This window comes from Streptomyces sp. NPDC008125 (genome assembly GCF_042957125.1).
Taxonomy (GTDB): Bacteria; Actinomycetota; Actinomycetes; order Streptomycetales; family Streptomycetaceae; genus Streptomyces.
Genome location: NZ_JBIBHR010000001.1, coordinates 540,705 through 598,375, shown reverse-complemented (window position 1 = coordinate 598,375; position 57,671 = coordinate 540,705). Strand labels below are relative to the sequence as shown.

The 57,671-nt window shown below is 72.2% G+C and carries 44 protein-coding genes (2 of these 44 cut by a window edge); 38 read left to right on the top strand and 6 right to left on the bottom strand.

Annotated features, from left to right (window positions below):
* The 17 genes from ACFZAX_RS02445 to hflX form a co-directional block, all read left to right on the top strand.
* A protein-coding gene (locus ACFZAX_RS02445) for a GMC family oxidoreductase N-terminal domain-containing protein (protein WP_390958265.1) crosses the window boundary here: on the top strand, positions 1–1,051 show its 3' portion. Its footprint begins 557 nt before the window's first position; the window shows 1,051 of its 1,608 coding nt (coding positions 558–1,608); its start codon lies off the left edge, out of view; it ends in the stop codon at positions 1,049–1,051.
* A gap of 147 nt (positions 1,052–1,198) precedes the next feature.
* Complete coding sequence (locus ACFZAX_RS02440; RefSeq protein WP_390958263.1) at positions 1,199–2,575, top strand: hypothetical protein; 1,377 nt, start codon at positions 1,199–1,201, stop codon at positions 2,573–2,575.
* A gap of 12 nt (positions 2,576–2,587) precedes the next feature.
* A complete protein-coding gene (locus tag ACFZAX_RS02435; protein ID WP_390958261.1) occupies positions 2,588–3,286 on the top strand; it encodes a methyltransferase domain-containing protein in 699 nt (232 codons plus the stop codon).
* Between the two features lie 14 nt (positions 3,287–3,300).
* Positions 3,301–4,593, top strand: a complete 1,293-nt coding sequence (locus ACFZAX_RS02430) for a diaminopimelate decarboxylase (RefSeq protein ID WP_390958260.1) — start codon at positions 3,301–3,303, stop codon at positions 4,591–4,593.
* Positions 4,575–5,396: a 2,3,4,5-tetrahydropyridine-2,6-dicarboxylate N-succinyltransferase gene (locus ACFZAX_RS02425; protein WP_390958258.1), complete on the top strand. Its 822-nt coding sequence runs from the start codon at positions 4,575–4,577 to the stop codon at positions 5,394–5,396. The genes ACFZAX_RS02430 and ACFZAX_RS02425 overlap by 19 nt, the downstream gene beginning before the upstream one ends.
* A 3-nt stretch (positions 5,397–5,399) precedes the next feature.
* Positions 5,400–6,602, top strand: a complete 1,203-nt coding sequence (locus tag ACFZAX_RS02420; RefSeq protein ID WP_390958256.1) for an aminotransferase class I/II-fold pyridoxal phosphate-dependent enzyme — start codon at positions 5,400–5,402, stop codon at positions 6,600–6,602.
* On the top strand, positions 6,599–7,846 hold the full coding sequence (locus tag ACFZAX_RS02415; RefSeq protein WP_390958254.1) for an ATP-grasp domain-containing protein: 1,248 nt from the start codon (positions 6,599–6,601) through the stop codon (positions 7,844–7,846). Before ACFZAX_RS02420 ends, ACFZAX_RS02415 begins: the two co-directional genes overlap by 4 nt.
* Position 7,847: 1 nt before the next feature.
* On the top strand, positions 7,848–9,053 hold the full coding sequence (locus ACFZAX_RS02410; protein ID WP_390958252.1) for an acetyl-CoA carboxylase biotin carboxylase subunit family protein: 1,206 nt from the start codon (positions 7,848–7,850) through the stop codon (positions 9,051–9,053).
* On the top strand, positions 9,050–9,592 hold the full coding sequence (locus tag ACFZAX_RS02405) for a cupin domain-containing protein (RefSeq protein ID WP_390958250.1): 543 nt from the start codon (positions 9,050–9,052) through the stop codon (positions 9,590–9,592). Before ACFZAX_RS02410 ends, ACFZAX_RS02405 begins: the two co-directional genes overlap by 4 nt.
* Positions 9,593–9,605: 13 nt before the next feature.
* A complete protein-coding gene (locus tag ACFZAX_RS02400; RefSeq protein WP_390958248.1) occupies positions 9,606–10,925 on the top strand; it encodes an MFS transporter in 1,320 nt (439 codons plus the stop codon).
* Positions 10,926–10,928: 3 nt separating this feature from the next.
* Positions 10,929–12,146, top strand: a complete 1,218-nt coding sequence (locus ACFZAX_RS02395; protein ID WP_390958246.1) for an ATP-grasp domain-containing protein — start codon at positions 10,929–10,931, stop codon at positions 12,144–12,146.
* The gene (locus ACFZAX_RS02390) at positions 12,130–13,665 is read left to right on the top strand and encodes a DUF885 family protein (protein ID WP_390958244.1); all 1,536 of its coding nucleotides are present in this window, start codon (positions 12,130–12,132) and stop codon (positions 13,663–13,665) included. The genes ACFZAX_RS02395 and ACFZAX_RS02390 overlap by 17 nt, the downstream gene beginning before the upstream one ends.
* A gap of 562 nt (positions 13,666–14,227) precedes the next feature.
* On the top strand, positions 14,228–14,665 hold the full coding sequence (locus ACFZAX_RS02385) for a hypothetical protein (protein WP_390958408.1): 438 nt from the start codon (positions 14,228–14,230) through the stop codon (positions 14,663–14,665).
* Positions 14,666–14,698: 33 nt separating this feature from the next.
* Positions 14,699–15,574, top strand: coding sequence for a diaminopimelate epimerase (gene dapF, locus ACFZAX_RS02380; RefSeq protein ID WP_390958242.1), 876 nt, complete (start codon positions 14,699–14,701; stop codon positions 15,572–15,574).
* Between the two features lie 148 nt (positions 15,575–15,722).
* Entirely contained in the window at positions 15,723–17,723 is a 2,001-nt protein-coding gene (locus ACFZAX_RS02375) for an HD domain-containing protein (protein WP_390958241.1), read from the top strand.
* Between the two features lie 155 nt (positions 17,724–17,878).
* Positions 17,879–19,528, top strand: a complete 1,650-nt coding sequence (locus ACFZAX_RS02370; RefSeq protein ID WP_390958239.1) for a M1 family aminopeptidase — start codon at positions 17,879–17,881, stop codon at positions 19,526–19,528.
* A 45-nt stretch (positions 19,529–19,573) separates the two neighbouring features.
* Positions 19,574–21,094, top strand: coding sequence for a GTPase HflX (hflX, locus tag ACFZAX_RS02365; protein ID WP_390958237.1), 1,521 nt, complete (start codon positions 19,574–19,576; stop codon positions 21,092–21,094).
* 90 nt (positions 21,095–21,184) lie between these two features.
* On the opposite strand, the gene ACFZAX_RS02360 is transcribed toward hflX, so the two are convergent.
* Positions 21,185–22,408: a trypsin-like serine peptidase gene (locus ACFZAX_RS02360; protein WP_390958235.1), complete on the bottom strand. Its 1,224-nt coding sequence runs from the start codon at positions 22,406–22,408 to the stop codon at positions 21,185–21,187.
* Positions 22,409–22,812: 404 nt separating this feature from the next.
* Between ACFZAX_RS02360 and ACFZAX_RS02355 the strand changes: the two genes are divergently transcribed.
* The 5 genes from ACFZAX_RS02355 (at position 22,813) to ACFZAX_RS02335 (ending at position 31,050) form a co-directional block, all read left to right on the top strand.
* Entirely contained in the window at positions 22,813–24,192 is a 1,380-nt protein-coding gene (locus ACFZAX_RS02355; protein ID WP_390958233.1) for a diaminobutyrate--2-oxoglutarate transaminase family protein, read from the top strand.
* Positions 24,193–24,220: 28 nt separating this feature from the next.
* The gene (locus ACFZAX_RS02350) at positions 24,221–26,092 is read left to right on the top strand and encodes an IucA/IucC family protein (RefSeq protein ID WP_390958232.1); all 1,872 of its coding nucleotides are present in this window, start codon (positions 24,221–24,223) and stop codon (positions 26,090–26,092) included.
* Positions 26,093–26,318: 226 nt separating this feature from the next.
* Positions 26,319–27,044, top strand: coding sequence for a GNAT family N-acetyltransferase (locus ACFZAX_RS02345; RefSeq protein ID WP_390958230.1), 726 nt, complete (start codon positions 26,319–26,321; stop codon positions 27,042–27,044).
* Positions 27,045–27,104: 60 nt separating this feature from the next.
* Positions 27,105–28,994, top strand: coding sequence for an IucA/IucC family protein (locus ACFZAX_RS02340; RefSeq protein ID WP_390958228.1), 1,890 nt, complete (start codon positions 27,105–27,107; stop codon positions 28,992–28,994).
* A gap of 85 nt (positions 28,995–29,079) precedes the next feature.
* Positions 29,080–31,050, top strand: a complete 1,971-nt coding sequence (locus tag ACFZAX_RS02335) for a helicase C-terminal domain-containing protein (protein WP_390958226.1) — start codon at positions 29,080–29,082, stop codon at positions 31,048–31,050.
* A gap of 241 nt (positions 31,051–31,291) precedes the next feature.
* Here the strand turns inward: ACFZAX_RS02335 and lexA are convergent, their stop codons facing one another.
* Entirely contained in the window at positions 31,292–32,089 is a 798-nt protein-coding gene (gene lexA, locus ACFZAX_RS02330) for a transcriptional repressor LexA (RefSeq protein WP_386888532.1), read from the bottom strand.
* Between the two features lie 572 nt (positions 32,090–32,661).
* Here lexA and nrdR point away from each other — a divergent pair.
* Together nrdR and ACFZAX_RS02320 are read left to right on the top strand one after the other, a co-directional pair.
* Positions 32,662–33,168, top strand: a complete 507-nt coding sequence (gene nrdR, locus ACFZAX_RS02325) for a transcriptional regulator NrdR (protein ID WP_327178357.1) — start codon at positions 32,662–32,664, stop codon at positions 33,166–33,168.
* 160 nt (positions 33,169–33,328) lie between these two features.
* Positions 33,329–36,226, top strand: coding sequence for a vitamin B12-dependent ribonucleotide reductase (locus tag ACFZAX_RS02320; RefSeq protein WP_390958224.1), 2,898 nt, complete (start codon positions 33,329–33,331; stop codon positions 36,224–36,226).
* Between the two features lie 217 nt (positions 36,227–36,443).
* Here ACFZAX_RS02320 and ACFZAX_RS02315 read toward each other — a convergent pair whose 3' ends face one another.
* Together ACFZAX_RS02315 and ACFZAX_RS02310 are read right to left on the bottom strand one after the other, a co-directional pair.
* Positions 36,444–36,995: a TerD family protein gene (locus ACFZAX_RS02315; protein ID WP_390958222.1), complete on the bottom strand. Its 552-nt coding sequence runs from the start codon at positions 36,993–36,995 to the stop codon at positions 36,444–36,446.
* A 181-nt stretch (positions 36,996–37,176) separates the two neighbouring features.
* Positions 37,177–38,133: a DUF1152 domain-containing protein gene (locus ACFZAX_RS02310; RefSeq protein WP_390958220.1), complete on the bottom strand. Its 957-nt coding sequence runs from the start codon at positions 38,131–38,133 to the stop codon at positions 37,177–37,179.
* Between the two features lie 100 nt (positions 38,134–38,233).
* Here ACFZAX_RS02310 and ACFZAX_RS02305 point away from each other — a divergent pair, with 100 nt between their 5' ends.
* The 6 genes from ACFZAX_RS02305 to ACFZAX_RS02280 all read left to right on the top strand — a co-directional run bounded on the left by ACFZAX_RS02305 (position 38,234) and on the right by ACFZAX_RS02280 (position 44,553).
* Positions 38,234–38,842: a DUF4937 domain-containing protein gene (locus ACFZAX_RS02305; protein WP_390958218.1), complete on the top strand. Its 609-nt coding sequence runs from the start codon at positions 38,234–38,236 to the stop codon at positions 38,840–38,842.
* A 120-nt stretch (positions 38,843–38,962) separates the two neighbouring features.
* Positions 38,963–39,622, top strand: a complete 660-nt coding sequence (locus tag ACFZAX_RS02300; RefSeq protein WP_390958216.1) for a histidine phosphatase family protein — start codon at positions 38,963–38,965, stop codon at positions 39,620–39,622.
* Positions 39,623–39,697: 75 nt separating this feature from the next.
* Positions 39,698–40,615, top strand: coding sequence for an ADP-ribosylglycohydrolase family protein (locus tag ACFZAX_RS02295; protein ID WP_390958214.1), 918 nt, complete (start codon positions 39,698–39,700; stop codon positions 40,613–40,615).
* Positions 40,616–41,115: 500 nt separating this feature from the next.
* Positions 41,116–42,822 (top strand): DUF4153 domain-containing protein, encoded by a 1,707-nt coding sequence (locus ACFZAX_RS02290; protein WP_390958407.1) that lies wholly within the window; start codon positions 41,116–41,118, stop codon positions 42,820–42,822.
* Positions 42,823–43,173: 351 nt separating this feature from the next.
* Positions 43,174–43,884, top strand: a complete 711-nt coding sequence (locus ACFZAX_RS02285; RefSeq protein ID WP_390958212.1) for a ribonuclease HII — start codon at positions 43,174–43,176, stop codon at positions 43,882–43,884.
* A 60-nt stretch (positions 43,885–43,944) separates the two neighbouring features.
* Positions 43,945–44,553, top strand: coding sequence for a hypothetical protein (locus tag ACFZAX_RS02280; RefSeq protein ID WP_390958210.1), 609 nt, complete (start codon positions 43,945–43,947; stop codon positions 44,551–44,553).
* Positions 44,554–44,693: 140 nt separating this feature from the next.
* Here ACFZAX_RS02280 and ACFZAX_RS02275 read toward each other — a convergent pair whose 3' ends face one another.
* A complete protein-coding gene (locus ACFZAX_RS02275; RefSeq protein WP_390958208.1) occupies positions 44,694–45,335 on the bottom strand; it encodes a hypothetical protein in 642 nt (213 codons plus the stop codon).
* A 333-nt stretch (positions 45,336–45,668) separates the two neighbouring features.
* Here ACFZAX_RS02275 and ACFZAX_RS02270 point away from each other — a divergent pair, with 333 nt between their 5' ends.
* From ACFZAX_RS02270 to ACFZAX_RS02240, 7 genes are all read left to right on the top strand, one after another.
* Positions 45,669–47,828 (top strand): RecQ family ATP-dependent DNA helicase, encoded by a 2,160-nt coding sequence (locus ACFZAX_RS02270; RefSeq protein ID WP_390958206.1) that lies wholly within the window; start codon positions 45,669–45,671, stop codon positions 47,826–47,828.
* Positions 47,829–48,151: 323 nt separating this feature from the next.
* Positions 48,152–49,510 (top strand): DUF4192 family protein, encoded by a 1,359-nt coding sequence (locus ACFZAX_RS02265; protein WP_390958204.1) that lies wholly within the window; start codon positions 48,152–48,154, stop codon positions 49,508–49,510.
* 233 nt (positions 49,511–49,743) lie between these two features.
* On the top strand, positions 49,744–50,508 hold the full coding sequence (locus ACFZAX_RS02260; protein WP_390958202.1) for an NUDIX domain-containing protein: 765 nt from the start codon (positions 49,744–49,746) through the stop codon (positions 50,506–50,508).
* A gap of 216 nt (positions 50,509–50,724) precedes the next feature.
* On the top strand, positions 50,725–52,449 hold the full coding sequence (locus tag ACFZAX_RS02255; RefSeq protein ID WP_390958200.1) for an ATP-binding cassette domain-containing protein: 1,725 nt from the start codon (positions 50,725–50,727) through the stop codon (positions 52,447–52,449).
* Positions 52,450–52,609: 160 nt separating this feature from the next.
* Positions 52,610–53,494, top strand: coding sequence for an FCD domain-containing protein (locus ACFZAX_RS02250; RefSeq protein ID WP_390958198.1), 885 nt, complete (start codon positions 52,610–52,612; stop codon positions 53,492–53,494).
* A 319-nt stretch (positions 53,495–53,813) separates the two neighbouring features.
* A complete protein-coding gene (locus ACFZAX_RS02245) occupies positions 53,814–55,355 on the top strand; it encodes an RNA polymerase sigma factor (RefSeq protein WP_390958196.1) in 1,542 nt (513 codons plus the stop codon).
* A gap of 141 nt (positions 55,356–55,496) precedes the next feature.
* A complete protein-coding gene (locus tag ACFZAX_RS02240) occupies positions 55,497–56,324 on the top strand; it encodes a trypsin-like serine protease (RefSeq protein WP_390958195.1) in 828 nt (275 codons plus the stop codon).
* A 113-nt stretch (positions 56,325–56,437) separates the two neighbouring features.
* Here ACFZAX_RS02240 and ACFZAX_RS02235 read toward each other — a convergent pair whose 3' ends face one another.
* Complete coding sequence (locus ACFZAX_RS02235) at positions 56,438–56,671, bottom strand: hypothetical protein (protein ID WP_327178373.1); 234 nt, start codon at positions 56,669–56,671, stop codon at positions 56,438–56,440.
* A gap of 444 nt (positions 56,672–57,115) precedes the next feature.
* Here ACFZAX_RS02235 and ACFZAX_RS02230 point away from each other — a divergent pair, with 444 nt between their 5' ends.
* On the top strand, positions 57,116–57,671 hold the 5' portion of the coding sequence (locus tag ACFZAX_RS02230; protein ID WP_390958193.1) for a DNA gyrase subunit B. The gene runs 1,577 nt beyond the window's last position; only the first 556 of its 2,133 coding nucleotides appear in the window; it begins with the start codon at positions 57,116–57,118; its stop codon lies off the right edge, out of view.

The following is a 57,671-nucleotide window of genomic DNA, read 5'->3' as shown; positions in this document are numbered from 1 at the left end:
CCACGAGGAGGGCCGCCGCTCCTCCGCCGCGGGCACCTACCTCAAGGCGGCCCGCGGCAGGCCCAACCTCACCCTGGTCACCGAGGCGCACGTCACCGGTCTGCGGTTCGACGGCAAGCGCTGCGTCGGCGTCGACTACCGGCGGGGCGAGGCCGAGCAACGGGCCGACGCCGTCCACGAGGTGATCGTCAGCGCCGGAACCGTACAGTCCCCGCAGCTGCTCGAACTCTCCGGCATCGGCTCGGCCGGCCACCTCGGCGACGTCGGCGTGCCCGTGGTGCACCACCTGCCCGGCGTCGGCGAGAACTTCCGCGACCACTTCGCCGCCCGGCTGCGCTGGCGGGTGCGCCGCCCGGTCACCTTCAACGAGCGTTCCCGCGGCCTCGGCCTGGTCCGCGAGATCGCGCGGTACGCCCGCGAACGGCGCGGCCTGCTCAGCCTGCCGATCGCGCTCGGCCACGGCTTCGTCCGCTCCGACGACTCCCTGACCCGCCCCGACCTCCAGTATCACTTCGCGCCCGCCAGCTACGGCGGCGGCCGAAGCCGCCGCCTGGACACGGCCCCCGGCATGACCCTGGGCGTCTACCCCCTGCGCCCCGAGTCCAAGGGCTCCGTCCACATCCGCTCCCGGCAGCCGCTGACCGCGCCGTCGATCCGCACCCGCTTCCTCGAATCGGAGGCCGACCGCGCCACCCTGATCGCGGGCATGCGCATCGGCCGCCGGATCGTCGAGGAGCCGAGCCTGGACGCGTACCGGGCGTTCGAGCTGCTGCCCGGCAGCGGTGTCCGCTCCGACGACGAACTGCTCTCCTACGCACGGCAGTACGGCGACACCTCCTACCACCCCGTGGGCACCTGCCGGATGGGCGACGACCCGCTGGCGGTCGTCGACGCACGGCTGCGGGTGCACGGCGTCGAGGGCCTGCGCGTCATCGACGCCTCCGTCATGCCGGCCATGGTCTCGGGCAACACCAACGCCGCGAGCATGATGATCGGTGAGAAGGGCGCCTCCCTCGTCCTGGCCGACCACAAGGGCAGGACCCGCGCGTAGGCCGTGTGGGGGGACGTCGCGCCTGTCAGGTCCCCGGGCGGGCGGCGCCGCTTCCCCCACCCGGCCTGGCCGCCGCCCCGGGGCCGTACGCCGGCCGCCCCTGCGGCGCCACCCCCGCCAGACGTCGATTCCAGAACGGGAAATCCCATGCCTGAAAACCCCACGGTGGACCGCTTCGACTACCCGTCCAACCTCGCCAGGGCCGGCTCGTACCGCACCCGTCGCAGCGCCTTCTGGCCCCCCGCGGACAGCTACGCCCTGGGCTGCCTGGACCTCGCCGGAGCCACCCCCGACCTCGGCGACGGGTTCCGCCCGGCCCTCGCGGACCTCCGCGTCGCCGTGGAAGCGGAGTGGCAGCGGGTCAAGGAGATCGGCATTCCCGCCCGCCGCCGCTTCAACGACCCGATGGCGATCGCCAAGGCGGTGCGCGCCGTCGCCAGGCACCTGCCGGGCGAGGCCGACCGGCGGGCCGCGGAGCTGCGCGCCAACGCCGTCCAGGACGGCTACGACGACGACATCCTGCGCGAACTCGCCTCCCTCCAGGAGCAGATCACACTCGTCGCCGGCCAGGTCTCCACCTGGTACGGCAAGGAGGTCCGGGGCCTTCCCACGGCTTTCGCCTGCCGCGCCGACGAGGCGCGCCAGCAGCTGGTCACCGACGCCCTCGCCGGCCGCGACGAGGTGGCCGACTACCTGCGCGGCCTCCACGCCGACCTGCGACTGGGCGACCTGCCGGCCTTCGGCGCCGCGGAACTGTTCTTCATGGCCGGCGAGGGCAACCTCCACCCCAAGCACATCGCCTACTTCCTCCCCGAGGACGAAGGCGTGAAGCACTCCCCGTTCAAGAAGACCTACTACTTCGCCAACTCCCACCGCGCCCTGCTCTCCACCATCTCCGCCCCCCTGGCGCGGCGCTTCCTCGACATCGGCGTGGAGTTCGACCCGGCGCACGAGCGCTTCGCCGCGATCCCCACCCTGGGCGTCCTCAGCCACGAGCTCGGCCACTTCGCGCACCGGCCCGCCACCGAGTACAAGGACCTCAACGCCGCCGACCGCTGGGCCTCGGTGGTCCTCCAGGAGGTCGCCGCCGACGTCTTCGGCATCCTCATCCTCGCCGACGTCTGGGCACCCCGACTGGGCATCGACCCGGCCGACTGCGTCGCGTACTACCTCGCCGAATGCCTGCGCTACACCGACCGCGGGCTCGGCCACTTCCCCGACAGCGACGGCATGTTCCTCCAGCTGTCCTACTTCGTCCAGCTCGGCGCCCTCGACCTGACCGGTACCCCGCGCCTGACGGGAACGCCGCAGGTCGTCCTCGCCGGGCTGCGCTCGCTGGCCCGCGTCCTGGCCGACACGCTCCTGGCCACCGACGCCGACCGGGCCCTCCACCTGCACCGCGGCTACGGCCCGGCCACGGCCGCCCCGCTCGCCCCGCTCGTCGAACGCCTCCGCCCGGAGCCCCTCCGGTCGGTCGAGTACACGCAGGAACACCTCCACTCCGCCGCGACCTCCGGCCGCTGAAAGCGAGACACGATGATCACCGAGGCGAACCAGGACCTGGGTCAGGTGCGCGACTACTACACGGCGCAGCGCTCCACCGGCGGCGAAGGCGAGAGCATCTACGCCATCTGGGAGAAGGGCGGCGCGTTCAACGATTCGGTCACCCCGTCCACGTACGTCCCCGAGTACCGCTCCCACATGTCCCTCAAGCTGCTCTCCCTGACCGACGAGGGGGCGTCCGTCTTCTCGCTCGGCTGCGGCAACGCCGCCGTCGAGGGTGTGGTCGCCGGACTCGGCCGGACCGTGCGCGGGATCGACTTCAACGAGGAGGCCGTCCAACTGGCCCGCCAGAAGGGCGTCGACGCCTTCGCCGCCGACTACTACACCCTGCGGCCCTCCGACATCGCGGGCGCCGACGTCGTCTACGCGGACGGCTTCCTCGGCCACCTCTTCGACGCCGACCGGGAGATCACGCCCGCCCTGGACCAGCTGGCCGCCCTCGGCCCCAAGTCCGGTGCGTACCTGATCTTCTCCAACGACGCGCCGCAGGACCGGGAGGCGCACTTCGCCCCCCACCAGCGCGTCGCCGACTTCTGGTACCTGTCCAAGGACTACCTCGCCGAGCGCCTCGAAGCACGCGGTTACAGCGTGGTGGAGAGCTACTACTTCCCCTACCTGCGCCCGGTCAGCGGCATGCGCAACCGCACCATCTGCATCGCGCGCGTCTCGTAGCGGAGGAGGAATCCGTGCCCATCCCCGACGCCTTCGCCGCACGCCTGAACCCCCTCCTGGGCGACCTGGTGGCCACCTACGGAACGCCCTTCCACATCTACGACGCCGCGGGCATCGTCGACACCTACCGCGCCATGACGGACGCCTTCGCCGAAGAGCCCTACCGGCAGTACTTCGCCGTCAAGGCCCTGCCCAACCCGCACATCCTGTCCTTGCTCCTGACCGAGGGAAGCGGCCTGGACTGCGCCTCCCCGGTGGAGCTGGAACTCGCGGGCAGCCTCGGCGCCGGGCCCGGCGACACCGTGTTCACCTCCAACAACACCGCCCGCCACGAATTCGAACTCGCCCGCAAGACCGGCTCGTTGGTGACCTTCGACGATGTCACCGCCCTGGACCGCTGCGACCCGCTGCCCGACACGGTCGCGTTCCGCGTCTCCCCGCACGGGCTCGCGGCCGGCTCCCGACTGATGGGCGACGCGCAGGCCACCAAGTTCGGCGTGCCCGTCGGCCAACTGGCCGACGCCTACCGCGAGGCGAAGGCACGCGGCGCCCGCCGGTTCGGCATCCACGGCATGACCTGCGCCAACGAACTCGACGTCGACCGCGCCGCACGCGCCGCCACCGACGTCATCGAACTCGGCGCGCGCATCGCCGAGGACGTCGGCATCCAGCTCGACTACGTCAACGTGGGCGGCGGCCTCGGCATCCCCTACCGGCCCGAGGACCGGCCCTTCGACTTCCGCCGCTACGCCGGGGCCATCCTCGCCGCCCGCCGCGCCGCCTTCCCCCGCTCCGCGCCCCGCATCCTCATGGAGTGCGGCCGCTACGTCACCGGACCGCACGGCGTCCTGGTGACCACCGTCATCAACCGGTGCGGCAAGGGCCGCGAGATCGTCGGCGTGGACGCCTCGATGTCCGCCCTGATGCGGCCCGGCTTCTACGGCGCCTACCACCACATCACCCTGCCCTTCGCGCAGGGCCGCGCCGAAGCGCCGTACGACGTCGTCGGCTCGCTCTGCGAGAACATGGACAAGTTCGCGATCGACCGGACACTGGCCGATCCGCGCGAGGGCGACGCCCTCCTGGTGCACGACACCGGCGCGCACGGCCACGCGATGGGCTTCACCTACAACGGCCGCCTGCGCCCCGCCGAACTGCTGCTCACCCGCGACGGCGACGTCGTCGAGATCCGCCGTGCCGAGACGTACGACGACTACGTCAGCACCGTCCCCGGCAGCCCGGGGTCCGTCCTCCCCACCGCACCGCACGCACGACAGGAGCGCCCCGCATGTACTCCCGACCGCTGATCGAGGACGCCTGGGAGCGCCGCGCCGCGCTGACCGAGGCCGAGCGCGCCGAGCTCGCCCCGCACGTCGAGGCCGGACTCGACGCCCTGGACCGCGGCGAACTGCGTGCCGCGAACCCCGCCGGCGGCACCTGGGCCGCCGACCCCTTCGTGAAGAAGCTGATCCTGCTCTCCTTCCCGCTCGGCACGAACGCCCTCGCCGACGGGGGCCCCGGCCGCCCCAGGAGCTACGACAAGATCCCGCTGAAGTTCGAGCACTGGCAGGAGGCGGAGTTCGAGAAGGCGGGCCTGCGGGTGGTGCCGGGCGCGGTCGTCAGGCGCGGCGCCCACATTGCCCCCGGCGCCGTCCTCATGCCCTCCTTCGTCAACATCGGCGCCTACGTCGGCGCCGGCACGATGATCGACACCTGGGCGACCGTCGGCTCCTGCGCCCAGGTGGGCAAGCGCTGCCACATCTCCGGCGGCGCGGGCCTCGGGGGCGTCCTCGAACCGATCGGCGACAGCCCCGTCGTCATCGAGGACGACGTCTTCGTCGGCGCCCGGAGCGAGATCGCCGAAGGAGTACGGGTACGGCGCGGCGCCGTCATCGGCATGGGCGTCTACCTGGGCGCCTCCACCCCGATCGTGGACCGCGCGACCGGCGAGGTGACGCGCGGCGAGGTTCCCGAGAACGCCGTCGTCGTCCCCGGCACCCGGACCGACCCCCGCTACCCCGGCCTGGCCACGTACGCCGCGGTCATCATGAAGTACGCCGACGAGCGCACCCGCGGCAAGACGGCCCTGAACGACCTGGTGCGTGACTGACCCATGAGCTCCCTCGCCGGCGCCTTCGCCCGGCTGCGCGCACTGAACGACGGCATCCCCGCCCCGGCCGGCCTCGCCCCCGTCCAGCTCCACCTGGGCGAGTCCCGCCTCGGCACCGGCGGCTTCGACGGCACGCTGCTCGCGGACCCCGACGGCTGGACCCGCTACCCGCCGCTCGGCGGCACCCCCGCCCTGCGCACGGCGTACACCGGGTGGCTGCGCCGCCGTTTCGGGGCGGGCCCGCTGCTGGACGGCCGCGCCCTCGCGGTCGAGCCCACCCCGGGCACCAAGCAGGCGCTGGCCACGGCACTGGCGCTGGCGGTGGAGCGGGTGCGGGGGGCGGAGGGCGGGGCGGTGGTCGTCATGCCCAACCCGTTCTACCCGACCTACCGGGCCGCCACCGTGGCCGTGGGCGCCCGGCCGGTGTTCTACGACCCCCGGGGCGGTCCCTCGGCGCTGGAGGACGCCGTCGCGACGGCGGGTGGAGCGGTCGCCTCGGTCATCCTCTGCGACCCGGGCAACCCGCGCGGCGAACTCCTCTCCACCGAGTTCCTGGGCGCGGCCACCCGCGCCGCCGTCACGGCCGACGCCCTGCTCGTCGTCGACGAGTGCTACACCGACCTGTGGCTCGCCCGCCCGCCGGCCGGATACCTGTCGCTGGTGCGGCGCGGCGTCGTCCGGCCGGAACGGTTCCTGGTGCTGCACACCCTGTCCAAGCGGTCCGGCGCGCCCGGGTTGCGCAGCGGCTTCGCCGCCGGGGACACCCGGACCGTCACCGACTACGCCCGCCACAACCAGGCGTGCGGCGTCCCGACCCCGCTGCCCGTGTGCGCCGCCGCCGCACGGCTGTGGGACGACGACGCCCACGTCGAGCGCGCCCGCGCCGGACTGGCCGCCAACTGGGCGCTCGCCGACCGCGTCCTGGCCGACGTCCCCGGCTACCGGCGGGCCGACGCCGGGTTCTTCCTCTGGCTGCCGGTCGGCGACGACGAGGCCGCAGCCCGCACCCTCTGGCGCGACCAGGCGCTGACCGTCATGCCCGGCCGTTACCTGGCGGCCGACGGACCCGACGGCACCAACCCCGGCTCCGGCCACCTGCGCATCGCCCTCGTCCACGACGAGCCGCTGATGCGCGAGGCACTGCACCGCCTGCGCGCCGGACTGACCCGAACATCACCCCATCTCTGCGAGGACGTCTCCGCATGACGCTGACGCGACCCGACGACAAGCCGCTCCTGCTGGTCATCACCAGCGGCCTGCGGCGGTACCGCGAGTACCTCCTGGCCTCCATCGCGGGCCGCTACCGCGTCCACCTCATCGACGCCGTCGCCCCCACCTGGGAACTGCCGTACCTGTCCGGCCACACGGTCGTCCCCGACACCGGAGCCGGGCCGGTCCTGCGCGCCGCCCGCGAGGTCGCGGCCCGACAGCCGGTCGCCGGGGTCATGAGCTGGCACGAGGAGCACATCGTGCAGGCGGCCCTGGTCGCCGAGGCGCTCGGCCTGCCCGGTACGGCGCCGGACGCCGTGCGGCGCTGCCGCGACAAGTACGCCACCCGCACCGCGCTCGCCGAAGCAGGCCTGCCGCAGCCGGAGTTCGCGCTGGCCGGCAGTCTCGACGAGGCGCTCGCCGCCGCCGGCAAGCTCGGCTGGCCCGTGGTCATCAAGCCGCGCGCCGCCGGAGGCAGCCAGGGCGTCGTCCTGGTCCACGACGCGGACGAGCTGGCCGACCAGTTCGACGCCACCCGCGAGGTCCACGTCCCCCACAACCCCGACTTCGCCGAACTGGTCCTCGTCGAGGAGTACCTCGACGCCCCCGAGGTCAGCGTCGACGCCGTCGTCCACCAGGGCCGCGTGACCCCCGTCTTCGTGGGCCGCAAGGAGGTCGGCTTCCCGCCGTACTTCGAGGAGACGGGCCACCGCGTCAGCGCCGACGACCCGCTGCTCACCGACCCGGAACTGCTGGAGGTCCTCAGCGGCATCCACGAGGTCCTCGGGTTCACCGACGGATGGACCCACACCGAGCTGCGGCTCACCGCCCGTGGCCCGAAGCTGATCGAGGTCAACGGGCGGGTCGGTGGCGACCTCATCCCCTACCTCGGCCTGCGCGCCACCGGCATCGACCCCGGACTCGCCGCCGCGGACGTCGCGTGCGGCGCCATCCCCGACACCACGGCCGGCAGGACGGCCCACGCCGCGATCCGCTTCTTCTACCCGCCCGCCGACGACACCACCATCGGCTCGCTGGACTTCGACCGCACCGAACTGCCCGCCTGCATCGACCTGCTGGAGCCGTTGGTCGGGCCGGGTGACGTCGTCTCACCGCCCCGCAAGGGCCTCATCGACGGCCGTATCGCCCTCGCCTCGGCCGTCGCCGGCACCGCCGAGGAGTGCTCCGCCGCGCTCGACCGGGCCGGGCGGGCGCTCCGGCTGACCGTGGACGGTGCGTGAGATGCGCGTCCTCGTCATGCACCGGGTGCCCGACTCGTTCGTACGGTACGCGCGCAACCTCGACCACACGCGCCACCAGATCACCTATGTCAGCGTCCCCGAACGGGCCGCCACCCTCCCCGCCGGCGTCCCGGCCCGCCGCATCGAACGCCCCGGCACCGGCGACACCGCGGCCGAGGTCATCGACGCGGTCCGCGACCTCCCCCGCCCCGACCTCGTCGTCGCCCTGTCCGAGTACGACCTGCTGCCCGCCGCCCGGGTCCGCGAGGTCCTGGACGTCCCCGGCCCGCGCGTCGCCGACGTCCTGCCCACCCGGGACAAGGTCGTCATGAAGGCGGCCGTCGCCGCCGCGGGCCTGCGCACACCGCGCTACGCCCCGTTGGCCCGGGCCCTCGCCCATGGCGTCGAGTGGACCGGCCGCAGCGTCCTCAAGCCCCTCGCGGGCGCGTCCAGCGAGGGCATCACCACGTACCCGACGCCGGACGCCGCCCTCGCCGCCGTGCGCGACGGCTCGCTGCCCGTGGACGTCGACGACTTCGAGATCGAGGAGTTCGTCGACGGCCCCATCGTGCACATCGACGGAGCCGTCGCCGGGGGCCGCCCGCTGGCCGTCGTCGCGAGCCGGTACCTCGGCACCTGCCTCGGCTACGCCCAGGGTGCGCCCCTGGGGTCCGTACAGATCGACACGCCGCCCGCGACGGTCGACTTCACGCTCGCCTGTCTGCGCGCGGTCGGCATCACCGACGGGCCCTTCCACCTGGAAGCCGTCGAGACCCCGCGGGGCCCGGTGTTCCTGGAAGTCGGCGCGCGCGTCGGGGGAGCGGACGTGGCCGACAGTTTCGAGCTGGCCACCGGCGTCCACCTGGCCTCCGTCCAACTCCGGCTCCTGACGGGCGAGTCGGCCGGCGTGCCCGAGCCCCCGGCCGTCGCCCCCGACGCCCGCTACGGCTGGTTCGTCGTCCCCGGCCACACCCTCGGCTCCACCCACTGCCGGATCGACGGCGAGAAGCTCTTCCGCGACGACCCGGTCGTCCACCGCTGGGTGCAGCGCGCTCCGCACGAACCCGTCACGGCGGCCCTCACCTACGCGGACGCCGACATCCCCCTCGCAGGCGTCGTCGGCCCCGCGCCCACGCCCGTACTGGAACGCTTCCTCACCGGCCTCTTCGCCTCGGTGACGGTGGAACCCGCAAAGGACCCGAGATGACCATCGAGCCCCGCCTCGTCGTGGCCGCGCGTACGGCCGACGGCACCTCCGTGGTCGCCGCCGACGCGCCCGTCCCCGGCATCACCGTCGGTGCCTGGCCCGGCTCCCGCTTCCACCTCGCCTGGGGCACCCCGGACGGCGGCGCCCAGGTCGGCGACGGCCTGCCCGAGCCCGTGCACCTGCCCTTCTTCGCCGGCGTCGGCGGCACCCGGCTGCTGTTCGCCCGCTACGAGCCGGACGAGTCCGTGCCTGCCCCGACCGGCGACCCGGAGGCGCTCGCCGCGGAGGTCCAGGAGCGGCTGCCGGGCCTGTGGGAGGTCTTCGAACCCGGCGGCACCGGCATGCACGCCACCGACACGCTCGACTACGGCATCTGCCTGGAGGGCGAACTCCACCTCGAACTCGACGACGGCAAGGAGGTCCTGGTCACCCCGGGCACCTGCGTCGTCCAGCACGGCACCCGCCACACGTGGCACAACCGGGGGACCGTCGCGGCCCTCATGTGCTTCGTCGGCGTCGGCGCCGCACGCGACCGCTGACCGGAGAAGACCCATGGATCCCAACGCCGCAGTCCGGTCGTGGCTGCCCGCCGGAGGCAGCGCCCGCCGCCTCGTCGCGGCGTCGCTCGTCGACTCCCTCGGAACCGGCCTCTTCCTCGCGGGCTCGGCCCTGTTCTTCACCCGCGCCCTCGGCCTGTCCGCCGTCCAGGTCGGCATCGGCCTGTCCCTGACCGGCCTGGCCGGGTTCCTCGGCATGGTCCCCACCGGCAAGCTCGCCGACCGTATCGGCGGCAGGAACGCGATCGTCGGCCTCTACCTGTGGCGAGGCGCCTGCTTCTGCGTCTATCCCTTCGCCCACGAACCCGAGGTCTTCTACGTCGTCGCCTTCCTCATCGGCATCGCCGAGTGGGGCGGCGGACCGATCGTCCAGGGCATCGTCGGCGCCGTCGAGACCGACGCCGACCGGGTCCGCACCATGGCCGTGATCGCGTCCGTGCGCAACGTGGGCTTCAGCGCGGGTGCCGTGCTCGCCTCCCTGGTCCTGGCGATGAACAGCGTCCCCGCCTTCTCCGCGCTCGTGCTCGTCGACGCCCTGACCTTCTTCGCCGCCGCGAGCGTACTGTCGCGCCTGCCCGCGACCGCCAACGTCCGCTCCCCGCGCACCGGGGGGAGCGGAGCGCCCCCGACCCGCGTACGCGACCCGCGCTTCCTGGCCCTGGCGTTCCTCAACGGAGTGCTGTTCCTGCACTCGGTGCTGCTCGCCGCCGCCCTTCCGCTGTGGATCGCGACCCGCACCCAGGCGCCCACCTGGGTCCTGGGCGGCCTGGTCGTCCTCAACACCGCCCTGGTCATCCTGCTCCAGGTCCGCCTCAGCGGCGGCGCCGACGGCCTGCGCAACGCCGCCCGGCGCCAGCGCAGGGCGGGCTGGTGCCTGGCGGCGTGCTGCCTGCTGACGGCCCTGACCGCCGAGGTCGGCCCGGTCGCGGCGACCGCGCTGATCGCCCTCGCCACGGTGACGCTCACGCTCGGCGAGATCTGGCAGTCGGTCGGCGCCTGGCGCCTGTCGTACGCGCTCTCCCCGCCGCAGTCGCGCGCCTACCACCTGTCGGTCTACGAACTCGGCACCAGCGCCGCCTCGGCCGTCGGCCCGGCGCTGATCACCTGGGCGGTCGCCGGGCAGGGGCTGGGCGGCTGGGTGGCCCTGGCGGCGGGCTTCGCGGTCGCCGGGTCGGCGGTGGTCTTCATCGCGGCGGCCGCCGGGCGCGGGCTGCCGGCCGACGAGCCGCACGAGCCGGACGAGCCGGACGAGCCGCACGTCCGCGAGCCGCACGAGCACGTCCGCGAGCCGGACGAATCAACACTGGAGAGGTGATCCATGCACGGGCAGAGACTACTGCTGGTCGGGGTGGGAATGACCGGACGGCCCTACATCACCGCCGCCCGGCGGCTCGGCGTACGGGTCCACGCGGTCGAGACCGCGCCCCGCGCCGAGGCGCTCGCCGGACTCGCCGACGAGGTCACGGTCTGCCGGGGCGGCTCGGACGAGCTGTGGTACGAGGCCGCCAGTGAGGCGGTACGCCACACGCGCCCCGACGGGGTCGTCGCCTTCAGTGAACCCCACGTCCTGGCCGCAGCACTCGTGCAGAACGAACTCGGCCTGCCCGGACCGTCGTTGCGGGCCTCCGTGCTCTCCCGCAACAAGGCCCTCCAGCGGGGCCGCTTCGCCGCCGCGGGCATCGGCCAGCCCGAGTTCCTGGTCACCGAACGGCTGGGCGACAGCCGCGACTGGGCCGCCGGTCGCTTCCCGGTGATCGTCAAGCCACTGTCCTCGGCGGGCAGCGCGGGCGTCGAACTCGTCGGTGACCGCCGCGCGTTCGAGGACGCGGTGGCCCGCAGGGACGCCGAGGGCCGCCTCCTCGTGGAGCGCGCGGCGGCCGGCCCCGAGTACAGCTGGGAGGCGCTGGTCCGCCACGGGAAGGTCTGGTTCGCCAACCTGACCGCCAAGGAGACCACCGGGCCGCCGTACTTCGTCGAGGTCGCCCACCGGGTCGCCACCGACGTCGACGCCGCCACCCGGGCGACGGTCACCGAGTTGGGTACCGCCGTCCTCGACGCCCTCGGCATGGACACCGGCATCGTCCACCTGGAGTTCCGCCTCACCACCAGGGGCCCGGCGGTCATGGAGGTCGCGGTACGCACACCGGGCGACCACCTGATGGACCTGCTCGGTGACGCCTACGGCATCGACTGGTACGAGATGGTCGTACGCCTGGCCCTCGACGCCGAGCTGCCCGCACCGCCCGCCGCCCCCCTGCGGCGCACCGCCGGCTACCTCCCGGCGGCCCGCCCCGGCACGGTCACCGCGATCCGCGGCCTCGACGAGATCCTGGCCCACCCGCACGTCGTGGCGGCGCAGGTGACGGCCGCCCCGGGCGACACGGTCGCCCCGGCCCGCTCCTCGGTCGAACGTGTCGGCCACGTCCTGCTCTCGGCACCGGACCCGGGCGTGCTCGAAGTCGCCCTGGACGACGTGCGCTCGACGCTGCGCGTGGTGACCCGCCCGGGAGGACGCCCCGATGACGGGACTCCGTGACCCCAGGGTCCGCGCCGCAGTGGAACTCGACCTCGCCCACGCCCGCGAGTACGCGGGACTGCACACGTACGACGGCACGCTCCAGGACCTGTCACCGGCCGGCGTCGCGGCGGCCCTCTCCCGCCTGGGCAAGGGCCCCGCGCCCGCCGACGCGTTCGACGCCGAGGTGCTGGAGGTCCACGAGGACGGACTGCGCGCCCGCTTCGCCGAAGCGGAACTGCACCGCCGCGACCCGCTGCTGCACCTGGCCGCCATGGACCTGGCCTGCTACGACCGCGCGTACGCGCCCGCCGAGGACCGTCGGCGCGCCCGACGGGAGCACCTGGCGGCCTGGCCGGAAGCGGTGGACAACGCCGTGACGGCCCTGGACCGGGTGCCGGCCCCCGTCGCGCGCGCGGCCCTCCCCTCCCTGCGCGGCCTCGCCCAGGACGCCACCGGTGACGAGAAGGCCCTGGCCGCCGCGAGGCGCCTGGTCGCGCACGTCGAGCGGGCGGCGGACACCGGCGTCGCGTCGGCGGCCCTGGGGGAGGCGGCTTTCCTGCGCCTGCTGGGTGCGGGGGAGGGGACGACGTACGGCACCGCCGCGCTGACCGACGCCGCGGACCGCGAACGGGCGCGGCTGTGGACCCTGTTGGAGCAGGCGGTGGAACGCCTCGCCCCGGGTGCGCGCGTACGCCAGGTCGTCCCGGCCCTGATGAAGGACCACCCGACCACCGCAGAAGGCGTGTTCGCCCAGGCGCGGGCCCTGCTGTCCGAGGTGACGTCCTTCGCGGTGGCCCGCGACCTGATCGCGGATCCGGGCGGCGAGTGCCGGGTGGGCCCGGCCCCGGCGTCCCGCGCCTACGCGCAGGCCATGATGTCGTGGTCCGCGCCCTACGAGCAGGACGCCCCCAGCTGGTACTACGTGGTCCCCCCGGACCCGGCGTGGCCGCCGAGCGAGGCCGAGGAATGGCTCTCCGTCTTCAGCCGTACCTCCCTGCCCGCCATCACCGTCCACGAGGTCACCCCGGGCCACTACGCCCACGGCCGCGCCCTGCGCGCCCTGACCAGCGACGTGCGCAGGTCCCTGGAGTCGCCGGCGTTCGTCGAGGGCTGGGCCCACTACGCCGAGGAGTTGTACGCGGAGGAGGGCTTTCGCGCCGACGACCCCCGCTACGTCATCGGCATGGCCCTGGAGGCGCTGCTCCGCGTGACGCGCCTGACCTGTTCCCTGGGCCTGCACACGGGCGCCATGACGGTCGCCGAGGCCGCGGCGCGCTTCGAGGCGGACGCGTTCCTGCGCGGCCGCTCGGCGCGCGCCGAGGCCCTGCGCGGTGCCGTCGAGCCCACGTACGGCCGCTACACCCTGGGCAAGACGGAGATCCTGCGGGTCCGTGACCTGGCCCGCGCCCACTGGGCCGGCGGCTACACGCACCGCCGCTTCCACGACGCGCTCCTGTCGCTCGGCATGCCTCCGGTCGGCCTGCTGGCGAGGGCCGTCGTGGGGGACCTGGCCGCTGCCGTGCCACGCGCCGTCTGACGCCACCGCGGGCGGGCCAAAATCTTGCGCCCGAAGGGGACTTGGCGGTGTGTGGGGCCCCGGGGCGCGACCGGCGATCGCGCGCAGGCGCGCGTCTTCGTCGAAGGCGTCACCACGGGGAGGACCCGTGCCGGGTCGTGCTGTCGCGCCGCCGGCAGGACCGCGCCCGTAGGCGAACCACGCCTGCGCGTGCTCCTCGAAGGCCATCGTGCCGAGGTTCTCCCTCAGGTGCGGGCGGCTGGAGGGCCCGCGGCCCTCGCGGGGCTGGATCGAAGAGGCCACCCGCACCCCGCGCAAGCGTGTTCGACAGGGGGCGGGACGGATCCTGCCCCGGCCCGTCCGCGACCGGTCAATCGGGCGCTGACCTGGGGCTATGGTCGGCCGCTGCCGGCTCGCCGACCGGCGGCAGGCGTCTGACCTGCATAAACCCTGAAAGGGGAGCTATAACAGCCTGATCACGTGATGGCATCGGGACGCTCCGCGCGTCCTTTCCGCCCGTGCGGGCGTGCCATCATCGAGCATCGATCGATACAGGAAGTCCGAGTCGGGAGGGCGCGTGGCGATGGAGGCCGGCCCTCGTGACACGGAGCGGGAGGCGGCGGAGCGACGGCTCGCCGCCGAGAGGCTCAACTCCGACCTGCCCGACGAGAGCGTCGTGACGCCCGAGGTCGAGGTCGAGCTCAGGCCGGCCCGCCGGCTGCGGATCTGGCAGCTCGCCCCGATCGTGGTCCTCGCCGCGATCGGCTCGCTGATGTTCGCGTTCCCGCTCGCCTTCGAGTTCGGCGACGGCGGGGCCGTCGTCGCCATGCTCGGCCTGCTGATCAGCGGCTGCGCCGCCGGCTGGGGCATGATGGCCGCCCGCCGGGTCGGCCACACCTGGCCCGGCCTGCCCGCCAGGGGCTCCGGCACCCGCCCCGACTGGCGGGTGATCGCGCTCTACGGGGTGCTCGTGCTCGCCCTCGTCGGCCTGGCCGTCTGGCGTGTGGCCCGCCTGCGCTGACCGCGCACACCCCGGCGCCCGTACAGTTGCTCTGTGAGCACCGAGCAGATCACCTTCTTCAAGGGTCACGGCACCGAGAACGACTTCGTGATCATTCCGGACCCGGACAACCGCCTCGACCTGCCCCCGGCCGCCGTCGCACGGCTCTGCGACCGCAGGGCCGGCATCGGCGGGGACGGGCTGCTGCACGTCGTGCGGTCCGCGGCCCACCCGGAGGCCCGCGCCATGGCGGACAGGACCGAGTGGTTCATGGACTACCGCAACGGCGACGGTTCGATCGCCGAGATGTGCGGCAACGGCGTGCGCGTCTTCGCCCGCCACCTCCAGCGCGCCGGGCTGGCCGAGGCGGGGGACCTCGCGATCGCGACCCGCGGCGGGATCAAGCGGGTGCACCTCGCCAAGAACGGCGACATCACCGTCTCCATGGGAGCGGCCGAGCTGCCCGCCGAGGGCGTCACCGTCACCGTGGACGGCCGGAGCTGGGAAGCGCGCAACGTCAACATGGGCAACCCGCACGCCGTCGCCTTCGTGGACGACCTGGCGCACGCCGGGAACCTCTTCGTCGAGCCCGCGTACGGTCCCGCGGCGGTCTACCCCGAAGGCGTCAACATCGAGTTCGTCGTCCGCCGGGGCACCCGTCACGTCGCGATGCGGGTGCACGAGCGCGGATCCGGCGAGACCCGCTCCTGCGGCACCGGTGCCTGCGCCGTCGCCGTCGCCTCGGCCCGCCGGGACGGCATCGACCCCGCGGTGACCGGAACGCCCGTCACGTACACCGTGGACCTGCCCGGCGGCACGCTGGTGATCACGGAACACCCGCACGGCGCCATCGACATGACCGGCCCCGCCGTCATCGTCGCCGAAGGGGTACTCGACGCGGAGTGGATCGAATCGCTGCTCGGACGATAACCCGACAACGTTTCGCTCGAACGGGTGATCCGCTTCACGCTGCGCGAGAGGCGGACTGCCCTGCGTGGTGGGGTCGGTAGCATCAAGCACCGGCCCGGGGACATCAAGGTCCGCCTCTCATCGCCGGTCGACGTCGCCGGAGGTGCCCATGAGTGCAGAGGCCGCCAGCCCAGGTTTCCCCGTCCGCAAACGCTCCCGCCCCCGGATCGATCTGCGCAGACTCGGCCGGGTGGCGCTCCTCGGCCCGGTCTCCCGGGGAAGGCTGCCGGACGCGATCGGCCATGTGGCGGAGGCGCACCGGGCGCATCACCCGGACGCCGATCTCTCCGTCCTGAGCCGCGCCTACGTCCTCGCCGAGTCCTCCCACCGCGGCCAGATGCGCAAGAGCGGCGAGCCCTACATCACCCACCCGCTCGCCGTGACGTTGATCCTCGCCGAACTCGGCGCCGAGACCACGACTCTGACGGCTTCTCTGCTCCACGACACGGTCGAGGACACCGAGGTGACGCTGGATCAGGTGCGCGAGGAGTTCGGCGAGGAGGTCAGTTATCTCGTCGACGGTGTAACGAAGTTGGAGAAGGTCGACTACGGCGACGCCGCCGAACCCGAGACCTTCCGCAAGATGCTCGTCGCCACCGGCAACGACGTCCGGGTCATGTCGATCAAACTCGCCGACCGCCTCCACAACATGCGCACCCTCGGCGTGATGCGCCCGGAGAAACAGGCGAGGATCGCCAAGGTCACCCGCGACGTCCTCATCCCGCTCGCCGAACGCCTCGGTGTGCAGGCACTGAAGACCGAGCTGGAAGACCTCGTCTTCGCCATCCTCCGCCCCGAGGAACACGCGCACACCCAGACACTGATCGCCGAGTCCGAGAGCGGGCAGAACCCTCTCGCCACCATCGCGCAGAACGTCCGCAGCACCCTGCGCGAGGCCGGCATCGCCGCCGAAGTCCTCATCAGACCACGCCACTTCGTCTCCGTGCACCGGGTCCGGATGAAACGGGGGGAGCTGCGTGGCACCGACTTCGGCAGGCTTCTGGTGCTGGTCGGCGAAGACGCGGACTGCTACGCGGTCCTCGGCGAACTCCACACCTGCTTCACCCCGGTGATCTCCGAGTTCAAGGACTTCGTCGCCGCCCCCAAGTTCAACCTGTACCAGTCGCTGCACACCGCGGTCGTCGGCCCGGGCGGCGCGGTCGCCGAAGTCCTCATCCGCACGCACCGGATGCACAAGGTCGCCGAGGCGGGCGTGGTCGCCCTCGGCAATCCTTACGCCCCCGACGCCACCGCCCCCGCCGGGGAGGAACCGGCCGACGGTGGACCGGCCGACGGCGAACGCGCCGATCCCACCCGGCCCGGATGGCTCTCCAGGCTGCTCGACTGGCAGGAGTCCGCGCCCGACCCGGACACCTTCTGGAGCACGCTCCGCGCCGACCTCGCCGAGGACCGCGAGATCACCGTCTTCCGCACCGACGGACGCACCCTCGTGCTCCCGGCCGGCGCCAGCTGCGTGGACGCCGCCTACGCGCAGTACGGCGACGGGGCGCACCGCTGTATCGGCGCGCGGGTCAACGGCCGCCTCGCGACGCTGGCCACCGCCCTGGGGGACGGCGACACCGTGCAGCTGCTGCTCGCCCGGGACACCGCCTCCGGCCCCTCCCGCGAATGGCTCGACCACGCCCGTACCCCCGCCGCGCGCATCGCGATCGCCGGCTGGTTCGACGCGCACCCGGAGGACGCCGCCTCGCAGGACGCCGAGGACGCGCGGTACGCCCCGTGCACCGACGGCCCGTACACCGACGGCCCGGCCGGTGCGGAGTCCGGCGGCAACGGGGACGCCGACGGGCCGGACTGGCCTCCGGCGCACTCCCGGGAGGCCCCGGCAGCCCGGGGCGCGGGCGACGGGGCCCCCGAAGGCCTGGTCACCCTGGTCGCGGAATCCTTCGGGCGCCCCCGGCTCCTCGCCGACCTCACGGAGGCGATCGCGACCGCCGACGCCGCCATCGTCTCCGCCACCGTCGAGCCGCCCAGCGAGCAACGGGTGCGGCACACCTACACGTTGCAACTCACCGACGCGGACGGGCTGCCCGCCCTGGTGCGAGCCATGCGGGACGTCGCCGGGGTCTACGACGTCAGCCGCGCCTGACGGGCCGGCGGGCGGGCGTCGGGCGACGCGCGTGCGTCGGGCCGACGGCGGACCGGGCGGCCCCGCCGCCGGGCGGTCCCGGTGGCCACCTCGTTCGGGTGGCCCGACCGCGCGTCGCCCCCCGGCGGGGCGCGGGCCGCTGATAGCGGTGATCCATGCCGCCCACCTCCCGCCGCCTGCGCACCGTCCTGCTGGCCGCCGCGTCGGCCGGCCTGATCGCCGCCGCACCGCCCGCCCCGCTCGGAAACGGCCCCCTCGGAATCGGGGACCGGCTCTTCCCGACGCTCGGCAACCCCGGCTACGACGTCCTCTCGTACGACATCGCCCTCGACTACGACGGCAGCAACACCGACCCGCTGGAAGCCGTCACCGACATCAGGGCACGTACCACCGAGCCGCTGGACCGGATCAACCTCGACTTCGCCCGGGGCGAAGTCCACTCGGTCGCGGTCAACGGGCTGGCCGCCCGGTTCACCGGCGAGGACGAGGACCTCGTCGTCACCCCGGTCGCGCCGCTGCCGGCCGGGGTGCCGGTGCGCATCACCGTCCGGCACACCAGCGACCCCGACCAGGGCACGGACAGCGGCGGGTGGGTCCGCACCGGCGACGGCCTCGCCCTCGCCGGACAGGCCGACGCCGCGCACCGGGTCTTCCCCTGCAACGACCATCCGGCCGACAAGGCGTACTTCACGTTCCGGATCACCACCCCCGAGCAGCTCACGGCCGTCGCCAACGGACTCCCGGCCGGGGAGCGCCACCGGGGCACCACGGTGACCAGGACGTTCCGCACCGAGCACCCGATGGCCACCGAGCTCGCCCAGGTCTCCCTCGGCACCTCCGCGATCCTGCACCGCGACGGCCCCGGGGGCCTGCCGCTGCGCGACGTCGTCCCGGCGGCCGACGCGGCGGTCCTGGAACCCTGGCTGAGCCGGACCCCCGGCCAGATGGAGTGGATGGAGCGGCAGGTCGGCCCGTACCCCTTCGAGACGTACGGGGTGCTGGTGGCCGATTCGGTCACCGGCTTCGAGCTGGAGACCCAGACCCTGTCGCTCTTCGAGCGCCGGCTCTTCACCGGCACCACGCACCCCGGGTGGTACGTCGACTCGGTCATGGTCCACGAGCTGGCGCACCAGTGGTTCGGCGACAGCGTCTCCCCGGCGTCCTGGTCCGACCTCTGGCTCAACGAGGGGCACGCGAGCTGGTACGAGGCCCGTTACGCGGCGGAGCGGGGCGGCCCGGCGCTGGAGCGGCGCATGCGGGACGCGTACACCCACTCCGACGGCTGGCGCGCGGCCGGCGGGCCCCCGGCCCGGCCCGCCCTGCCGACGGCCGGGCACAAGCTCGACCTGTTCCGGCCGGTGGTCTACGACGGCAGCGCCCTCGTGCTCTACGCGCTGCGCCAGGAGATCGGTGCCGAGGCCTTCGACCGGCTGGAGCGCGCGTGGGTGCGCAGGCATCGCGACGAGTCCGCCACCACGGCGGATTTCGTGCGGCTCGCGTCGCGCGAGGCCGGACGCGATCTCTCCGGGTTCCTGGACGGCTGGCTCTACGGGGCGAAGACCCCCGCGATGCCCGGCCACCCGGACTGGCACGGCGCCGCCCCGACGGCGACGGCCCCGGAGCCCGCTCCGACCACGACAGCTCCGGAGCCGGCTTCGCACACGGCCCCGCCGGCCGGCCGGCCGGCCCGGTCCGTGGCGCCACGGGGAAACCCGCATGACGGGCCCGGCGGGCGCATGCCAGTATCAGGGTCGGCAACGCGGCCAGGACCGGTGAATTCCCTCGGGAATCATCCGGGGGTGTGACGCGTTGTGACTGTCACCACGAGAAATCTTCGACGTAAGGATCCAATGACCTCCTCTTCTTCCCTTCCCCAGGACGCGCGGGACGCGCAGAGCGCCACGGAGTCCGCCTCCGCACGTGCCACCGAGAGCCTTCGGGCCGACGCCCTGATGGAAGAGGACGTCGCCTGGAGCCACGAGATCGACGGAGACCGGGACGGCGACCAGTTCGACCGCTCCGAGCGTGCCGCGCTGCGACGCGTGGCCGGCCTCTCCACCGAGCTCGAGGACGTCACCGAGGTCGAGTACCGGCAGCTCCGTCTGGAGCGTGTGGTGCTCGTCGGTGTGTGGACCTCCGGGACCGTGCACGACGCGGAGATCTCCCTCGCGGAGCTGGCCGCACTGGCCGAGACGGCGGGCGCCCAGGTGCTCGACGCCGTCTACCAGCGCCGCGACAAGCCGGACCCGGCCACGTACATCGGCTCCGGCAAGGCGCTGGAGCTGCGTGACATCGTGCTCGAATCCGGTGCCGACACCGTCGTCTGCGACGGTGAGCTCAGCCCCGGCCAGCTCATCCACCTCGAAGACGTCGTCAAGGTCAAGGTGGTCGACCGGACCGCGCTGATCCTCGACATCTTCGCCCAGCACGCCAAGTCCCGTGAGGGCAAGGCGCAGGTCTCCCTGGCGCAGATGCAGTACATGCTGCCGCGCCTGCGAGGCTGGGGTCAGTCGCTCTCCCGGCAGATGGGTGGCGGTGGCTCCAGCGGCGGTGGCGGCATGGCCACGCGTGGTCCCGGTGAGACCAAGATCGAGACCGACCGGCGCCGCATCCGCGAGAAGATGGCGAAGATGCGCCGGGAGATCGCGGAGATGAAGACCGGCCGCGAGATCAAGCGGCAGGAGCGCAAGCGCAACAAGGTGCCCTCGGTCGCCATCGCCGGTTACACCAACGCCGGCAAGTCCTCCCTGCTCAACCGGCTGACCGGGGCCGGCGTCCTGGTGGAGAACGCCCTGTTCGCCACCCTGGACCCGACCGTCCGCCGGGCCGAGACGCCCAGCGGCCGGCTCTACACCCTGGCCGACACCGTCGGGTTCGTACGCCACCTGCCGCACCACCTGGTCGAGGCGTTCCGCTCCACCATGGAGGAGGTCGGCGACTCCGACCTGATCCTGCACGTGGTGGACGGCTCGCACCCCGTCCCGGAGGAGCAGCTCGCCGCCGTCCGCGAGGTGATCCGGGAGGTCGGCGCCACCGGCGTCCCCGAGATCGTCGTGATCAACAAGGCGGACGCGGCCGACCCGCTGGTCCTGGCGCGGCTGATGCGCGCCGAGCGGCACGCCATCGCCGTCTCCGCCCGTACCGGCGCCGGGATCGACGAGCTGCTCGCGCTGATCGACGCCGAACTGCCCCGGCCGTCCGTGGAGATCGAGGCCCTGGTCCCGTACATCCAGGGCGCCCTGGTCTCGCGGGTGCACGCCGACGGCGAGGTGATCTCCGAGGAGCACACCGCGGAGGGCACCCTGCTCAAGGCCCGCGTCCACGAGGAACTCGCCGCGGAACTCGCGGTGTTCGTCCTCGCGGCCCACTGACCGCAGACCAGGCACCGGAGTCGCTCGCACCGGAGGCCCGGCCGCTCCCCCAGGGGAACGGCCGGGCCTCCGGCGTGAGGGCCACCGCGGTCACTGGCCCGCGTACTTCCGGCTCACCCCGTCGTAGACCGCCTTCGCCTCCTTGCCCAGGCGCGGTCCCGCGAGCCAGCCCGCCGTGACCGGGCCGATCGAGGTGTTCGAGAACAGGGCGGGCTTGCCGTCGGCGCCCTCGCCGACCCAGCCGCCGCCCGAGGCGCCCCCGGTCATCGTGCAGCCGATGCGGTACATCGTGGGCTGGTCCTGGAAGACCGAGAGCCGGCCCGGGGCGTCGTCGCACCGGAACGCCTTCTCCCCGTCGTACGGGGGAGCGGCCGGGTAGCCGGTCGCCGTCAGCGACGGGATCCCGGAGACCGCGGGCGCGTCGAAGTCGACCGCCAGCGCCGAGCCCACCGTCTCCTCGAGCGACTTGCCCGTCGCCCCCGTCTCCGGCGTCACGTGCAGCACGGCGAAGTCGTACGGGGCGCCCTGGCCGCCGGTGGACGCGCCCTGCGCGATCCACTGGTCCGAGGTGGAGGCCCAGTCGCTCCACCACACGCCGTACGGAGCGATCTCCTCCTTCGACGCGGTCTCCAGCTTCGCCGTCTCCATGCCGCTGTCGTTGTACCCGGGGACGAAGGCGATGTTGCGGTACCAGCCGCCCTCCTTGCCCGCGTGCACGCAATGCCCGGCGGTCCACACCAGGTTCGACTTGCCCGGGTGCGCCGGGTCCTTCACCACCGTGGCGGAGCAGACCATCGAGCCCTCCGGACCGTCGAACAGCAGCTTGCCGCTCTCCGGCACGCTGTCGTGGTACGGGGCCTGCGCCTCGACGGCCTCCCGGACGGCGGGTGTCGGGTCGGTCACGCCCTCGTCGCCGGAGATGTCGTCGGCGACGGGCTGCTCCGGGGCCGGGTCGGCGTCCCGCATCCGCTCCGGGTTCCAGAGGTTCTCGATGATCGGGTTGACGTAGTCCTTCGCCTCACGGAGCCACTGGTCCTTGTCCCAGTTCTTCCACTCGCCGTTCCGCCACTTGTCGAGATCGATCCCGTGCGCCTTGAGCCGGTCCTTCAACTCGTCCGGGATGACGATCTTCCCGTCCGACGACGCGGCGGCCGAACCGCTGGGCTCCTTGGCCGCGCCGTCGTCCTCCGGCCCGCAGGCGGTCGCGGTGAGGGCGAGTGCCGTCGCGAGGGCGGCGGCGGTCAGCACGGACGAGGACCTGCGGCGCCCGCCCCTTCCGTTCCGGGCGGCATCGATCGGGTGAATGGGTCGCATCTGGTGATCCCCCTGGGACTTCGTCGTTCGTCGCTGCTACGGCACTCCGGTCGCCCCGGTGTGCCCTGCCTGCCGGGCCTGCGGCTCCGCGTCGGGCGGGCCACGGGCGGCTCGTGAACGCCCCTTCCCCGGCGCCCGGTCGGGCAACGGCCCTATGCTGAGCGGCCTCTACTATGCCGGTGCTCCCGAAGACCGCGCCGGGCAGGGCCGCGGTTCCGCTCCGTCAGGACCGGCCGCCCGCAAGGATCTTCCGATTTACCCGTGATCCCCGGCCCATCGGCTCGTTGGTCCGTACGGGGGACACACGCTCGTAGTTCACCCGCGCACTCCGCCGCCGGGAGAACGTACTCCCGGGCGACCCGACGACGTGCAACGCAACCGTGAACGCAGGAGGATCAACAGCCGTGGCCGTGACCGAATCAGCACCGGCGGCCCTGCCCGCGGCGCACGAGGGCATTCTGCGCCGCCAGTCGCTGCGCGAGTCGGCGGCGCGCACCTACGCGCGCTCCCTGCCGATCGTGCCCGTGCGGGCACGCGGGCTGACCATCGAAGGCGCCGACGGCCGCAGATACCTCGACTGCCTCTCCGGCGCGGGCACCCTGGCGCTCGGCCACAACCACCCCGTGGTGCTGGAGGCCATCCGCAAGGTCATCGACTCCGGCGCACCGCTGCACGTCCTCGACCTCGCCACCCCCGTGAAGGACGCCTTCACCACCGAGCTGTTCGCCACGCTTCCGGGCGAACTCGCCCGCGACGCCCGCATCCAGTTCTGCGGACCCGCCGGAACCGACGCCGTCGAGGCCGCGTTCAAGCTGGTGCGCGCGGCCACCGGCCGCACCGGACTCCTCGCCTTCACCGGCGCCTACCACGGCATGACCTCCGGGGCGCTCGACGCGTCCGGCGGCGCCCAGGAGGTGCGCGTCACGCGTCTGCCCTTCCCGCAGGACTACCGCTGCCCCTTCGGGATCGGCGGGGACCGGGGCGCCGAGATCGCCGCCCACTGGACCCAGCACCTGCTGGACGATCCCAAGGGGGGTGTCCCCGCCCCGGCCGGCATGATCCTCGAACCCGTGCAGGGCGAGGGCGGGGTCAACCCCGCCCCCGACGCCTGGATGCGCCGGATGCGCCGGATCACGGCCGACCGCTCCATCCCGCTGATCGCCGACGAGGTGCAGACCGGCGTCGGCAGGACCGGCCGCTTCTGGGCGGTCGAGCACAGCGGGGTGGTCCCCGACGTGATGGTGCTCTCCAAGGCGATCGGCGGCTCGCTGCCCCTCGCGGTGATCGTCTACCGCTCCTCGCTCGACCTCTGGCAGCCCGGCGCCCACGCCGGCACCTTCCGCGGCAACCAGCTCGCCATGGCGGCGGGCGCGGCCACCCTGGCGTACGTCCGTGAGAACGGCCTGGCCGAACGCGCCGCCGTACTCGGCGAGCGCATGCTCGGCCGGCTCCGCGAGCTGGCCGGGCACCACCCCGCCATCGGGAACGTCCGGGGGCGCGGCCTGATGATCGGTGTCGAACTCGTCGACCCCGAGGCCGCCCCCGAACAGGACGGCGGCGCGCCCCCGCCCGACCCGGGTTTCGCCGTCGCCGTACAACAGGAGTGCCTGCGCCGCGGCCTCATCGTCGAGCTCGGCGGGCGCCACGACGCCGTCATCCGGCTGCTGCCGCCCCTCACCCTCACCGACGAACAGGCGACGGCGGTCCTCGACCGCCTCGCCGACGCGCTGCAAGCCGCAGAAGGCTCGCCGCACCGGCGGGCCGCCGCCGGGTCGCTCCGCTGACCCCGCAACCCCTCACAAGGAAGAAGCCGTGAACCCCACCCCCGCGCCCGAGGCCGACACCCCTCTCACCAGCCAGCTCCGAGGGCAGGAAGCGCCGCTCGGCCCGCGTACGGCCGAGGCGACGACCGTTCCCCGCCAGAAGGCCGGCCACCACGAGGACGAGGGCGCCCCGGCCCCGCACGCGGACCCGCTGGACGATCCGGACCCGTACCGCGCGGCCGACGTCGCGGGCGCCGAGAGCCTGCTGCGCTGCTGGGCGCGGGAGAGGGACCTGCCCCGCCCGGAGCGGGACACCCTGCGCATCCCCCTTCCGGCCAGCGGCACCGCCCTCCTCGTGCCGGTCCTGTACTGGTCGCCCACCGGACACCACCGCTTCGGGCCGCCCGTCCTCGAAGGCGCCCCCGCGGGATCGCCGTCCGCCGACGCGGTCACCGTCGCCGCCCTGCTCTGCCGCGAGGGGGACCGGCACGCCGCCGCCGAACTCGTGGGCCGGGTCGCCGACTCCGTACGCCACACCACCGCATTCCTCACCCAGCGGCGCCGTACGCCCGAGGAGCCCCCCGGCACCGACCCCTTCCTCGCCGCCGAGCAGTCCCTGCTCCACGGACACCCGCTCCACCCCACGCCCAAGAGCCGCGAAGGGCTCTCGGAGTCGGAGGCCCGGCTCTACTCGCCCGAACTCCACGGCAGCTTCCCGCTCCACTGGATGGCCGTCGACCGCTGCGTGCTCGCCACCGACTCCGCCTGGACCCGCGACGGCCGCCCGGTCACCGCCGAGGAGCTCATCGCCCCGCTCACCGACGGGCTGCGCCTGCCCGAGGGCACGGTCGCCCTGCCGGTCCACCCCTGGCAGGCCGAAGAGCTGCGGCGCCGCACCGAGGTCACCGAACTCCTGGACGCGGGCCTCCTGCACGACCTCGGCGAGGCGGGCGGACGCTGGCACCCCACCTCCTCGGTGCGGACCGTCTACCGGCCGGGCGCCGGCGTCATGCTCAAGCTCTCGCTGGGGGTACGCATCACCAACTCCCGCCGGGAGAACCTCCGCAAGGAGCTCCACCGGGGCACGGAGGTGCACCGGCTCCTCAGCGGCGGCCTGTCCGCCGACTGGCGCCGGGCCCACCCCGGGTTCGACATCGTCCGCGACCCGGCGTGGCTCGCCGTCGACAGCAAGGACGGCAACCCGGTCCAGGGACTCGACGTGGTCCTGCGTGACAACCCCTTCGGCCCGCACGACGACGCCCTCTGCGTCGCGGGCCTCACCGCCGTCCGGCCCCGGCGAGGCCGCACCGCGATGCGCTCACGCCTGGCGGAGACGGTCTCCCGGCTCGCCGAGCGCACCGGACGCACCGTCGGCGCCGTCGGCGCGGAGTGGTTCCTGCGCTACCTCGACCGCGTCGTACGCCCCGTCCTCTGGCTCGACGCGAACGCCGGGGTGGCGCTGGAGGCCCATCAGCAGAACACCCTCGTGGTGCTCGACGCGGACGGCTGGCCCGTGGGCGGCCGGTACCGCGACAACCAGGGGTACTACTTCCGCGAGTCCCACCGGGACGCGCTCGACCGCCGGCTGCCCGGTATCGGGAGCGCGAGCGACACCTTCGTCTCCGACGCCGTCACCGACGAACGGTTCGCCTACTACCTCGGCATCAACAACGTCCTCGGGCTGATCGGCGCCTTCGGCTCCCAGCACCTCGCCGACGAACGCCTCCTGCTCGACGCGTTCCGCCGCTTCCTGCGCTCCACCGCTCCGATGGGCTCGCCCCTTCCCGCGTACCTCCTGGAGACCACCCGGCTGCGCTGCAAGGCGAATCTGCTGACCCGGCTGAACGGCATGGACGAACTCGTCGGTCCCGTCGACACCCAGTCCGTGTACGTCACCATCACCAACCCGTTGCATTCCTGACCGCACGGCACCTACGGGACCCGGGCCCGGGTCCCCGCCCGCTCGCCGACCGGGGAGTCCCGGCCCGAAGCCCGGGCCGGGACTCCCGCCGGTTCGGAAGAGGCCCGGGCACCGGACCCGCCGGTACCCAGGAGAGGAGAACGCCGCTGTGCCATCCGCCGAGACGCCCGGGAACCGGGCAGCCGGAACGGTTTCACGGAAGGCCGCCGACGGACAAGATCCCAGGATGACGAGAGCGGAGGACGCCAGGACCACCGGCGGGGCGGGCCGAAGACCCGCCCCGGCCACCGCCGTCGAGGACACCCTGGACCTGCGTCTCACCGAGGAACTGCTCGCCCTGTTCGCCGCGGACACCCCGCCCGCCGACGGTCCCGCCGCCTCGCCGTTGCTGGACGCGCCCGGCGGCTGGCGCCCCGTCACCACCCCCAGCGGGATCTTCCAGCTCGTCCCCGTACGGCTCGAGCGCGACCTCGCCGTCGTCACCCGCTGGATGAACGATCCGGCCGTCGCCGCCTTCTGGGAGCTCGCCGGGCCCGAGGAGATCACCGCGCGCCATCTCGCCGCGCAACTCGAAGGCGACGGGCGGAGCGTCCCGTGCCTGGGTGTACTCGACGGCAGGGCGATGAGCTACTGGGAGATCTACCGCGCCGACCTCGACCCGCTCGCCCGCCACTACCCCGCCCGCCCCCACGACACCGGGGTGCACCTGCTGATCGGGGGGGTCACCGACCGGGGCCGGCGGGCCGGCACCACCCTGCTGCGCGCGGTGGCCGACCTCGTGTTCGACCACCGTCCCTCCTGCGCACGCGTCGTCGCGGAACCCGACCTGCGCAACACCCCTTCCGTCTCGGCCTTTCTGAGCGCCGGATTCCGTTTCTCCGCCGAACTCGAACTGCCCGAGAAGAAGGCCGCCCTGATGGTCCGCGACCGAGCCCACCGAGACCACCTGTGAAGAACACGCCGAAGCACGCACACCGCTCGAACCCCATCGGTTCCGTCCCGAGGAGTCCCCGTGCAGAAATATCCCGTGAGCCCTGAACCGGCGGGGCGCCAGCAGCTCCCGGACCGCCCGGAACTGAACAGAGCCGTCTGGGACCGGGTCGCGGCCCGGCTGCTCGCGAAGATGCTCGGCGAGTTCGCCTACGAGGAGATCCTCACGCCGCTCCCGCAGCAGCCGCCGGTCACCACGGACGGCACCGGCGAACCGTACGTCCTGCTCCTCGACGACGGTGCCGCCCTCGCCTTCCGGGCCCGCCGCGGGGTGTACGGCAGCTGGCGCGTCGATCCCTCCTCGGTCCGCGAGACACCCCGGCCGGAGGATGGCGAAGAAGATGCGGGCGGCCCGGCGCAGGGGCGGCCGTTCCGCGACCCGCTGCTCTTCCTCACCCGCGCCCGCGGCCTCCTCCGCCTGGACGGCGCCACCCTCGGGCACCTCGTTCGCGAACTCACCAGCACCCTGGCCTCCGACGCGCACCTCGCCCACACCGCCCTCGGCGCGGGCGAACTCGCCGAACTCGGCTACGCCGAACTCGAAGGCCACCAGACCGGCCACCCGTGGCTCGTCGCCAACAAGGGCCGTCTCGGTTTCTCCGCCCGCGACGCCGCCCGCTTCAACCCGGAGGCGCGGGCCACCACCACCCTCCCGTGGATCGCCGTCAGCACCCGGATCGCCGGCTACCGCGGCGTACCCGCGCTCGCCACCCCCGACCAGTTGTACGCCCGCGAGCTCGACCCCTCGGTACGGGAGGCCTTCGCGGCCCGGCTCGCCGACCGCGGGCTGGACCCGAGCGCGTACGTCTATCTGCCGGTCCACCCCTGGCAGTGGGACGAGTGGATCGTGCCGCTCTACGCCCCCGCCATCGCCGCGGACGACATCGTCCCCCTGCACGACGACGGCGATCTGCGGCTGCCGCAGCAGTCCATCCGGACCTTCGCCAACGTGGGGCGCCCCGAGCGCTTCACGGTGAAGCTCCCGTTGTCGATCTTCAACACCCTCGTCTGGCGGGGACTGCCCACCGAGCGCACCCTCGCCGCCCCCGCCGTCACCGGCTGGGTCCAGGGGCTCTGCGACTCCGACCCCTTCCTGCGCGACACCTGCGCGGTGATCCTGCTCGGCGAGGTCGCCTCCGTGGCGGTGGAACACCCGCTCTACGACCGGCTGCCCGAAGTGCCGTACCAGTTCAAGGAGATCCTCGGCGCGATCTGGCGCGAGCCGCTGCCGCCGAGGCTGGCGGCCGGGGAGCGGGCCCGTACCCTCGCCTCCCTCCTGCACACCGACCCCGACGGCCGCGCCTTCACCGCCGAACTGGTCGAACGCTCCGGGCTGGCCCCCCGCGACTGGCTGGTCCGCCTCTTCTCCGCCCTGCTCCCGCCGCTCCTGCACTTCCTCTACCGGTACGGGACCGTGTTCTCACCGCACGGCGAGAACGCCATCGTGGTCTTCGACGAACGGGACGTGCCCGTCCGGCTCGCGATCAAGGACTTCGTCGACGACGTCAACATCAGCGCCCACCCGCTGCCCGAACACGCCACCATGCCCGCGGAGGTGCGCGCCGTCCTGCTGACCGAGGAGCCCTGCTTCCTCACCCAGTTCATCCACTCCGGGCTCTTCGTCGGCGTCTTCCGCTACCTGTCGCCGCTCTGCGAGGAGCAGCTGGGGGTTACCGAGGGTGAATTCTGGTCACTCGTCCGGGCCGAGGTCCTGCGCCACCACGCCCGGTTTCCCGAGCTCAAGGACCGGTTCGAGATGTTCGACATGCTGACGCCGGAGATCGAGCGCCTCTGTCTCAACCGCAACCGCCTGCTGGTGGACGGCTACCGGGACCGCCCGGACCGCCCGCACGCGGCCGTCCACGGCCTGGTCCCGAATCCGCTGCACTTCGCCGGATCCGTCCAGGAGTGATCCGCACGATCCGTCCCGGAGCGATCCGCCGGTCCGTCCGGGAGTGAGCGCCGCTGTCACTGTCGCGCCGTAGGCTGGTGCGGCTATGACGAAGCCATCCCTCACCGAGCTCCTCCACGCCGCCGTCTCCGCCGTCGGCGGTTCGGAACGGCCCGGCCAGGCCGCGATGGCCGAGGCCGTCGCCGGGGCCGTGGACGACAACTCCCACCTCCTGGTCCAGGCCGGCACGGGCACGGGCAAGTCCCTCGGCTATCTCGTCCCCGCGCTGGCGCACGGGGAGCGGGTCGTGGTCGCGACGGCCACGCTCGCCCTCCAGCGCCAGCTCGTGGAGCGGGACCTGCCGCGCACCGTGGAGGCGTTGCACCCGCTGCTGCGCCGCCGCCCCCAGTACGCGATGCTCAAGGGCCGCTCCAACTACCTCTGCCTGCACCGTCTCCACGAGGGCATGCCGCAGGACGAGGAGGAGGGGCTCTTCGACCAGTTCGAGGCGGCGGCGCCGTCCAGCAAGCTGGGCCAGGACCTCCTCCGGCTGCGGGACTGGTCGGACGAGACCGAGTCCGGCGACCGCGACGACCTGACCCCCGGTGTCTCGGACCGTGCCTGGGCCCAGGTCTCCGTCTCCTCCCGGGAGTGCCTGGGCGCGTCGAAGTGCGCGTACGGCGCCGAGTGCTTCGCGGAGTCCGCCCGGGAGCGGGCGAAGCTGGCCGACGTCGTGGTCACCAACCACGCCCTGCTCGCCATCGACGCCATCGAAGGCGCGCCGGTGCTCCCGTCGCACGAGGTGCTCATCGTCGACGAGGCGCACGAACTGGTCTCGCGGGTCACCGGCGTGGCGACCGGCGAGCTCACGCCCGGCCAGGTCAACCGCGCGGTGCGCCGCGCCGCCAGACTGGTCAACGAGAAGGCGGCCGACGCGCTCCAGACCGCGTCCGAGGGGTTCGAGCGCGTCATGGAGCTGGCCCTGCCCGGCCGGCTCGAAGAGGTCCCCGAGGACCTCGACCACGCGCTGATGGCGCTGCGCGACGCCGCCCGCACGGTGATCTCCGCGCTCGGCTCCACCCGTGACAAGTCCGTCACGGACGAGGACGCGGTGCGCAAGCAGGCGATGGCCTCCGTGGAGTCGGTCCACGCGGTGGCCGAGCGGATCACCCAGCACTCCGAATGGGACGTCGTCTGGTACGAACGGCACGACCGGTTCGGCGCGTCCGTGCGGGTGGCGCCGCTCTCCGTCTCGGGGCTGCTGCGCGAGAAGCTCTTCGCCGAACGCTCGGTGGTGCTCACCTCGGCCACCCTGAAGCTCGGCGGGGACTTCAACGGCGTCGGGGCCTCTCTGGGCCTCGCCCCCGAGGGCACCGCGGGGGAGGACGTCCCGCAGTGGAAGGGGCTGGACGTCGGCTCGCCCTTCGACTACCCGAAGCAGGGCATCCTCTACGTCGCCCGCCACCTGGCCACCCCCGGCCGGGAGGGCTCGCGCACCGACATGCTGGACGAGCTGGCCGAGCTGATGGAGGCCGCGGGCGGGCGCACGCTCGGGCTGTTCTCCTCGATGCGTGCGGCCCAGGCGGCGGCGGAGGTGCTGCGCGAGCGGCTGGAGAAGCCGATCCTGCTGCAGGGCGAGGAGACCCTCGGCGAGCTGATCAAGAACTTCGCGGCCGACCCGGAGACCTGCCTCTTCGGCACCCTGTCGCTCTGGCAGGGAGTCGACGTGCCGGGCGCGAGCTGCCAGCTCGTGGTCATGGACCGCATCCCCTTCCCCCGGCCCGACGACCCGCTGATGAGTGCTCGCTCGAAGGCGGTCGAGCAGGCGGGCGGGAACGGCTTCATGGCGGTCGCCGCCACCCATGCCGCGCTGCTGATGGCGCAGGGCGCGGGCCGGCTCGTCCGGGCCACCGGCGACAAGGGCGTCGTGGCGGTCCTGGACCCCCGTCTCGCCAACGCCCGGTACGGCAGCTATCTGCGGGCCTCGCTGCCCGACTTCTGGTACACCACGGACCGCAACCAGGTCCGCCGGTCCCTGGCGGCGATCGACGCGGCGGCGAAGGCCGAGGGGCGCTGACCTCCGGCGCGCGGACCGCGCCGCTCCGTGCACCGGGGTGCCTGAGCTTCTCGCGGACCCTGCGTCCGCCGCGCGCCGCCCGAGCGCTGGGCCCCGACCCGCTTACGGGGCCCGGCGCGGGCCCATGAGCGGGCCCGCGCAGCACAGAGCCCCGGTGGGGCCGCCCGTACGTCTTCGGGGGGTTCACCGGGGCTCTGTGCGCCAGGGCCGGGTCTTCCGGGGTAGGTTGCCGAGCAGCGGCTCAGACGCGCCGCAGCACCGCCACGACCTTGCCGAGAATGGTGGCCTCGTCACCGGGGATCGGCTGGTACGCGGCGTTGTGCGGGAGCAGCCAGACGTGGCCGTCCTCGCGGCGGAACCGCTTGACCGTGGCCTCGCCCTCCAGCATGGCGGCGACGATGTCGCCGTTCTCGGCGACCGGCTGGCGGCGTACAGTGACCCAGTCGCCGTCGCAGATCGCGGCTTCGATCATGGAGTCGCCGACGACCTTCAGCACGAACAGCTCGCCGTCACCGACCAGTTGGCGCGGGAGCGGGAAGACGTCCTCCACCGACTCCTCAGCGAGGATCGGACCACCGGCCGCGATCCGGCCGACCAGAGGGACGTACGAGGCGGCGGGCTTGCCGGTCGTGTCCGTCTGCTGCGAGATGGGCTGGTCCGAGCCCCGGACTTCGTACGCCCTCGGGCGGTGCGGATCTCTGCGCAGGAAACCCTTGCGCTCCAGGGCCATGAGCTGGTGGGCCACCGACGAAGTGCTGGACAGGCCGACGGCCTGCCCGATCTCCCGCATCGACGGTGGGTAGCCCCGGCGCTGCACCGAGTCGCGGATGACTTCGATGACCCGCCGCTGTCGGTCGGTGAGGCCCGAACTGTCTGCCCGGATGCCAGGGGGGCGCCCGGGCAAGGAGCGCGCGGCCCTGGGGGGCTCCGGCCCGTCCGGGTTCGTGACAGAGTCATTCATTGCATGCACCGGCTCAGGTCGGCTCGGAGAGCGGTGGTCCCGGGCAGTGATCGTGGCACTGTCGGCGCTGGTGGTCACATCGGCCCCTCTCGAAATGTTCTCCCTGGCTGGCACAACGGTAGTAGCTTTCGAAAGGTTGCGCCAAACACACGTTCGAGTGAAAAACGAATAAAGGCCTGCCGTGCCTTTGTGGCCGGGTGTATGCGCTCGAGTGCGGGCGGCTCGTGAATTCGGTTCATAACGGTACCGCCGCATTTTTCGCCCCGTGGTCGCGGGGTCCTCCGCGGGCCTCTCCTCGGCGCGCCCGCCGGTGCGCCCGGGGCTGTGCGCGAGAGCCGCCCCGGAGGTCCCGCCGGCCCCCCGTGGGCGCGTCGGAAGGGGTGCCACCCGGCGTCCCGGGGTGCGGGCGTTTCCCGTACTCTCGTGCCTTGGCCGTGCCCGGCCCGGGTGTCCCGGGCCGGTCCGACACGCCTGGGGCCGAAACCGAGTGAAACCCTAGATCTAGTGGTTGGATGGCCCGGGTCGCCCAGAGGTTGTGGTCCCCGGTCCGGACAAGCGCCGGGAATCCCCTATGCTGGTGACTGCTTCGAAGGGCCCCGCCAGGGCGCTGTGAGGCTTACTACTCGTGCCGTGAAGGAGGCTTGGGAACCATGCACTGCCCCTTCTGCAGGCACCCCGACAGCAGGGTCGTCGACAGTCGCACGACGGACGACGGCACGTCGATCCGGCGCCGCAGGCAGTGCCCCGACTGCTCCCGCCGGTTCACCACGGTGGAGACCTGCTCGCTCATGGTCGTCAAGCGCAGCGGGGTGACCGAACCCTTCAGTCGCACCAAGGTCATCTCCGGCGTCCGCAAGGCGTGCCAGGGGCGGCCGGTCACCGAGGACGCTCTCGCCAAGCTCGGCCAGCGGGTCGAGGAGGCGGTGCGCGCCACCGGGAGCGCCGAGCTGACGACCCACGACGTGGGGCTGGCCATACTCGGCCCCCTGCGGGAACTCGACCTCGTCGCGTACCTGCGCTTCGCGTCCGTGTACCGGGCGTTCGACTCGCTCGAAGACTTCGAGGCCGCCATCGCGGAACTGCGCGAACGGCGGCTTCCCGCCGGAGAGGGCGGGGAGACCCCAGAGGTCCCCGCTCCCTCCGTTCCCGCCCACTGAGTGGTACACGCCCTCCGGCTGAGGTCTGCCGGTCGGCGACAGGGTGGTCCACAGACCTGCTTCCGGCGCCGAGGGTGGCGTCCGGAGCACCAGACACAGCACCGTGCCCCGGGAAGAACTGGGCACTTCAGGGCGTTTTTGCCCACATATGGGAGGCGGCATGACAGAGACGGCGAGCGGCCCGGCACGGAGTTCCCGCACCAAGGGAGCCAAGCCGAGCAAGGGTCTGCGTATCGAACGCATCCACACCACCCCCGGCGTGCATCCGTACGACGAGGTGGCGTGGGAGTCCCGTGACGTCGTCATGACCAACTGGCGCGACGGCTCGATCAACTTCGAGCAGCGTGGCGTCGAGTTCCCCGACTTCTGGTCGGTGAACGCGGTCAACATCGTCACCAGCAAGTACTTCCGCGGAGCTGTCGGTACGCCGCAGCGCGAGACCGGTCTGCGTCAGCTGATCGACCGGATCGTGACGACGTACCGCAAGGCCGGCGAGGAGCACGGCTACTTCTCCACTCCCGAGGACGCGGAGATCTTCGAGCACGAGCTGGCGTACGCCCTCCTGCACCAGATCTTCAGCTTCAACTCCCCGGTCTGGTTCAACGTCGGCACCCCCCAGCCCCAGCAGGTCTCCGCCTGCTTCATCCTGTCCGTCGACGACTCCATGGAGTCGATCCTCGACTGGTACAAGGAAGAGGGAATGATCTTCAAGGGCGGTTCCGGCGCAGGCCTGAACCTGTCCCGCATCCGTTCCTCCAAGGAGCTCCTCTCCTCCGGCGGCAACGCCTCCGGCCCGGTCTCCTTCATGCGCGGTGCCGACGCCTCCGCCGGAACCATCAAGTCCGGTGGCGCCACCCGCCGCGCGGCCAAGATGGTCATCCTCGACGTCGACCACCCCGACATCGAGAACTTCATCGAGACCAAGGTGAAGGAGGAGGAGAAGATCCGCGCCCTGCGCGACGCGGGCTTCGACATGGACCTGGGCGGCGACGACATCACGTCCGTCCAGTACCAGAACGCCAACAACTCCGTCCGCGTGAACGACGAGTTCATGAAGGCCGTGGAGTCCGGCGGCACGTTCGGTCTTCGTGCCCGCATGACCGGCGAGGTCATCGAAGAGGTGGAGGCGAAGTCCCTCTTCCGCAAGATGGCCGAGGCGGCCTGGGCCTGCGCCGACCCGGGCATCCAGTACGACGACACCATCAACGCCTGGCACACCTGCCCGGAGTCCGGCCGCATCAACGGCTCGAACCCGTGCAGCGAGTACATGCACCTGGACAACACCTCGTGCAACCTCGCCTCGCTGAACCTCATGAAGTTCCTCAAGGACGACGGCGAGGGCAACCAGTCCTTCGAGTCCGAGCGCTTCGCCAAGGTCGTCGAGCTGGTCATCACCGCGATGGACATCTCGATCTGCTTCGCGGACTTCCCGACGGAGAAGATCGGCGAGAACACCCGCGCCTTCCGCCAGCTCGGCATCGGCTACGCCAACCTCGGCGCCCTGCTGATGGCGACCGGCCACGCGTACGACAGCGACGGCGGCCGCGCGCTCGCCGGTGCCATCACCTCGCTGATGACCGGTACCTCCTACCGCCGCTCCGCCGAGCTCGCCGCGGTCGTCGGCCCGTACGACGGCTACGCCCGCAACGCCGAGCCCCACCAGCGCGTCATGCAGCAGCACGCCGACGCCAACACCAAGGCCGTCCACGTGGACGACCTGGACTCGCCGATCTGGGCCGCCGCCACGGAGGCCTGGCAGGACGTGATCCGCCTCGGCGCGAAGAACGGATTCCGCAACGCCCAGGCGTCCGTCATCGCCCCGACCGGCACCATCGGTCTGGCGATGTCCTGCGACACCACCGGCCTGGAGCCCGACCTCGCTCTGGTCAAGTTCAAGAAGCTGGTCGGCGGCGGCTCGATGCAGATCGTCAACGGCACCGTGCCGCAGGCGCTGCGCCGTCTCGGCTACCAGCCGGAGCAGATCGAGGCGATCGTCGCCCACATCGCGGAGAACGGGAACGTCATCGACGCCCCGGCCCTGAAGACCGAGCACTACGAGGTCTTCGACTGCGCCATGGGTGAGCGTTCCATCTCGGCCATGGGCCACGTCCGGATGATGGCGGCCATCCAGCCGTGGATCTCCGGCGCGCTCTCCAAGACCGTGAACCTGCCGGAGACGGCCACGGTCGAGGACGTCGAAGAGGTCTACTTCGAGGCGTGGAAGATGGGCGTCAAGGCGCTCGCCATCTACCGCGACAACTGCAAGGTCGGCCAGCCCCTCTCCGCCAAGACCAAGGAGAAGGAGAAGGAGGCGGTCACCGCCAAGGCCGAGGAGACCATCCGCACCGCGGTCGAGAAGGTCGTCGAGTACCGTCCGGTCCGCAAGCGTCTCCCCAAGGGCCGTCCGGGCATCACCACCTCCTTCACGGTGGGTGGCGCCGAGGGTTACATGACCGCCAACTCCTACCCGGACGACGGTCTCGGCGAGGTCTTCCTGAAGATGTCGAAGCAGGGCTCCACCCTCGCGGGCATGATGGACGCCTTCTCCATCGCCGTCTCGGTCGGCCTGCAGTACGGCGTCCCGCTGGAGACGTACGTCTCGAAGTTCACCAACATGCGCTTCGAGCCGGCCGGCATGACGGACGACCCGGACGTGCGGATGGCGCAGTCGATCGTCGACTACATCTTCCGTCGCCTGGCGCTCGACTTCCTGCCCTTCGAGACCCGCTCGGCGCTCGGCATCCACTCCGCCGAGGAGCGTCAGCGCCACCTCGACACCGGTTCCTACGAGCCGGCGGAGGAGGACGAGGACCTGCACACCGAGTCGCTGGCCCAGTCCGCCCCGCTGCACGTGGAGCCGCTGAAGGCCGTCGCCGCCCCGGTGGAGGCAGCCGAGAAGCCGGCGCCGCGGACCGCGCACACCTCGGCCGAACTGGTCGAGATGCAGCTCGGCATCAGCGCCGACGCCCCGCTCTGCTTCTCCTGCGGGACGAAGATGCAGCGCGCCGGCTCCTGCTACATCTGCGAGGGCTGCGGCTCGACCAGCGGTTGCAGCTGATCCCAGCCGCTCGCACGCGCTCTCGCGCGCACGGGTGACAGCTGGATGACCCGCCGAGGGCGGTGGACCCGGAAGACCGGGACCACCGCCCTCGGCGCGTTTCCGTCGGACTCAGGGAGCTCGGGACACCCCTGAGCGTTCCGGGCGTGGATCCTGCTGTCCGTCCGGACCTGCTGGTTCTACCGGGCCTTCGGGACGCTCGTGGCTCTCCGGGTCTTCACGCCGAGGGCCCCGCGTCCTTGCCCATCTCGGCGGCGAAGGTGCCCGGGTCACCGTCGAAGCCCCGGAGCACGGAGTGGAAGGTCCAGAGGCCCGCGCCGTCCCGGGTGAACTCGGCCACGACCGCCGCGGTCGCCGAGGAGACGCTCGAGAAGTCGTCCTCGGCCAGCTCGGTGTAGCCCTCGCGGATCTGCACGCCGGTGTGCGCCACCGTTCCGAACGTCTTGCGGCCGTCGCGCTGCTGGATCGCCACGCCGACGACGACCCGTACGTACCGCTCCGCGAGCCGGTCGAGTTCGAGGGTCATCACCTCGTCGAACCCGAACCCCTGGCCGTTCCTGCTGTCCCGGTTGAGGGTGATGGTGCCGTCGGGGGAACGGCTGTCGAAGTGCACGAGGTAGTCGGGGTCCCCGAACGGGGCGTCGGCGACGTACGTGCCCGCGATGATGTCCAGGTCGTTGGGCGGTTCACCGAGCTCGCTGGGGTCCCACTTGATCCGTACTTCGACCTTCTCGATGTCCTTGTTGGGAGTGCTGTTGGGGGTGCTCATCGGACTTCCCTTCATGCCGCTGCGCCATCGATCCGGTCCTATCACCTGATGATGGCTATAACTCTGGCCGGATCCAACCGCGTTGGCGCCGGGAGGCCGGATCGGGCCAGGTCCGGCCCGAAGTGGCGTGAACAGGTGGTGGCGGCCTCGGATGCTCAGGGGTCGGTGCTCTCGGTGCTTCTCAGTGCGGGATGCGGCGGGGTGCGCGCTGGACGATCTCCTCGCGGAACAGCTCGATCCTGCTGCTGACCTGGCGCAGGAGATGGGTGTCCTCGATGCGGTCGAGATAGAGGCAGTTACGGGCCACGCCTTCGAGCTCGAAGGCGAAGCAGAGCGACATCAGGGGGTTGATGAACAGTTCACTGCCCCGGGTGCGCGAGGTGAACCGTACGTCCCCGAACGAGCCACGGACCGCCGCGGCGATTGACCCGTTGACGATGCTGGGGTGGTCCGGGGTGCTCTCCTGCGCGTGCGCGACCGCGTCGAGATAGAGCGCGCCCTCGCGCGTCGAACGGGACAGGGAGAACGCGCCGAGGTAGGCGCCGTCCCGTTCCAGGGCGGCGATGTTCTCCAGCACGAGCCCGTGGCTGACCCCGTGGTACGCGTCCACCCCGAAACCGACGGAGACGATGAGCCGCTCCGGCATGTCGATCCCGGCGAGCGCGGCAACGGAGGCGAGGTCCTCCTCCGGGGTGCCGAGACCGGACTCGTCGCCCCGCATGAGGATGTCCGTACCGCCGTCGACGAGGACGACCGCGTCGATGCCGTACCGCTCGATCAGTGCCCGGTACGCCTCGCGCAGCGGCTGGACACCCACGCGCGCGAGGGCGTGGACGGTGCTGGGGTACCCGTTCAGTGCCAGCCACCGGGCGAGGGTGCGTTCGGGGAAGTACGTCTGGTAGGGGGAGCTGTCGGGGGTGACTGCCGCGACGTCCGGCGCGAGCCAGTCGTCCAGGGGGAGGCTCTCGATCGGGCTGAAACTGAGATTGGCCAGCGTGACGTCCTTCCCCCGGTGCAGGAGTGACAGGGCGATCGGCAGGCCGGCGTAGATGTCGAAGCCGCCGCCGGCTCCGGCGACGAGTATGTGCCGGGCGGATTCCAGCCGGGAGAACAGGGGATGGGCGTGTAGTCCGGTCATGGTGATCATTCTGTGTATCGCGCACCCGGTCGGGGACTGAGTTCGGACGATCTCCACGGGAGAGTGACGCGCGCCACGCCCGGAGCCGTACGATGGCGCGGTGCTGGTCAAGTGGATGCGTTGCGCCGTGGTGGACCGTCATGGGTTCGAACAGGGGCAACGACAGGGGGCGGGGCTGCTCGATGAGCCGGGGTTCCGAGGGCAGGGCGGCGGGTGGAGCCGGGGACGTCCGGACGTCGCGCACGTCTTCGCGTTCTGGGAGAACCGGGTCTTCTACGACTCCTACATGGCGCGGACGGGCGACGGCGCGACCGCCGGGCGACCGGGTGCGTACGGCGAGGCGCAGGTCAAGCTGTTCGAGTACCGCTTCGACGTGAAGACGGGCTTTGAACCGGAATTCACCGACGCCGATGTCGTCCGGGTGGCCCACAGCAGGGTCCGCGAGGACAGGGTCGAGCACTTCGCGCTCATGCAGCAGCGGGTCTGGAATCCGGCCATGGCGGGATCTCCGGGCATGCTGCGAGGAGTCTTCGGCGAGGCGCCGGGCCACGAGTTCCTGGTGCTGTCCATGTGGCAGTCGAGTGCGGAGCGCGGTAAGTACCGGGTCAAGAGCGCCGAGCGGCTGTCGGAGCGCGCGGAGACCGAGACGGACGTACTGGCGCTGAGCGGGGACGTCGTCCAGCTGGAGCCGTCCTGGACGGTCGCCTGACCGAGTCATGGCGTCATGCGGTCCGGTCCGGCCTGACCCGGGCCTGACCCGGCCGGGCGCCCGGGGTCCGCGCCACCGTTCGAGCGAGGCGTATTCGTTCGTAGCCCTTAGGGTCGTTCCATGGCACGACCGCAGCGCATCGTCCTCGTACGGCACGGAGAGTCCGAGGGCAATGTGGACGACACGGTGTACGAGCGCGAGCCCGACCATGCCCTGCGGCTGACGCACACCGGACTCCAGCAGGCGGAGGCGACGGGTTTCCGGCTGCGTGAGTTGTTCGGCGACGAGCGGGTGAGCGTGTACGTCTCCCCCTATCGCCGCACCCACGAGACCTTCCGCGCGCTCGGGCTCGACCTGACCCGGGTGCGGGTGCGCGAGGAGCCCCGGCTGCGCGAGCAGGACTGGGGAAACTGGCAGGACCGGGACGACGTGCGGCTCCAGAAGGCGTACCGGGACGCCTATGGGCACTTCTTCTACCGCTTCGCGCAGGGTGAGTCCGGAGCTGACGTCTACGACCGGGTCGGCGCCTTCCTGGAGAGCCTGCACCGGAGTTTCCAGGACCCCGACCACCCGCCGAACGTGCTGCTCGTGACGCACGGGCTCACGATGAGACTGTTCTGCATGCGCTGGCTGCACTGGTCGGTCGCCGAATTCGAGTCGCTGTCCAACCCGGGCAACGGCGAGACCCGCATGCTGCTGCTCGGGCCCGACAACCGCTATACCCTCGACCGCCCGTTCGCGCGCTGGCGGACCCCGGAGCCGTACGGCATCACTGGATAGAGCGGCAGAGCGTCTCCCCCGGCCGTCGTAAAACTCCAGGGCCGTCATGAAACTAGTGATTAGAGTGGAAGGAAGATGATCTCCTACTCCTCCGAAACATTCGAACGTCGTTACGAACGCACTCTCGCCAGCCTCCGCGGACTGTCCGTCGGAGACGCCCTGGGCTCCCAGTTCTTCGTCCCCGTGAACTACCCGCTGCTGCGCAGCCGCACGGTGCCGTCCGGGCCCTGGCAGTGGACCGACGACACCGAGATGGCCTGCTCGGTGGTGGCGGTGCTCGCCGAGTACGGTCGCATCGACCAGGACGCGCTCGCCCACTCCTTCGCCGAGCGCCACGACTTCGACCGCGGTTACGGCCCAGCGGTGAACCGGATGCTCCGGCTCGTGCGCGAAGGCGGCGACTGGCAGGAACTCGCCGCCGGGCTGTTCCAGGGCCAGGGGTCCTGGGGCAACGGTTCCGCCATGCGCATCGCCCCGCTCGGTGCCTGGTACGCCGACGATCCCGAGCAGGCCACCCACCAGGCCGAGATCTCCTCCTACACCACCCACCAGCACCGTGAGGCCGTCACCGGAGCGATGGCCGTGGCCGCCGCGGCGGCGCTCGCCGCCGCCCCCGGAGGACCGCCCCCGCCGGAGGAGCTGCTCGACACGGTGATCGCCCTGCTGCCGCGCAGCGCGGTGGTGGCCGGGCTGCGGCGGGCGAAGGACATGCTCGACTACGAGGACCCCACGACGGTTGCCGCGGTTCTCGGCAACGGCCGCCGCACCAGCGCCCAGGACACCGTCCCCTTCGCCCTCTGGTCGGCGGCCCGCTGCCTCGGCTCGTACGAGGAGGCGTTCTGGGTGACGGCCCAGGCAGGCGGTGACGTCGACACCACCTGCGCCATCGTCGGCGGAATCGTCGCGGCGGGCGAGGCCGGCGCCCCGCCGGCCGGGTGGCTGGCGCAGACCGAGGAAACGCCCTCCTGGGTGCCTGCCGAGCCCCGCAGCTGACAGCCGCAACGACCGGGCTGGGCGCGCCCGTACGCATCGGGCGTCGCCGAGTGCACCCCGGGAGCCCGAGGGAAGCGTTCAGGTGCGGAGCGTGACCACGCCGCCCCGCCTGTCACGGTCCTGCCACAGGGGCTCGGGGGCCGGTGCGCGCGGCCCCCGCGCGGCTACTCTTTCGGCCACGCGCCGCCCGGTGTTCTGCACCGGCGCGCGAGGAACGAGACAGCGGGTGACGCGCCGACGCTCGGCCGTACGGCGGGCCCGCGTGGGGGAGGGGTCCCATGACCACGTCCGACCAGCCGCCCGGGATACCGGGCCCGCAGGACGCGTCGTCGCCGCCGGGTGGGACTGCTGGATCGGGAGGGCCCGAGGGCGGCGGATCCGGGGGTGCCGGGGGTGCCGAAGGCCCCGTGGGTGCCGAGGGTGCCGAGGGTGCCGAGGGTGCCGGGAGCGGCGGGGGCTCCGGCTCCGGTGGGGCGGTCACCGGGGCGCCCGTGTCCCCGATGGCCGCCCCGGTGGCCGGGAAGCAGTCCGGCGGCAGCGCGCATCCGCGTGCGGCGTCCCCGGCATCGAATCCGGTCCAGGCGTCCCCGGCTCCCCTCCAGCCGTTCCCGGCCCCGCCCCGGGCGTCCTCGGCGCCGCCTGCCACCCCCTGGCAGCCGCGGCCCGCGCAACCGGGGGTGTTCGCCCGGGTCCGCCCTGACGCTCCGCCGCCCATCGGGAGCGCGGCCCTGTGGGCGGTCCTCGCCACCGGCATCCTCAGTGCGCTGCTGCTCGGCGAGGGTCTCGGGATCAACCTCCTCCTCGTGGCGCTGCCTGCCGCGGCGGGAGCCTGGCTGGAGGCGCGCAGGGCCGGGCGCAAGGCGCGCGCCTGGACGCTGACCTGGGCGGTCGGGGGGCCGGCGCTGCTGGTGGTCCCGGCGCTGTCCGACGCGGGCTGGCCCACCTTCCTCGCCGTGGTGTCCGCGGTCGCCCTGGGCTCCCTCGCCCTCCACGGCAGCCGGAGCTGGCTCGGCGTGCTCGCGGGCTCACTGGGGATGCTGGACAGGGTGGTCCCGGGCGTCGGGTGGGGTCTGCGCGGTGTCCGTGCGCGGGCCACCGGTTCGCGGGCGCACTGGGGAACCGTGCTCCGGACGGCCGCCGTCGCCGCGGTGCTGCTGCTGGTGTTCGGGACCCTTTTCGCGAGTGCCGACGCGGCCTTCGCGGACCTGCTCGGCGATGTCCTGCCGGACGTCTCGGTGGGCGACGGGCCCGTGCGGGTCCTCCTCCTCGCGCTGGGCCTGGTCGGCGCACTCGCCGCCGCGCACACGGCCGCCGCACCCACGCGCTGGGACGGGATCACCGTCCGGCCGGGCCGGGCGCGGGGGCGAGTGGAGTGGGCGCTTCCGCTCATCGTGCTCGACGTGTTGTTCGCCGCGTTCATCGCGCTCCAGCTCGTCGTGCTGCTCGGCGGCTACGACAAGGTTCTGGAAGAGACCGGTCCGAAGCCCGCGGAGTACGCCCGTGAGGGCTTCTGGCAGCTGCTGTGGGCGACCCTGCTGACCCTGGTGGTCATCGCCCTGGCCCTGCGGCTCGCCCCGCGCGGCGGGGCGAAGGACCGCCTTCTCGTCAAGGGGGTGCTCGGTACCCTCTGTGTGCTCACCCTCGTCGTCGTGGCCTCCGCGCTGCGACGCATGGACCTGTACGTCGACGCGTTCGGCCTCACCCGGCTGCGCATCTCGGTGGCGGCGGTCGAACTCTGGCTCGGCGTCGTGCTGGTGCTGATCATCGCGGCCGGCGTCTTCGGCGCCCGGCATCTCCCCAGGGCAGTCGCGGTCAGCGCCGCCATCGGCGTACTGGCCTTCGGGCTGATCTCCCCCGACCGGCTGATCGCCGAACAGAATGTCCAGCGCTATCGCGAGGGCAAGGCGATCGACATCACCTACCTCCAGAATCTGTCGGCCGACGCGGTGCCCGCCCTGGACAGGATTCCCGACCCGAACATGCGTGCCTGCGCGCTCCGGGAGATCCAGAGCACGCTCCGGCGTTCGGACGCACCGTGGTACGCCACGAGCTGGAGCGAGGCAACGGCGCGGGACCTCCTCGCCGAGCACCCCGTCGCCCCGGTCGGATCCCCGTGCTACGAGCTGAACGACACCGACGACCGCATCGGACGCGACCCCGCCGACCCCGCCGATCCCGGCCGCTCCGATCCGTACGACCCGTACTGACGGGAGCGGCCCCCACCGGTATCCGACGCGAGGGCGCCGGGTGCGCCCGCCGACTGCCTTCCGGAATCGGCCGTCGGCCGCACCCCGGCCGCACCCCGGCCGCACCGCCGGCCCCACTGTCGGCCGCTGTCGCCGGCGGTGCGGCCACGGGGCAGTTGTCGTGGGCGGCTGGGCGGCTGGGCGGCTGGGGCCGGGCGGGTCGGGCGGCAGGGCGGGTCGGAAGGACCATCCAGGCGTTCCGACCGGATGCCCGTGACGGGCGTTGGACACCGTGCCTGCCGGGCAGTTCACGCAATACCCGGTCCCCCGGGGTGTCGCCACCGCCGCCATCGGCGTACGCTGTCTGGCGCCATGCCGTACGAACCACCCACGCACACCGTCGAGCGCTCGCTCCGTGCCACCACCGGTGCCCGGACCGTCGCCGGTGTCGACGAAGTCGGACGCGGAGCGTGGGCAGGTCCCGTCACCGTCTGTGCGGCGGTCACCGGTCTGCGCAGGCCCCCCGAGGGGCTCACCGACTCCAAGCTGATCACGCCCCGGCGCCGCGCCGAGCTGGCGCCCGTCCTGCGTGACTGGGTCACCGCCTACGGCCTCGGCCACGCCTCCCCCGAGGAGATCGACGACCTCGGGATGACGGCCGCGCTGCGTCTCGCCGCCGTCCGTGCCCTGGACGAGCTGCCGGTACGCCCCGACGCGGTGATCCTCGACGGCAAACACGACTACCTCGGAAGCCCGTGGCGAGTACGTACCGTCATCAAGGGGGACCAGTCCTGCGTCGCGGTCGCCGCCGCTTCGGTCATCGCCAAGGTGCACCGCGACACGATGATGGCGGAACTCGGTGCGGACACCGGAGAGTTCGAGGACTTCGCCTTCGGGGCCAACGCGGGATACCCCTCGCCGACGCACCGGGCGGCGCTGGAGGAGCTGGGGCCCACCCCCCACCACCGCATGTCCTGGTCCTACCTCGACGCGCTGCCGCGGTGGCAGCACCTGAAGAAGGTCCGCTTCTCCGCCGAGGCGGCAGCACTCGAAAGCGGGGGCCAGCTCGGCTTCGACTTCTGATCGCGCTTGCGCCCCCACCCGCCGACACCAGGCGTATCGGCATTTGACAGACAACCATCCATGCCTCTCACCCCCGAGGAGCCTCAGATTCACGAGAGCGCTCAGGGTCCCCGCGTGATTCCGGCCGCCGGCCGCACCGCGTCGACCCCCCGTCCCGTTCCTGGTCCGCGTTCCGCGGCCACACCGCGTCCCGGACACCCGGGACCCGCACGGCCTGCACCCCCGGTGCAGCGCCCCCACCCCGTACCGGGCCCGTCCGCACGTACGGAGAATCGTTCCGTGCCGCAGCTGCAGGTGATCCCGGCCCCTGTCGCCGGCGCGCTCGACGCCGCCGAGGAGGCCGTCGACCTGCTGCTCGACAACGGCCGTGCGCCGGGCGACGTCCTCGTGCTCACCACGGGTGAGCAGCACCCGTGGGCGACGCACGAACTCTCCTTCGGTGAGGCTTCCTACTGGGCGCAGCACGACGCCCGCGACGACGTGTTCTTCGCGGACCTGTCGGCGATCGGCCGGGCGGCCGGGCGTCCGGTCGTGGTCGTCGCTGTCAACGGCGCCCTGGCCGGCGACGCGGCCCAGCGGCTGTCCCTCGCGCGGGAGCGGGCCGACGCGCTGCTGATCGTGTGCGGCGATCCGAAGGCGATCAACTCCGCCCTCGGCGCGAGCGTCTGATCCGACCGGAAGCTGCCCGGGAGGTCCGGGCCGGCCGTCCCGCACGGGGCGGCTGGATTCCGGGCCGCCGGGCTCCGCGGTCCGCGGGGCTTTTCCGCCCGCCGGCTCCGACGGTCTCCGGGGCTTCTCCGCCCCCGGGTTCAGCGGGCAGCGGTGCGCAGCATCGCCTCGGTCGCCCGGCCGCCCGTGCGGAGCGGAGACGGAGCGGGGGCGAACGCCTCCGCGAGCGAGGCGGGCGTGGACAAGGAGCTCGGCTGCCTGCCTCCCCTTCCTTCGCCCAGCACCTGCCAGCCACCGCGGGTCAGCGTGATGTACGCCCCGCAGCGCAGCCCGTGCAGGGTGCAGGCGTCCCGCAGCCCCCACATCCACGCGCCGTCCTCCTCCGTCCAGCGCTCGTCGCCCTCGCGGCAGTAGAGCAGGACCGCCGTGCGGGCCGGGGTGCGGCGACGCAGGTCGTGCGGGATGACCCGGCGCAGGTGGGAGAGGAGCGCGTTGCGGAATTCCCAGCCGTCCGCGGCAGCGGAGCCACGCCTGACGAACGAGGCGCTGGCGTTCAGCCGCTCCTCGTGGTCGAGGACGGCCACGACGGCGGTGGCCGGAGTGGGACGGTGGCGGGCGTGGAGCCCGCTCACCACCTCACGGGGGTTTCGCAGCAGGGGTATCCCCGCCGATGCCCACTCGGTGGGCTCCAGCAACCGGGCGAGACGACTGGTGGAGCCGGCCGGCACCGAGGACGCCGCCCATGGTGAGGTGTCTGCGGACGGTGCGAATCCGAAGGTCACGGTTCTCCCTTCGTTACGCGCCCACGGTGCGGGCAGGATGACAGAGGGCACGCCCATACGGGCCGTGAAATGACCGTGCGGGAGGCGACTCCAATTCTTCCTGGCGTATCGGCGGGCGGCAACGAGCAATTGGAACACCTGACGGATATCTGCCGTAAAGACCTGGATATCCCTGCCCGCCAAGGGGTCCCGCGATGCCTTCCGCCTCCGTCGAACGGCGAGGCGCAGAAAGAACACCCCCCAACGACATCCGGCACGGGAGCCTTCCGTACCGGTGTACGTCACCCTGCGTGAGGTGGCCGTGGTGCCTGGGCATCGGGTTGCATGGGGGGCATGGACACCCTGGATCTCCGCACCGAAGCAGACGCCATCCTCGCCGAACTGGTCGGTGACCCGGGCGGCTCGGCGCGGCTGCGGGAGGACCAGTGGCAGGCGGTGGCGGCTCTGGTGGAAGACCGCCGCCGGGCCCTGGTGGTGCAGCGCACCGGGTGGGGCAAGTCGGCGGTGTACTTCGTCGCCACCGCCCTGCTGCGCCGACGTGGGGCCGGCCCCACGGTGATCGTCTCGCCGCTCCTCGCCCTGATGCGCAATCAGGTCGACTCGGCGGCGCGGGCCGGAATTCAGGCGCGCACCATCAACTCGGCCAACCCGGAAGAGTGGGAGACCATCTACGGAGAGGTCGAGCGCGGCGAGACGGACGTCCTTCTCGTCAGCCCGGAGCGTCTCAACTCCGTCGACTTCCGGGACCAGGTACTGCCCCGGCTCGCCGCCACGACCGGTCTGCTGGTGGTCGACGAGGCGCACTGCATCTCCGACTGGGGCCATGACTTCCGGCCGGACTACCGCCGGCTGCGGGCGATGCTCGCCGAGCTCGCACCCGGGGTACCGGTCCTGGCCACCACCGCTACCGCCAACGCACGCGTCACCGCGGACGTCGCCGACCAGCTCGGTACGGGCGCCGGTGAGGCGCTCGTGCTGCGCGGGCCGCTGGAACGGGAAAGCCTGCGGCTCGGAGTCGTACGGCTGCCGGACGCCGCGCACCGCCTGGGCTGGCTGGCCGAGCACCTGGAGGAGCTGCCCGGTTCCGGGATCATCTACGCCCTCACCGTCGCCGCCGCCGAGGAAGCCACCGCCTTCCTGCGGCAGCGGGGCTTCGCGGTCGCCTCCTACACGGGGCGCACCGAGAACGCGGACCGGCTCCAGGCGGAGACCGACCTCCAGGACAACCGGGTCAAGGCGCTCGTCGCCACTTCGGCCCTCGGCATGGGCTTCGACAAGCCCGACCTGGGCTTCGTCGTCCACCTCGGCTCGCCGTCGTCGCCCATCGCCTACTACCAGCAGGTGGGACGAGCCGGCCGAGGTGTGGCCCACGCCGACGTACTGCTGCTGCCGGGCAAGGAGGACGAGGCCATCTGGCGCTACTTCGCCGACACGGCCTTCCCGCCGGAGACCCAGGTCCGCCAGACCCTCGCGGCACTGGAGGGCGCGGGGCGACCGCTGTCGGTCCCCGCGCTGGAGGCATCGGTCGAGCTCCGGCGCAGCCGGCTGGAGACGATGCTGAAGGTCCTCGACGTCGACGGCGCGGTGAAGCGGGTGAAGGGCGGCTGGACGGCCACCGGCGCTCCGTGGGTGTACGACGCCGAGCGCTACGCCTGGGTGGCGCGGCAGCGGGCGGCCGAGCAGCAGGCCATGCGCGACTACGTGAGCACGTCCGGCTGCCGTATGGAGTTTCTGCGCCGACAGCTGGACGACGAGGGCGCGGCTCCGTGCGGCCGCTGCGACAACTGTGCGGGAGCCTGGGCCGACTCCTCCGTATCGGCTGAGACGCTCACTGGCGCGGCGAAGGAGCTGGACCGGCCGGGAGTGGAGATCGAGCCGCGGCGGATGTGGCCGACCGGGCTGCCCGTCCTGGGCATCGAGCTGAAGGGGCGTATCCCGGCCAAGGAGCAATGCTCCGGCGGGCGGGCCCTGGGCCGGCTCTCGGACATCGGCTGGGGTAACCGGCTGCGTCCGCTGCTGGCCGAGAACGCTCCGGACGCACCCGTCCCCGACGACGTACTGCGGGCGGCCGTGGACGTCCTCGCCGACTGGGCCCGCTCCTCGGGGGGTTGGGCGACCAATACCCCGGACGCCTCCGCCCGGCCGGTGGGGGTCGTCGCGGTCCCGTCGCTCTCGCGCCCACAGCTGGTCGGCTCCCTCGCCCAGGGGATCGCGGCCGTCGGTCGCATGCCCTTCCTCGGCACGCTGACGCACACCGGTCCGGAAGGGGCGCACACCGCGCGCCGCAGCAACTCCGCGCAGCGCGTCAGAGCGCTTTCCGGTGCCTTCACCGTCTCCGCCCAACTGGCTGCCGCTCTGGTCGCGTCGCCCGGGCCCGTCCTGCTCGTGGACGACTCCACCGACTCCGGCTGGACCCTCGCGGTCGCCGCACGCCTGCTGCGCAGGGCAGGCGCCGAAGAGGTCCTTCCACTGGTGCTGGCCACCGCGGGCTGAGTCTCCGGCCGGCCGCTCCGTACGCTTCGTCTCCGGTGCCGAACAGCCCGGCTGGACCCCGCGCCGGTGTGGAAGAGGCCGGCCAGGAGGACGATCGGGTGACTGGAGGGTGGAGAGGCGGCCGAGCCGACGGCGGCTCACATGGTGGGTGAGTACGAAGAGCGCGGCGCCGCTTCGAGTGCCGAGCGCGTTTACGTGCTTGTGCGTGGTCATGGCCCCATGAGACCCCCGGGCACTGACAACCCGCCAGTGACGCTGCGTATCTGTGGATAAGGTTATCCACAGGGGTCGCGGAAATTGGCGTGGTGCGGGACGGTCAGGCCATGAACAAGCGCCACGAATCCACCAGTTCCTCCGACACCCAGCAGGTCACTCTCCGTGGCCCCGCGGATCTCGCCGACGCCCTTCCGTACCTGCTGGGGTTCCACCCGACCGACAGCGTCGTCATGGTGGGACTGCACGGCGGCCTGGGCCGCTTCGGGGAGCGACTGCGCCACGGGATCCCGCGATCGGAGAAGGAATGGGGCCCGGCGGCGGACCAGTTGGCGGAGTGTCTGATCTCGGGAGGCGGGCGTCGCGGTGGCCGGCCGGACGCGATCGTCCTGTTCCTGTGCCAGGACCCGGTCACGGGAGAGACCGCCCGCCAGGTCATGGAGAGGCTGCGGCCCTTCGCCCAACTCCTGCGCACCGCTTGCGGTTCGCTCGACGTTCCCGTGCTGGAGGCGCTCTGCATCTCCAACGGCAGGTACTGGTCATACTGCTGCCCGGACGGCCGGTGCTGTCCGAAGGGCGGCGACCCGCTCGCCCTCCCGGGCACCACCGTGATGGCCGCGGCGGCGACCTACGCCGGGATCCAGGTCAGAGGGTCGCTCCGAGAGCTGGAGCAACGGCTCGTGCCGTGGTCCGGCGCGCATGAGCCGGAACAGCTCCGCGCGCTGGACGAGGTGGGCGCGGCGATGGTGACCCGCATCCTCGACACCGACGGACGCAGCCAGGTGGCCAGCGAGACCCTGGATCTGGCGAGGGGGTTGCTGGAGCGGGTCGGCGATACTCCCGTCCCACCGGCCGCGGGTGTCGCCGACTTCCGCGACGACGGCCTGATCAGCCACGACGAGGCCGCCGCAGTGATTCTGGGGCTTCAGGACCGGGAGACCCGGGACCGCGCCGCGCGATGGATGGAGGGCCCGGAGGCCCATGCGGCACTGCGTCTCTGGCGAGCCCTCGCCCGGCGCTGTGTGGGCCCGTACGTGGAGCATTCCGCCGCCCCGTTGGCGCTGGCTGCCTGGGTCTCGTGGTCCACCGGGGACGAACCCGGCGCACGCGTGGCCCTCGATCTCGCCCTGCGGGCGGACCCCGACTACACCTTCGCCCGGCTCCTCCATCAGGCGTGCAACGAGGGCGTGGACCCGGAGAAGCTGCGGCGCTGCCTTCGGGAGGAGGAAGAAGAGGCCCGAAAGTCCGCCGCCGGAGCAGCCGCCATGCCGCCGGATGCGACGGCGCCCCGCAGGGCGAGCCGGGTGGGAACCGGTGCGCCGGCAGGGCCGTCGGCCGCCGCCCGCAGCAGAAGGGCCCCCGGCCGTACCCGCCCCGTTACCCCGGCCAATCCGGGGTCGGTACGGGCCCGGCGCAGGGAGCGGCTGCCGCGCGGGCAGCAGGGGGACAGGGACGGCACCAGCGGCTGAGCCGCCCGGGCCCGCCCTTCCGTACGACTCGAAGTCGTACGACTCGGAGCCGTACGACTCGGGCACCGTAGGGCTCCGTCCCGGTAGGTGCGGTGTGGTCCCGCGGGGGAGACCGCACCGCACCCGCCGGCGTCGAGGGCACCGGAGGGCGGCCCCGCGCCGTCCCGTCGGCCGTGTTCTCGGACGTGGCGGAATGGAGTGTTTATCGTCAGGGAGACGACTATGATCACCGCATGCCGTCCTACGACCCGTCGACGTTCCCGCCCTTCGCTGTCACCGTCGACCTGGTCGTGCTGACAGTCCGGCGCCACGCGCTCTGCGCGCTGGTCGTACGCCGCGGGGAATCCCCCTTCCAGGGCCGCTGGGCGCTGCCCGGCGGCTTCGTCCGCGCGGACGAGGACCTGAGCGCCGCAGCCGCCCGTGAACTGGTCGAGGAGACCGGGCTCTGCGCACACGACCCGGCCGCTCCGGTTGCCGGAAACGGTGCCCACCTGGAACAACTCGCCACGTACGGCGCCCCGTCCCGTGACCCGCGCATGCGGGTCGTCAGCGTGGCCCACCTGGCGCTCTCGCCCGACCTCCCCGCTCCCCGCGCGGGAGGAGACGCCAACGGGGCGCGTTGGGCGCCGGTGGACGACCTGCTCGCGGCAGGCAGTGACACGGTGGGGGACGAGGAGTCGTCCGCACCGCTTGCGTTCGACCACGCCCGCATTCTCGCGGACGGAGTGGAGCGGGCCCGGTCCAAGATCGAGTATTCCTCGCTCGCCACGGCGTTCTGCCCGCCGGAGTTCACGGTCGGGGAACTGCGCCGCGTCTACGAGGCCGTGTGGGGAGTGGTCCTGGATCCCAGGAATTTCCACCGCAAGGTCACCGGTACGCCAGGATTCCTGGTGCCCTCCGGTGGTACGACGACACGACAGGGCGGCCGCCCCGCCCAGTTGTTCCGTGCGGGTTCCGCCACCGTGCTCAACCCGCCCATGCTGAGGCCGGAAGTGTGAGACCGGGAGCCGAGGCCCGAGCCCGGCCGCTGGTCCGGCGGCCGGGGAGGCCCGCGGGCGGTCTCGCGCGCGGTGACCCTGCGGTCCCCCCGAAGAGCGCGAGCGCGGAACACTCGTAAGCTTCCGGCTGCACCAAAAGTCGCAAATGTCGCGTTATGTTGCTGAGGTACGCACGCTCCCTGCCGCCGAGCGGTCACACCTTCCGCGAGAGAAGCGATGCTCCAGGCCATCGGACTGACCAGTGCCCGCCGCCGCGACCTGCCGCCCGTGGTGGACGATCTCACTTTTGAGGCCCGCTCGGGCCGTGTCACCGCGCTCCTCGGTGTCCCCGGCGCCGGAAAGACGACGGCCCTGCGCCTGATGCTGGAACTCGACCCCGGGCGCGGAGTCACCTACTTCAGAGGCCGCCCCCTGCACCGGATCGGGCACCCGCCCCGGGAAGTGGGCGTGCTGCTCGGGGACGTACCGGGTCATCCGGCACGGACGGCGCGAGGGCAGCTGCGCATGCTCTGCGCCGCAGCGGGCGCGCCTCTGTCGCGTGCCGACGAGATGCTCGACGTCGTCGGTCTCTCCGGGCTCGGCGACCAGCGCATCGGTGGGCTCTCCGTCGGGATGGACCGCAGACTGGGGCTCGCCTCGGCCCTGTTGGGCGACCCGCACACGCTGCTGCTCGACGATCCCACCGATGGTCTGTCCTCCCGTGAGAGCGGCTGGCTGTACGGACTGATGCGGGCACACGCGGCCCAGGGCGGCACCGTGCTGTGGACCACCAGCGACCCCAAGGAGGCCATCCGCTCGGCGGACCGTGTCGTCACCATCAGCGGCGGCAGGCTCGTGGCAGACCAGGAGGTCGCCGACTTCGCCCGCACCCGGCTCCGTCCCCGTGTCGCCGTGCAGTCCCCGCATGCCGCCCGTCTCGCCGCGGTGGTCGGCCGGGAAGCCCGGGACGCCCGCAGGTCCGTGGAGATCGTGGCCGAGGAAGGGGCCCGCCTCTCGGTGTACGGGAGCAACTGCGCGGAGATCGGGGACGCCGCGTTCCGGCACGGCATCCCCGTACACCTGCTCGCCGACGAACTCGGCGACGCCGGCCCTCCCGCGCCCCCCGCGCCGGCTCCCGCCTCCGCTGCGGCGCTCTCCGAACTGCCCCCGCCCATCACGGTGCGCCCTCCGCGGGGCCCGCTGCGCCCGATGCGGTACGAGGTGAGGCGCATGCTGGGGGTGCGGACAACGGCGCTGATCGTGGCGGCGGTCCTGGTCGCCTCGGCTGCCGCCTCCGTCCTGCTGGCGCGTGTCGGGGGAACCTCCCAGTCGCATCTGCTCGCCGGCTGGCCGGCATTGCTGCCGCTACCTCCGGCGGCGCTCGGGGCCGGGTTGCTGGGAGCCCTCTCCTACGGCGACGAATTCCGCTACCCGGCTCTCGCGGCAAGCCGGGGGACGGTGCCGAGGCGGCTGGGTCTGCTGGTGGCGAAACTCCTCGTCACCGGGGTGGCGGCGGCGGCTCTCGCACTCCTCGCCGTGCTCTGCGACGTCCAGCTGCTCCGCCTCTTCTACGGAGAGGAGGTGGCAGCGGTGCCCGGGAACGCGACTCTCCTGGCCGCCAGTTGGATCGGTCTTTCGGTCGGCTGCGCCTGGGCGGCGCTGCTCGCGGCGGGAACCTTCCGGGTGTCCGTGGCCGGAGTGGCGGCGGTGCTCGCGGTCCCCGTACTCGTGGTGCCGTTGCTGCAGAAGGTGTTCGCCGGGCCCGCCGCCCACGCGCTCACCGGCCTTCCCGCCCGCCTGCGGCAACTGGCTTGGCTCGACATCCCGCCGGGACCGGACCGGTGGCTGCTGGCGGCCGGTCGGATTCTGGCCCAGCCCGTCGGTCTGGCGCTCCTTGTCTCGCTGGCAGCTCTGATCTGCGCTTACGTCGGTACCGCCCTCCGGAACAGGGCGCGTTGGTGACCACGGGGGAGTCGACGGTCGAGTACCGAACCTCAACTCGGCTTCACGTGAACGAATTGAGACGATAAAGCGTCAATTGCGGCGTGAACGGCGATCACCCTTTCGTGTGCTTTTCAGCAAAGACCTCAAGGGGCGCGCGAGCCACGCCGACAAATGATGCGTGAGTACCCTTGCGCACACCATGATGACCACCGCCCGCCCCGCCGATTCCGGCCTCGCCGGCCCGGGCGATCTCGACCGTTACCCCTACGCGGAGCCGGCCGGTGACCGCGCGGCGCTGCGTTCCTGGGGCGGTGCCGAATCCGAGCTGGGGCGCACCGGCCGGCGGGGGTCGGCCAGCCGTGGCCGAGGCCTGCACGGCCAACTCGTCCAGCAGCTCGGTCAGATGATCGTTTCAGGTGACCTCGGCGCGGACCGCCCTCTCGTTCCCGAGGAGATCGGGCAGCGTTTCGAAGTCTCCCGCACCGTCGTGCGCGAGTCCTTGCGCGTCCTCGAAGCCAAGGGTCTGGTCAGTGCCCGTCCCAACGTGGGGACCCGGGTGCGTCCGGTCAGTGACTGGAATCTGCTCGACCCCGACATCATCGAATGGCGCGCCTTCGGCCCCCAGCGCGACGACCAGCGTCGCGAGCTGGCGGAGCTGCGGTGGACGATCGAGCCCCTCGCGGCGAGGCTGGCCGCCGGGCACGGCCAGGAGGACGTGCAGCAGCGGCTCGGCGAAATGGTCGAGATCATGGGCCACGCGCTGGGGCAGGGGGACGGGGTCACGTTCTCCCGCGCCGACGCGGAGTTCCACGCCCTGCTGATCCAGGCCGCCGGCAATCGCATGCTGGACCACCTCTCCGGCATCGTTTCCGCCGCCCTTCATGTATCCGGCAGTCCGGTCACCGGGTGTGACCGGCCCAGTGAGACGTCGGTCGGCCAGCACGCGCGGATCGCCGACGCCCTCGCCTCGGGCGACCCGGCGGCAGCCGAATCGGCCATGCGGCAGCTTCTCGTCGTCCACCCCGAGGTGGAGCGCGTCGTTCCGGCTCCGCGCGAGCACTGAGGCGGTACGGCCGGGGTACACGCACTCTGTGCCGCCGGACCCCGCGGTCCGGCGGCACAATTATGGGGAGATGTCGCCCCTGGCGCTGTTTGTCGCACATGGGGTGTGACTCGGGCCACGCGGATTGGGCGTAACACTCCTCGAAACAGTGCGATGACCTAAGAGGTGACCGCCGCGGAAGGAATACAGCAGCCATTCGGTGTGCTGTGCAGTTCCCAGGCCAAGCCCGCGCCGTCGGCGACCATCCAGTCGGCGGACGTCGGTTCCAGCCCTCCAGGGCCGGGCCGGAAGCCGTTTCCATCGTTCCGAGAGGTTGTTCGTGTCGGCCAGCACATCCCGTACGCTCCCGCCGGAGATTGCCGAATCCGAGTCCGTCACGGCGCTCATCGAGCGGGGAAAGGCTGATGGGCAGATCGCCGGCGACGACGTGCGTCGGGCCTTCGAGGCTGACCAGATTCCGCCGACCCAGTGGAAGAATGTTCTGCGCAGCCTCAATCAGATCCTCGAGGAAGAGGGTGTGACGCTGATGGTCAGTGCCGCGGAGTCGCCGAAGCGCGCCCGCAAGAGCGTCGCAGCGAAGAGCCCGGTCAAGCGCACCGCCACCAAGACCGTCGCGGCGAAGACGACTGTGACGAGGACCGTCGCGGCGTCCGCCGCCCCGGCCGTCGACAGCGCGGACGCGTCCGGTGACTCCGGTGCCGTTCCCGCGAAGAAGGCGGTGGCCAAGAAGGCCGCCGTGAAGAAGACCGCCGTGAAGAAGACGGTGGCCAAGAAGACCGCCGCCAAGAAGTCCGGCAAGCAGGACGACGACCTCCTCGACGGTGATGAGGCGGTCGAGGACGTCAAGGTCGGCAAGGGCGAGGACGAGGAGGGCGAGGGCGAGAACAAGGGCTTCGTCCTCTCCGACGACGACGAGGACGACGCGCCCGCGCAGCAGGTCGCCGTCGCCGGCGCCACCGCCGACCCGGTCAAGGACTACCTGAAGCAGATCGGCAAGGTCCCCCTCCTCAACGCCGAGCAGGAGGTGGAGCTCGCCAAGCGGATCGAAGCGGGTCTGTTCGCCGAGGACAAACTGGCGAACGCCGACAAGCTCGCCCCGAAGCTCAAGCGCGAGCTGGAGATCATCGCCGAGGACGGCCGACGGGCCAAGAACCACCTCCTGGAGGCCAACCTCCGTCTCGTGGTCTCCCTCGCGAAGCGCTACACCGGTCGCGGCATGCTCTTCCTGGACCTGATCCAGGAGGGCAACCTCGGCCTGATCCGCGCGGTCGAGAAGTTCGACTACACCAAGGGCTACAAGTTCTCCACGTATGCCACCTGGTGGATCCGTCAGGCGATCACCCGCGCCATGGCCGACCAGGCACGCACCATCCGTATTCCGGTGCACATGGTCGAGGTCATCAACAAGCTGGCGCGCGTCCAGCGGCAGATGCTCCAGGACCTGGGCCGCGAGCCCACCCCGGAGGAGCTGGCCAAGGAACTCGACATGACCCCCGAGAAGGTCATCGAGGTCCAGAAGTACGGGCGCGAGCCGATCTCCCTCCACACCCCGCTGGGTGAGGACGGGGACAGCGAGTTCGGTGACCTGATCGAGGACTCCGAGGCGGTCGTTCCGGCCGACGCGGTGAGCTTCACTCTCCTCCAGGAGCAGCTGCACTCGGTGCTCGACACCCTCTCCGAACGTGAGGCGGGCGTGGTGTCCATGCGCTTTGGTCTCACCGACGGCCAGCCGAAGACGCTGGACGAAATCGGCAAGGTCTACGGGGTGACGCGTGAGCGCATCCGGCAGATCGAGTCGAAGACCATGTCGAAGCTCCGCCACCCGTCGCGTTCGCAGGTTCTGCGCGACTACCTCGACTGAGCCGACCGGGCAAGCCGAATGGGCCGGGGGCCCGGAACCGAAGGGTTTCCGGGCCCCCGGCCCATTCGGCCTGAGGGTGCGGGCCGCTTCGGACTGGATGACTCTGAGTAGGTGATACCCACCTCGGAGTCAGGAGTGTCCATGTCCCACAGGTTTGCCCGTGCCCTGACCGGAGCGGTCGCGCTGGCATCCGCCGCCGCTCTGGCGGCAGGGTCCCAGGCGTCGGCCGCGACCGACAGCATCATCATCGGAGGAGAGCCCGTCAGTGTGACGGACAGCCCGTGGGTGGTGGCTCTGTCCAGCCGCGCCCTGTTCGGGGAGTCACGCGGCGGGCAGTTCTGCGGGGCGGTGGTGGTCGCTCCCACCAAGGTGCTGACAGCGGCCCACTGTCTCGGCTCCGATGTGCTCGGGGGCGAGGTGGCCGACGTGCCGGACCTGCGGATCATCGCGGACCGGGACGATCTGCGCGGCACCGGAGGGCGGGAGATCCCGGTGAAGGACGCGTGGATCAACCCCGCGTACGACCCCTCCACGAATGTGGGCGACGCCGCCGTCCTGACGCTGGCAGTAGCGCTGCCGGAAAAAAGTTCGATCCCGGTCGCCCGGGACGGTGACGCCGCGTACTCGGCGGGCGGGCAAGCACTCGTCTACGGCTGGGGAGACACGACCGGGTACGGCACGTACGCGTCGACGCTGCGGGCGGCCTCGGTACAGGTGCTGTCGGACGAGGCATGCGCCACCGCCTACCCCGGTGGCTCACGCGGGACGTACGACGCCTCGTCGATGGTCTGCGCCGGCGGGCCGGAGGGCGGCTACGACGCATGCCAGGGGGACAGCGGAGGGCCGCTGGTGGTCGGCGGGCGCCTCATCGGGCTGGTCTCCTGGGGCAATGGCTGCGCGCGCGCCGACAGTCCGGGGGTCTACACGAGGATCTCCGCCGCGGTCACCTGGGCGGAAGGCGAGATCTGAGCCTCCCCGCCGCAGGCGGAGCGAACATGAGAACGGGCGGCTTCCCCCACACCGGGGAAGCCGCCCGTCGGACGGTCAGGGACCGGCCCATGGCTCGTCGTGGATGCGAGGTGTCAGTGTTGTGCCTCGTCGGCGGCACCGGCCTGTACGGCGGTGAGCCGATCCGTCTCATCCTGTATTTCCGCGGCGATCTTCTTGAGTTCCGGCTCGAACTTGCGCCCGTGGTGGGCACAGAAGAGCAGTTCACCACCGCTGGTGAGGACGACGCGCAGATAGGCCTGGGCGCCGCAACGGTCACAGCGGTCTGCTGCGGTCAGCGGGCTCGCGGGGGTCAGAACAGTAGTCACGTCGCCTCTTCTCTAGCTCGACGAGCTGTCGTACCAGGGTCAACATCCAACCAGGCCGAAAACGTTCCCGCTCGTGGCATTTCTTCGAAAACTTCTTTTCAGGTGGCTGGCTGCCGACGGTTGGCGGCGAATGTGCCGTAATGCGGAGCGCTACGGTTTCGCGTTGCTGGTGTCGGGTCGGTCCTCCGGCTGGCTTGCCGGTTGTTCATGAGGACGTGCCCGGAGCCTAAATGGTTCATGCCTCAAATGGAACGTGATGTGCACGTCACTCCGAGGAATGATCGAACATCCATGCGATGCGCTGGGGGGCTCGACTAGCATGATGATTCCCCGAGGGTGGCGTGACAACCGCTCTACCAGGCCTCGGTAGGCTTTCAGCGGCCACCACGGCCGCGCCCGATACCCAAACGGGCCCCCATTGAAATTCAGCGAGGAGCGAACCGCGTGACCGCCGATACGTCCGTGCCGTCCACTGCGCTGCTGACCGGAGCCGGCGGCGTCGTCGACAGGGACAGCTCCAACTACACCGCGCGGCACCTTCTCGTCCTCGAAGGGCTTGAGGCCGTCCGTAAGCGCCCCGGCATGTACATCGGGTCGACGGACAGCCGCGGCCTCATGCACTGCCTCTGGGAGATCATCGACAACTCGGTCGACGAAGCCCTCGGGGGGTACTGCGACCACATCGAGGTGATCCTCCACGACGACTCCTCGGTCGAGGTCCGTGACAACGGCCGCGGCATTCCCGTCGACGTCGAACCCAAGACGGGCCTCTCCGGTGTGGAGGTCGTCATGACCAAGCTGCACGCGGGCGGCAAGTTCGGCGGCGGATCCTACGCGGCCTCCGGCGGCCTCCACGGCGTCGGCGCCTCCGTCGTCAACGCACTTTCCGCGCGGCTCGACGTGGAGGTCGACCGGAACAGCTCGACCCACTCCATCAGCTTCCGGCGCGGGGTGCCCGGCATCTTCGTCGAGCAGGGGCCGGACAGCCCCTTCGACCCGG

Excerpts from the sequence above, each read along its gene's own strand:
- ACFZAX_RS02435 (WP_390958261.1), top strand. The coding sequence starts at position 2,588 with ATGATCACCGAGGCGAACCAGGACCTGGGTCAGGTGCGCGACTACTAC.
- ACFZAX_RS02440 (WP_390958263.1), top strand. The coding sequence starts at position 1,199 with ATGCCTGAAAACCCCACGGTGGACCGCTTCGACTACCCGTCCAACCTC.
- ACFZAX_RS02255 (WP_390958200.1), top strand. The coding sequence starts at position 50,725 with ATGCTCCAGGCCATCGGACTGACCAGTGCCCGCCGCCGCGACCTGCCG.
- ACFZAX_RS02385 (WP_390958408.1), top strand. The coding sequence starts at position 14,228 with ATGGAGGCCGGCCCTCGTGACACGGAGCGGGAGGCGGCGGAGCGACGG.
- ACFZAX_RS02420 (WP_390958256.1), top strand. The coding sequence starts at position 5,400 with ATGAGCTCCCTCGCCGGCGCCTTCGCCCGGCTGCGCGCACTGAACGAC.
- ACFZAX_RS02270 (WP_390958206.1), top strand. The coding sequence starts at position 45,669 with ATGGACACCCTGGATCTCCGCACCGAAGCAGACGCCATCCTCGCCGAA.
- ACFZAX_RS02405 (WP_390958250.1), top strand. The coding sequence starts at position 9,050 with ATGACCATCGAGCCCCGCCTCGTCGTGGCCGCGCGTACGGCCGACGGC.
- nrdR (WP_327178357.1), top strand. The coding sequence starts at position 32,662 with ATGCACTGCCCCTTCTGCAGGCACCCCGACAGCAGGGTCGTCGACAGT.
- hflX (WP_390958237.1), top strand. The coding sequence starts at position 19,574 with ATGACCTCCTCTTCTTCCCTTCCCCAGGACGCGCGGGACGCGCAGAGC.
- ACFZAX_RS02295 (WP_390958214.1), top strand. The coding sequence starts at position 39,698 with ATGATCTCCTACTCCTCCGAAACATTCGAACGTCGTTACGAACGCACT.
- ACFZAX_RS02320 (WP_390958224.1), top strand. The coding sequence starts at position 33,329 with ATGACAGAGACGGCGAGCGGCCCGGCACGGAGTTCCCGCACCAAGGGA.
- ACFZAX_RS02290 (WP_390958407.1), top strand. The coding sequence starts at position 41,116 with ATGGCCGCCCCGGTGGCCGGGAAGCAGTCCGGCGGCAGCGCGCATCCG.
- ACFZAX_RS02280 (WP_390958210.1), top strand. The coding sequence starts at position 43,945 with ATGCCTCTCACCCCCGAGGAGCCTCAGATTCACGAGAGCGCTCAGGGT.
- ACFZAX_RS02240 (WP_390958195.1), top strand. The coding sequence starts at position 55,497 with ATGTCCCACAGGTTTGCCCGTGCCCTGACCGGAGCGGTCGCGCTGGCA.
- ACFZAX_RS02315 (WP_390958222.1), bottom strand. The coding sequence starts at position 36,995 with ATGAGCACCCCCAACAGCACTCCCAACAAGGACATCGAGAAGGTCGAA.
- ACFZAX_RS02370 (WP_390958239.1), top strand. The coding sequence starts at position 17,879 with ATGCCGCCCACCTCCCGCCGCCTGCGCACCGTCCTGCTGGCCGCCGCG.
- ACFZAX_RS02410 (WP_390958252.1), top strand. The coding sequence starts at position 7,848 with ATGCGCGTCCTCGTCATGCACCGGGTGCCCGACTCGTTCGTACGGTAC.
- ACFZAX_RS02345 (WP_390958230.1), top strand. The coding sequence starts at position 26,319 with ATGACGAGAGCGGAGGACGCCAGGACCACCGGCGGGGCGGGCCGAAGA.
- ACFZAX_RS02425 (WP_390958258.1), top strand. The coding sequence starts at position 4,575 with ATGTACTCCCGACCGCTGATCGAGGACGCCTGGGAGCGCCGCGCCGCG.
- ACFZAX_RS02335 (WP_390958226.1), top strand. The coding sequence starts at position 29,080 with ATGACGAAGCCATCCCTCACCGAGCTCCTCCACGCCGCCGTCTCCGCC.
- ACFZAX_RS02265 (WP_390958204.1), top strand. The coding sequence starts at position 48,152 with ATGAACAAGCGCCACGAATCCACCAGTTCCTCCGACACCCAGCAGGTC.
- ACFZAX_RS02300 (WP_390958216.1), top strand. The coding sequence starts at position 38,963 with ATGGCACGACCGCAGCGCATCGTCCTCGTACGGCACGGAGAGTCCGAG.
- ACFZAX_RS02395 (WP_390958246.1), top strand. The coding sequence starts at position 10,929 with ATGCACGGGCAGAGACTACTGCTGGTCGGGGTGGGAATGACCGGACGG.
- ACFZAX_RS02260 (WP_390958202.1), top strand. The coding sequence starts at position 49,744 with ATGCCGTCCTACGACCCGTCGACGTTCCCGCCCTTCGCTGTCACCGTC.
- ACFZAX_RS02285 (WP_390958212.1), top strand. The coding sequence starts at position 43,174 with ATGCCGTACGAACCACCCACGCACACCGTCGAGCGCTCGCTCCGTGCC.
- ACFZAX_RS02375 (WP_390958241.1), top strand. The coding sequence starts at position 15,723 with ATGAGTGCAGAGGCCGCCAGCCCAGGTTTCCCCGTCCGCAAACGCTCC.
- ACFZAX_RS02310 (WP_390958220.1), bottom strand. The coding sequence starts at position 38,133 with ATGACCGGACTACACGCCCATCCCCTGTTCTCCCGGCTGGAATCCGCC.
- ACFZAX_RS02415 (WP_390958254.1), top strand. The coding sequence starts at position 6,599 with ATGACGCTGACGCGACCCGACGACAAGCCGCTCCTGCTGGTCATCACC.
- ACFZAX_RS02400 (WP_390958248.1), top strand. The coding sequence starts at position 9,606 with ATGGATCCCAACGCCGCAGTCCGGTCGTGGCTGCCCGCCGGAGGCAGC.
- ACFZAX_RS02390 (WP_390958244.1), top strand. The coding sequence starts at position 12,130 with ATGACGGGACTCCGTGACCCCAGGGTCCGCGCCGCAGTGGAACTCGAC.
- ACFZAX_RS02360 (WP_390958235.1), bottom strand. The coding sequence starts at position 22,408 with ATGCGACCCATTCACCCGATCGATGCCGCCCGGAACGGAAGGGGCGGG.